Source organism: Streptomyces zaehneri (genome assembly GCF_032248645.1).
Classification (GTDB): domain Bacteria; phylum Actinomycetota; class Actinomycetes; order Streptomycetales; family Streptomycetaceae; genus Streptomyces; species Streptomyces coriariae.
Window position 1 is genome coordinate 1 of sequence record NZ_JASTTJ010000030.1, and the last position, 57,139, is coordinate 57,139.

Below are 57,139 nucleotides of genomic sequence, written 5' to 3' on the forward strand. Positions count from 1 at the left end.
GGGGGTTGGGTCAGCGGGGGGTGGTGTACGGGAGCAGGGCCATTTCTCGGGCGTTCTTGATCGCCCGGGACAGTTGGCGTTGCTGTCGGGCGGAGATACGGGTGACCCGGCGGCTGCGGATCTTGCCTCGGTCGGAGAGGAACTTCCGCAGGAGGTCGGTGTCCTTGTAGTCGATGTACGTGATCTCGGCCTGGTCGAGCGGGTTGGGGCGGGGCCTGGCGGGCCGGTGCTCGGTCTTGCGGGGCATGGGTCAGACCTCCAGGAGGGTGTCGAAGGCGGGCGGCAGCCGCTTCCAGGCGGCCCGGCCGGCGGCGTACTCGGCGTCGGTGAGCAGGCAGGACTCCAGGAGGCGCGCCACGCCGTCCCGGTCCAGGCCGGGGGACGTGAAGACCAGGTGCTGGCAGCAGTCGCCGTGCTCGGGGTGCCAGTCCAGCGCGGCGGCGGCGCGCCGCACCGGCGGGACCATGTCCCAGGCCGCGTCGGGCAGGGATGCCAGCCACGGACCGGCCGACTCCACGCACAGCGCTCCCCCGGCCGCGTCCCAGTGGAGCAGGACGTCGGGTCTGTCGGCGAGCCAGAACCGGCCCCGGCTGCGGGCGGCCGCGCAGGTCAGGTCCTCCAGTGCCGCGTACAGCCGCTCCGGGTGGAACGGGCGGCGCCGGTGCCAGACGAGGGTGCTCACCCCGTGCGCGTCGGCCTCGGCGGGCAGCAGCGCGCAGGCCGGGTGCTGGGCGGCGGCGGCCGACTCGACGTCGAAGCCGGCCAGCACCGCCCGGGCGAGAGGCGACCGCACGTCCGCGCGGCCGGCCGGCCCGATCCGGACCTGGCGGGCCGTCGGGTGCAATTGCGCCAGCAGCTCGCGGTCCTCGTCGTCGGCCTCCTCGGAGTCGACGACGGCCAGCACGGGCGCGTACTCCAGCTGGCGCGCGAAGGTGTCGGCGACCGTGCGCCGGTCGGTGGCGGCCGCGGCGAGACCGCACTCGGCGAGGTCGTCGCCGTTGCCGAGGCAGGGCAGGAGCAGCGCCGGATCGACGGCGGTGACGACGCCGGTGACCGTGAGCCCGCCGGCCACGACCACCTCGGCCATGGCCTTGGGCTCGACGGAGTCCCACAGTTCGACGACCCCGAGACGTGTGCTGCCGTCGTCGGCGAGGCGGCGCAGCTCGGGGACCAGATCCTCACGCAGGGCGCAGCAGGCACAGTCGTTGACCAGGGGCGCCTCGCCGGCGGAGAGGACGCCGGTGGCGTCGCTGACGGTCCGTACGACCGTGCCCGCCACGGCCGTCGAGAGGTCGTGGTGGAGCACGACGCTGCCCGGGACGTCGGCGAGCAGACGCGCGACCGTCGTCCGACGGGCGTCGGCGTGCAGCCCGCCGACGATCACGACCGACATGTTCACGCGCCGCCCCGCTTCCCGTAGCGGCGCTCGAAGCGCTCGACCCGGCCGGCCGTGTCCAGGACGCGGGCGGTACCGGTGTAGAAGGGGTGGCTGACGTAGGAGATCTCGACGTCGACGACGGGGTAGGTGTTGCCGTCCTCCCACTCGACGGTCTTCCCGGCCGTCGTGGCGGTCAGCGTCGAGCGGGTGAGGAAGACGTGGTTCGCGGCGCGGTCACGGAAGACGACAGGTCCGTAGGCCGGGTGGATTCCCTTGCGCATGGCGGTGGTTCAGCGCTCCTCTCGGAAGTCGACGTGACGGCCGACGACGGGGTCGTACTTGCGCAGGGTCATGCGGTCCGGGTCGTTGCGGCGGTTCTTGCGGGTCACGTAGGTGAAGCCCGTTCCCGCCGTGGACCGGAGCTTGATGACCGGGCGGAGTTCGTTGCGTGCCATGCTGCTACCTTACTGAAAATGAATTCCATTAGCATCACTGCCCCTGGCATCGACCGAGGAGAGGTACGTCACCCGTGTCCGCCCACTGCATGCTGACCGGCGCCCAGCCGGGCTTCGGCAACCGCGTCTCCCACTCCCACCGGCGCACTTCGCGCCGCTTCGACCCCAACATCCAGTCCAGGCGCTACTGGCTGCCGGGCGAGAGCCGCCACGTACGGCTGCGGCTGAGCACGAAGGGCATCAAGACCGTCGACACGATCGGCGTCGAGGCGGCCGTGGCACGCATCCGCGCGCGGGGGGTGCGGATCTGATGGCGAAGAAGAGCAAGATCGCGAAGAACGACCAGCGGCAGGAGACCGTCGCGCGGTACGCGGCGCGGCGGGCCGAGCTGAAGGAGATCATCCGGCGGCCGGAGTCGACGGGCCCGGAACGCGAGGCGGCGCAGCGGGAGTTGCGGGCACAGCCGCGGGACGCGAGCGCGACGCGCGTACGCAACCGGGACCAGGTGGACGGGCGCCCGCGCGGGTACTTCCGGACCTTCGGGCTGTCCCGGGTGAGCCTGCGGGAGCAGGCCCATGCCGGACATCTGCCCGGGGTCCGGAAGTCGTCCTGGTAGGTCACAGGCCACCCCCAGTGTTCTGCGGGGACTTGCTGGTAGCTTTCTGCGGTCCCTTACCGGGCCGTACGGCCTCACGGTCCTTACGGCCCGCGGTCCGTGCGGTCGACCCGGTCGGCCGGCTACAGCTTGGGAGCTTGCAGTGACTTCGGCGATCATCTCGCGGGGCGCGTCCCGTCGGCCGGTGCGGGCCGCGGCCGTTGCCGCGGCCGCCACGCTGGCGGGCGTACTCGTGCTGACCGGGTGCAGCGACGACGGGGGGTCCGACGACGGCTCCTCGGCGACGCCCACGACGGCGACCGGCGCCGCGAGCGGTGCGACGGACTCCGCGTCCGCCTCGGCCTCCGTCTCCGCCTCCGGCGAACTGGAGGGCAGTTGGCTCGCCACGACGGACGGCAAGGCCGTCGCCCTGATCATCACCGGGAAGCAGGCCGCACTCTTCGTGACCGGCGGGACCGTGTGCAGCGGAACCGCCGGCGAGGAGGCGGGCATGCAGATGATCCACCTCAAGTGCACCAGCGGGACGGACGACCGGACGACCGGCATGGTCGACTCCGCCGACGCGAAGTCCCTGAAGGTCACCTGGTCGGGGTCGGTCGGCAAGGAGGCCTTCGCCAAGGCGGAGGGCGGCCAGTGGCCGTCGGGGCTGCCGTCGGCCGGTCTCGGGTAGTCCAAGACCGCTCGCCTCGCGCGGCCTGGGACGGCTCGGACGCTCCGGGTAGCGAAGCGGTCACGAGAGCGGGGGCGCGCGACACGTGCACGCGCGCGTGCGTGATGATCCTTCGAGCACCGTCACGAAACCCTAGGGATCACTCATGCGCGCCGTTCCCCTCACCGTCACCGCTCTCGCCGCGGCCCTGCTCCTCACCGCCTGCGGCGGCGGGGACGACAACGGCTCCGGCACCGACGAGAGCAAGGCCTCCGGATCGACCGACTCCACCGGCGCCGCCGGCGGCGCCTGCGACCTCGGCCAGGAGGTCGGCCCCGTCAACGCCGCTCCCGCCGCCGGTGACAGCGGCAACGTCACCGTCACGCTGACCAACAAGGGCGCGGAGTGCACCCTGAACGGCTTCCCCACCGTGGAACTCACCACCGACGGCGACTCCACGGCCGTCCCGAAGGACGAGGCCGCCGAGGCGCAGGCGCTGACCATCCCGGCGCAGGGCACCGCCACCTTCACGATCACCTACGTACGCGGCGAGGACGGCGGCGACAAGAGCCTCGCCGTCAAGACGGTGAAGTACGGCCTGCCGGGCGGCTCGACCGACCAGAGCTTCCCCTGGTCGTACGGCGATGTCGCCCTCAAGAGCGGCAAGGTGCCGGACGCCACGGTGAGCGCCTTCCAGCAGGCGGGCGACTGATCCACCGGGCACCGACCACCGGACACCGGACATCGGGCATCGGGCATCGGGCATCGGGCACCGAACCCCGCCGGGGTGTCACGGCAGCCGGGGCCGGGATCGCATCCTGGCCCGGTCCGCCGCGTCGGCCCCCTCGGTCCAGCCCGCCTCGTCGGTGACTCCGCGCAGGCGGGTGGAGACCGTCTTCGGGAACATCCGGTCCGTCGCCGCGGTGACCGCGACCTCGCGGGAGGCGAGCACCGGCAGCAGTTCCTCGGTCACCTGGGTCTCGGCGGCGGCGGTGACCTCGCCCAGACGGGTGCCGATGCGGTGGGCGTAGGCGGCGAGGAAGGACTGCCGGAAGGTCTTGGTCCGCCTGCGGCCGCCGGCCCGCTGGGCCGCCTCCGCCTTCGCCATCGCGGACTGCGCCTGCACCAGCAGCGAGGTGTAGAGCAGTTCCACCGCCTCCAGATCGGCCTCGAAACCGACGACCGTGGAAAAGGCGAAGGGTTCGTTCCACACCGCCCGGCAGTGGTTGGCGTCGGCGACCGCGTTCAGCAGCACCGCCTTCGCCTGCTCGTACGGCGGCTCGACGCCGATCCGGCAGGCGCCCGGCGCGTCCGGGGCCGGCGCCTGGGCGTCGAGCAGCGCCTCGTCGACGCTGTGCCGGGCCATCAGCTCCTGCGCCTTCGCCGTGAGCGCCTCCGCCTCCTGCGGAAACCCGGTCGCCTCGGCCTTGGCGAGCAGCGCGCGGATGCGCGTGAGCATGCGGGAGTGCGAGCCCGCGCGGGACTGCCGGTGCGGTTCGGATTCCTGGAGGGGTTCGAGAGCGGGCAGCCGCAGCAGCAGGCGGTAGAGCTCCAGGACCGTGGTGGCGTGCGAGAAACGGTCGGTGGCGGGCGGAGGCGGAGTGTCGCCGGACAGCTCCGCCAGCTGGGCCGCCCAGCGCCGTCCGCGCGCCCGGTCGTCACGCGCCTGCGCGCGGATCAGCTCCGTGACCAGGCCGACGTGGACGTCGTCCAGCTCGCGCCGCACGAACCGTACGAGGTCGGCGGGCTGCCAGCCTCGCCGCCAGGCCGCCGCCACGAACTCCTCGCCCCGCCTGGCAAGTTCGGCGTCCGCCGCGCGGTCGGCGGCGAGGAGCGAGGCGCCGGTGTCGAGGGTGGCGTCGGCGTTGTCGTAGAGCGCGGCCCGGAAGGCGCGTTCGACGGTGCCGGACGGGCCGCCGGGCGAGTCGCCGGCCGGGTCGCCGGACCGACCGCCGGACCGACCGTCGTTCGGGTTGTTGTGGTGGGTGCTGCTCACCGGTCGATCGTGTCACGGAGCACGGCGCCGAAGCCCACGGGAGTGACAACCTCGGGTTGACACCTCTCCACTGTCAACCTACGGTTGACACATGACGTCTCCGCGACCCGCCACCACCTCGTCCGTCCGTCTCGACGACCTCATCGACGCCATCAAGAAGGTCCACAACGAGCCGCTCGAGCAGCTCCAGGACGCCGTCATCGCCGCCGACCACCTGGGCGACGTGGCGGACCATCTCATCGGCCACTTCGTCGACCAGGCCCGCCGCTCGGGTGCCTCCTGGACCGACATCGGCCGGAGCATGGGCGTCACCCGGCAGGCCGCCCAGAAGCGGTTCGTGCCGAAGGAGTCGGCCGACCTCGACGCGAGCCAGGGCTTCACCCGCTACACCCCCCGCGCGCGGAACGCCGTCATGGCCGCGCACAACGCTTCCAAGACCGCCGGCAACGCCGAAGGGCTGCCCGCGCACCTCGTCCTCGGCCTGCTCGCCGAGCCGGAGGCCATCGCGGCGAAGGCGATCGTCGAGCAGGGCGTCTCCCTGGACACGGTCCGCGAGGCCGCGACCGCCGCGCTCCCGCCCGCAGTGGAGGAGGCCCCCGAGCTGGTCCCCTACGGCCCGGACGCAAAGAAGGTCCTGGAGCTCACCTTCCGCGAGGCGCTCCGCCTCGGCCACAACTACATCGGCACCGAGCACATCCTGCTGGCGCTGCTGGAGTTCGAGAACGGCGAGGGCGTCCTCAGCGGCCTCGGCGTCGACAAGACCGGCACCGAACGGTACGTGGCGAAGGTCCTGGCCACGTTCTCGGTGCGGCAGGAGCAGGAGCGGGAGCAGGAGCGGGAGCAGGAGCGGGAGCAGGAGCGGGAGCAAGGGCAGGAGCGGGAGCAAGGGCAGGAGTAGCCGTCAGGGGTGGAGCGGCCGTCAGGGGTGGAGCGGCGGTCAGGGGCGTTGTCAGACCCTCCTGCCACACTCGCAGCATGGCCGACCGGTGGGCACTCGCTCCGGCCGAGGACGGTGGCGTGGAACTCGCCCCCCTCGGCCCCGGCGGGCTGCCCACCGGCCCGGTGCTGCGGGAGGCGGACCTGGCGCGGGCCGTGCGCGAGCGGCCCGACGTCACCCGGTGGGTCTGGCGCTCCACGGCCGAGGTGTATCCGCGTCTGCTCGCCACGGGGGTGCGAGTAGAGCGGTGCTACGACGTCGAGGACGCCGAGACCCTCCTCCTGGGGCACGAGGGGCGCTCCGGAGAGCCCCGCTCGGCGGCCGCCGCGCTGGCCCGGCTGCGCGGCGGCCCCGTGCCACCGGACCCGCCGCAGCGCTCCGCCGCGCCCGGCGCGCAGTCCTCGCTGTTCGAGGCGCAGGACACCAGCGTCCGGCTGCCGCTCGAAGACCTCCTGACCGTCTACGCCGAGCAGCAGCGGCGGCACGAGCTGGCCGAACACCCGGCGCGGATGCGGCTGCTGACGGCGGCCGAGTCGGCGGGGATGCTGGTGGCCGCCGAGATGAACCGGGCCGGGCTGCCGTGGAGCGCGGAGGTGCACCGCGCGGTCCTGCACGACCTGCTCGGCGAGCGGTACGCGGGCGGGGGCGAGCCCCGGCGGCTGGCCGAACTGGCCGACGAGGTGTCGGCCGCCTTCGGCCGCCGGGTCCGCCCCGACCTGCCCGCCGACGTGGTCAAGGCCTTCGCGCAGGCCGGCATCCGGATCAGGTCGACCCGGCGCTGGGAGATCGAGTCCCTCGACCACCCGGCCGTGAAGCCGCTGATCGAGTACAAGAAGCTGTACCGCATCTGGGTGGCTCACGGGTGGTCCTGGCTCCAGGACTGGGTGCGGGACGGGCGGTTCCGGCCCGAGTTCCTCGCGCACGGCACGGTCACCGGGCGCTGGGTGACCAACGGCGGTGGCGCCCTCCAGATCCCCAAGGTCATCCGGCGGGCGGTGGTCGCCGACCCGGGCTGGCGGCTCGTCGTCGCCGACGCCGACCAGATGGAGCCGCGCGTGCTGGCGGCGATCTCCCGCGATCCCGGGCTGATGGAGGTCGCCGGCCGGGAGAGCGACCTCTACCAGGCCGTCTCCGACCGCGCCTTCTCCGGCGACCGCGCCCAGGCGAAGCTCGCCGTCCTCGGTGCGGTCTACGGCCAGACCTCCGGGGACGGTCTGAAGAACCTCGCCGCGCTCCGGCGCCGCTTCCCGCGCGCGGTGGCGTACGTCGACGAGGCTGCGCGGGCCGGCGAGGAGGGACGGCTCGTGCGGACCTGGCTCGGCCGGACCTGCCCTCCGGCGAGCGGGGCCGGGGACGAGGGTACGGAGGAGGCCGGCATCCCCGTCGACTCCGCCGCCCTCGGCGGTCCTGGCGGTTCTGACGGCTCTGGCAGTTCTGGCAGTTCTGGCAGTTCTGGCGGAGACGACAACACCGCTGCCGACCGGCAGTGGGTGCCGGGGTACGCCTCGACCAACGCACGCGCGCGTGGCCGGTTCGCCCGCAACTTCGTCGTCCAGGGCAGCGCCGCCGACTGGGCGCTGCTGCTGCTCGCCGCGCTCCGGCAGGCCTGTGCGGGGATGGCGGCCGAGCTGGTCTTCTTCCAGCACGACGAGGTGATCGTGCACTGTCCGCAGGAGGAGGCCGAAACGGTCGTCGCCGCGATCCGCGAGGCGTCCGACCTGGCCGGACGGCTGACGTTCGGGGAGACGCCGGTGAGGTTTCCGTTCACCACGGCGGTGGTGGAGTGCTACGCCGACGCGAAGTGACCGGGCTCGGCCGGGTGAGGTCGCATCGGCGTCGCGTCGGCGGCAGATCGGCGGCGCACAGGTGCCGCGTCAGCGGCGCGTCGGACTCCGGCGGTTCGCACTCCGCCGCATCGGACTCCGGCGGTTCGCACTCCGCCGCATCGGACTCCGGCGGTTCGGATCAGGGCAGCTCGGGTTCTGGAAACTCGCCCTTCGTCAGCTCGGACTTCCTCCCTTCGGCCTTCGTCCCATCGACGTCAGCAACGTCAGCAACGTCAGCAACGTCAGCCTTCGCCCCGTCGGCTTTCGCGAGTTCGCGGGCGAAGTCCCGTACCAGGTCGTGTGGGGTGTAGTGGCCGTATGCGTGCTCTTCCAGAAGTGCTACGTCGACGAGCCGGTTCAGGGCTGACTCGGCGCGGGATTCGCCGGTGCCGGTGAGCCGGGCCAGGAGGGGGGCGTCGGTGGAGGTGACCGACCGGGCCCTGCGCCCCGTTCCGTTGCGTGCAGTTCCGGCCGTACCGGTCGTGCCGTACCGGTGGTCCCGACGGTCCCTCAGATGACCGGCGGCCTGCCCAGCCGGGTCAGTCGCCACACCGTCCGCCACTTCATGGGCCGCCGATGACCGGCCGGCTTGCGCACGCCCTCCGCGAACCCGCCGAACCAGGCCTTGAGACCGCCGAGCGAGCGGGTCCGCAGGAGGGTGACGGCGAGCCAGACGCCCAGGTGGACGGGGACGAGGGGCAGCGGAAGGTTGCGGCGGACCAGCCAGACCCGGTTCCGGGCGGTGACCCGGTGGTATATCGCGTGCCGGGCGGGCGAGGTCTTGGGGTGCTGGAGGAGCAGCTCGGGCGCGTAGAGGATCTTCCAGCCGGCGTCGGTGGCGCGCCAGGCCAGGTCGGTCTCCTCGTGCGCGAAGAAGAACTCGGCGGGCCAGTCGCCGGTCTCCGCGAGCATGGCCATGCTCAGGGCGTGGCCGCCGCCGAGGAAGCCGGTGACGTACCCGCCCTGCATCGGGTCCGAGGCGCCGACGCGCGGCACGTGCCGGCGCTGCGTCTCGCCGTGCTCGTCGGCGATACGGAAGCCGACGATGCCGAGGCGCGGGTCGGCGGCGTACAGGTCGCGGACGCGGCTCAGCACGTCGGTGTCGACGAGCAGCCCGTCGTCGTCGAGGTCGACCACGACGTCCACGTCGCCGTACTCCCTCAGCCGGGCGAGGGCGACGTTGCGGCCACCGGGGCAGCCGAGGTTCTCGTCGACGTCGATCGTCGTGACCTCGCCGGGCAGGAAGAGGCGTTCGGCGAAGTCGGGAAGTTCGCAGCCATTGCCGACGATCACGATGCGGGCGGGCGCCAGGTCCTGCTTGGCCACCGACTCCAGCAGCGCGTCGACCTCGGCGGGCCGGTTGCCCATGGTCACCACGGCCACGGCGATCCTCGGCTCAGCCGCGTCCCCGAAGTCCCCCACGTCCACCACGTCCCTCACTCCGTCCGGCCCTCGACGCGACCGCGTCCCGTCCACGCGCGGGCCCGTCGTTCACCTAGATGTTGCCTCAGGTGCGGACGTTGCTCCGACGCCGCCTCATTTTGCTTCCCTTTTATGCCGGTTCTGCCTAAGCCGGTTCCGCCGATCCGACCCCTTGGGGCGATGCGCTCGACGGGTCGCCCCGGTTCTCGATGGACCACGCGGTTCTTGAGACTCGCCTCTGGATACGTCGCCTCCGGTCACGTCGGTTCAGCCGCGTCGGTTCAGCCGCGTCGGTTCTCCCTGCGTCGGACGAACTTCAGCCCCGACCAGTCCTCCCCCAGCGCGGCGACCTTCACGTCCACGACGCCGAGGGGCAGGAAGAGCTCGCGCAGGGCGTTCTCGGTGATGTCGCTGACGTGTCCGGCCGCCCTGCGGGGCCAGGCGACCCAGAGCATGGCGTCGTCTGCGAGGTCGCGGACGAGCGCCGGGGTCTCGGCGGCGAGGTCGGCGCGTCCGCGGTAGAAGGCGACGGTGATGTCGGCGCCGCGGGGGCCGCCCGGGGCAACGTGGACGCCGTCGGGGAGGCCGGGGAGGTCCCACCCGGCCGGAGCGTGTCGCAGTCGCACCCGGTGGCCGGGCTTGACGCCGAGCTTCTTGGCGAGGGGGGTGCCGGAGTAGCCGCCGGTCGCGGCCGAGTCGCTCACGGTCTCACCGTAGCCTCGGACCGGACCCGCCCCCGGTCGGAATCACCTCACCTGGAGGATCAGCCGTGCCCTTCCGCTGTGCCGTACTCGACGACTTCCAGAACGCCGCGACGACGCTCGCAGACTGGTCGGCGCCTGCGTCTGCGTCTGCGTCAGGCGAGGAGCTGGAGGCGGTCTCCTTCACCGAGCACTTCGTCGACGAGGACGAACTCGCCACGGCGCTCGCCGACTTCGACTGCGTGGTCACCCTGCGGGAGCGGGTCCCCTTCCCGGCGTCGCTGCTGGACCGTCTCCCCCGGCTGCGCCTGCTGATCGCCTCCGGCATGCGCAACTCGGTGATCGACTACGCGGCGGCGAAGGCGAACGGCGTGACGGTGTGCGGTACGGAGAGCTCCTCCACTCCGCCGGTCGAGCTGACCTGGGCGTTGCTGCTGGGCCTCGCGCGCGGACTGGTGCGGGAGAGCACCGCTCTGCGGGAGGGCGGGCCGTGGCAGTCCACGGTCGGCGCGGACCTGCACGGGCGGCGGCTCGGGCTGCTGGGCCTGGGGAAGATCGGCGCGCCGGTCGCCCGGGTGGGCCTCGCCTTCGGCATGGAGGTGAGCGCGTGGAGCCAGAACCTGACGGCGGGACGGGCGGCGGAGGTGGGGGTGCGGCCGGCCGCCTCGAAGGAGGAGCTTCTCTCCGAGAGCGACTTCGTGTCGATCCACCTGGCCCTGAGCGACCGCACCCGAGGGCTGCTCGGCCCGGCCGAACTGGCTCTCCTCAAGCCGACGGCGTACCTGGTGAACACCTCGCGGGCGGCGATCGTCGACCAGGACGCCTTGCTGACGGCGCTGCGCGAGGGCCGTATCGCGGGCGCCGGCGTGGACGTCTTCGACGTCGAACCCCTCCCCGCCGACCACCCGATGCGAACGGCTCCCCGCCTGCTGGCCACTCCGCACCTGGGATACGTGTCCCGGGCGAACTACGAGCGGTACTACGGGCAGGCGGTGGAGGGGATCCGGGCGTATCTGGCGGGGGCGCCGGTGCGAGTGCTGGGCTGAGCCGACCGGGTGACCGATGACTTCGGAAACGAGCTACGCCGCGTTCAGTTCGCACCACACGAGCTTGCCCCGACGTCCCATCCGGGACAGCGGCTGCCAGTGCCAGAGGTCCGAGCAGGCCCGGACGAGGGCCATCCCGCGCCCGCTCTCGGCCTCGGCCTCGGCGAGCCCCTCCAGCCGTCCCGGCGGCTCGGGCGGCTCGGGGTCCGCGTCCCAGACGCCGATCTGGAGGACGCCGTCCCGGAAGCGGAGACGCAGGCAGGCGGGGCCCTTGGTGTGCAGTACGGCGTTGGAGACCAGCTCCGAGGCGAGCAGCTCCGCGGTGTCGACCAGGTGGATCAGGCCGTGCAGCGTGAGGATCAGACGCAGAGTGCGGCGGCAGACCGTGACGGCGCGGGGGTCGCTGGGGATGTAGAGGGAGTACTCCCAGGGATCGGACATGCGTCAACTCCCAGTGGCGTGAGGGGATTTACGCGCGGTGGCATTGCCGCAGCCGTCATGGCAGGACGAAGCGGTGCGCTTCCGCAGCGTGTGCGGTGCGTCACTGACGGTACGGGTAAAATTTGGGACGCTGCAAGTCGTTGCCGTAATCTGCCGCTCGAACGAGTCGCTGCCCGCAGGGCAGTTGGGGCTAGGAGGAAGCCATGCCGCGCAGACGGCAGCCCACCGCACGCCAGGAGCGCCTAGGCGCCGAGCTGCGCAAACTGCGTGAAGCCGCCGGCCTCAAGGCGCGTGAAGCCGCCGCGCTCATCGGGTCCGACTCCGCCCAGATGAGCCAGATGGAATCCGGAGTCGCCGGGGTCAGCGAGGACCGGCTACGGAGCCTGGCATCCCACTACGCCTGCATGGACGAGGCGTTCATCGAAGCTCTGGTCGTGATGGCTTCCGAGAGAACACACGGCTGGTGGGAGAGGTACCGCGGGTTGCTGCCCATGCCCTTCCTGGACCTCGCCGAACTGGAGCACCACGCCACTTGCAGGTACGACGTGGAGTTTCTGTACATCCCCGGCCTGTTCCAGACGGAGGACTACGCCCGCGCGATCTACTCCTACAGGGTTCCGGAACTGCCGCACGGCGACCTGGAGTTGCGCGTTCGCCACCGGATGGACCGGAAAGTCGTCATCGAGGGCCCCACCCCGATCCCCTATGCGGCGGTGATCCACGAGTCGGCGCTCCGCATCAGAGTCGGCGACCGGTTGGCTGCACGTGCTCAACTCACCCACGTCCTGGAAGTCTCCGAAGCCGACCAGGTCAACGTGCGCGTCATCCCTTTCGACCTGGACGGCTTCGCCGGTGCAGCAAGCGCGATGGCGTACGCGGGCGGGGCTGTGCCCAAGCTGGACACAGCGTTGCGCGACACGCCACACGGCACGGCTTACATCGACTCAGAGGCTCAACTGGGTGCGCTTCGAACGCTCTTCCGTAAGGTGGAAGCAGTGTCACTGGACCCCGAACGTTCGCGTGACTTCATCCACAGGTTGACGAAGGAACTGTGATGCGCACTGCGACGACCCCCGACGGCTGGCAGAAGTCGTCCTTCTCAGGCTTCGGCGACGGCAACAACTGCCTCGAACTCGCGACCGCCGCCGACGCCCTCCGCCTCCGCGAGAGCGACAGCCCCACGGCGGTCCTCACCACCACCCCCGCCGCCCTCGCCCACCTCCTGTCCGGCATACGCCGGCTCGGTGCCCCCGTTGCGTCAGAACACGCGGACGTTGGTGGCGTTGTCCCAGAGCATGTCGGCGTTCGGGCCGCCGATGGAACCCCTGCCGTTCCCGTGGTAGACGAACACCTGGAAGTCGATGGGCCGCAGGAGGTCGGAGAGCCCGTCGCCGTTCACGTCGCCCGTCGCGATCACCGGCTCGTCGCTGGGCCAGGCGTAGGGCAGCTTCTTGCGCGGCGCGAAGCCGCCCGTGCCGTTACCCGCGTACAGCCACAGCGCACGTGATCCGTCGCGGGCCACCAGGTCGCTCTTGCCGTCGCCGGTCAGGTCGCCCGGCGAGGCCATCTGGTTCAAGGCGTTCCAGCCACTGCCGGCGAGCTTGCGGGCGCTGAAGACGCCGTTGCCCTTGCCCGGGTACAGCCACAGCTTTCCGGCGGTGTCGCGGGCCAGCAGATCCCTGCGGCCGTCACCGGTCAGGTCTCCGGCCGCGCTGATCTCGCGCATGGTGTTCCAGCCGCCGCCGACCTTCTTCCGCGTCCCGAAGGTGCCATCACCCCGGCCCGGGTAGAACCACAGCACCCCGGACTTGTCACGGGCGTACAGGTCCTCCTTGCCGTCCCCGTTGTGGTCACCGTGCCGGACCAGTTGCGTCATGGCGTTCCAGCCGCTCCCGACGAGCTTCCCCTTGGTGCTCCCGTCGGCATTGCCGATGCCCGAGAGGAACCACAGCCGGCCGTCGGCCGCGCGCTCCAGGAGATCGGGACGTCCGTCGTTGTTCAGGTCCCCGAAGCGGGCCGCGTCGGGCAGTCCCTCCGGCCGCTTCTCCTCCGGCTGGCGGTACCAGTCCATCCAGGGGACACCCTGGACGACCTCGTACTCGGTGGTGGCGACCCGGATCGAGCTGATCTTGTTGTCGAACGCGCCGCCGAACGCACCGCCGGTGAGCTCGATGGCCCCGTTGTGCGGGCTGATGAGCAGCGTGTCACCGCCGGTGTACTTTGCGCCGGTGTACGCGACCGCCCACTTCCCGCTGTTGTTGACCAACGACGAGGTCTTGTTGTCGAAACCGCCCAGGGCGGCCAGGCTCGACGAGACGATCTTCATCTCGCCCTTGTAGTTGCCGTACTGGAAGAGGCACAGCTTGCCCGAGGGGCAGCGGGCCGAGTTGTCCGTGGCCGCCGCCTGCGGGGCGGTGCCGACCAGCGTGGCCATGGACGCGGCGAGGGCCACCGCGGCGCCGAGGGTTCGCCGGGCGGCGGTACGTCCGAGCGAAGGGAGTGCGCCCGGGGTACGTCGGCCCAGGGAGGTGCGAAGCATGAATCGGTCTCCGTTCGGTCCGGCAGATCAGGCCCGGAAGTACCGGACCGGAAGCAGCAGGGAATCAGTCGGTGAGGCGCGATACGGCCTCGGAGTCGGGAACCAGTCAGTGAGGCGCGATACGGCCTCTGACCGGCAGCGGTCCCGCCGGCCGGTCAGAAGACCAGGACGCTCGACTGGAGGCTGCCGAAGGACTTCGAGGGCTTGAGGCCGCCGTTCGCCGCGCCGGTTCCCGGGTAGAGGCGCAGCGAGGCCTCGCGCGGGGCGTGTGCGATCAGGTCCGGCCGTCCGTCACCGGTCATGTCGCCCAGGCCGACGAGCTCGGTGAACCCGTTCCAGCCGGCTCCGATGAGTTTGCGGGTGCCGAAGCCGCCCTTGCCGTTGCCGGGGTAGAACCACAGCTTCCCGGCGGTGTCCCGGGCCACGAGGTCGGCTCGCTTGTCGCTGTTCATGTCGCCCGCGCCGACGAGCTCGTTCATGACCTTCCAGCCGCCGCCGACCTTCTTGCGCGTCCCGAAGGAACCCTTGCCGTCGCCCGGATACGTCCACAGGGTGCCCGTACGGTCGGCGGCGAGCAGATCGGCCCTGCCGTCGCCCGTCAGATCACCTGCGGCCGCGAGGTCGCGCATGGTGTTCCAGCCGCCGCCGACCTTCTTCCGCGTCCCGAAGGTGCCATCACCCCGGCCCGGGTAGAACCACAGCACCCCGGTCTTGTCCCGGGCGTACAGGTCCTCCTTGGCGTCCCCGTTGTGGTCACCGTGCCGGACCAGTTGCGTCATGGCGTTCCAGCCGCTCCCGACGAGCCGGGCACCGCCCCCGCTGCCGTACGCGTGGGACGTCCACAACTGCCCGTACTTGTTACGGGAGAAGACGTCGGCGTACCCGTCGCCGTTCACATCGCCGAAGGCCCCGTGCGCGGGAAGTACGGCGGGCCTGGGCTTCGGCTCGTTGTCCCACTGGAAGGTCGTGTACCGGCTCTCGCCCGCGCAGAACTGGTCCGCTTCGGGCCCCAGGTCGAGCGAGCTGACCGTGTTGTCGAGCTCGGGCGTCGCGCTCTCGTCGAAAGAGCCCTGCCCCGGGTAGTAGTGGGAGGCGCCGTCCCGCGGGTCGAGCCCCGCGGCGATGGTGAAGCACACCGGCCAATCCGTGTGGTTCGCGTAGGAGCTGATGCGGTTGTCCCACGCGCCGAGGTTCAGCATGCTGCCCTTGACGACCAGCATCTGCCCCTTGCCCAGCGGATCGCTGAAGACACAGAGGCTGCCCCATGAGCAGCGGTCGTACCCGCTCGCGGCCTGGGCGGGAACGGTGACGCCGGCCGCGATGATTCCGGCTGCGACACCGGCCGTCAGGGCGCCACGAAGGGCACGCGAAGAAGTCGGACGCACTCAGTTTCCCCCGGGGTGCGCTATGTCCGGGGCGCGCGTGCGCGCATGCCTCGAACACGTGAATGTTGTGTGCATGATAGACACACCGCGACCCTGGAACACACACAACCGTCACCAGGCGATCGCGACCGGCGCGGCCCTGCTGCGGCCCTACTGCGGCCCTGACACGGGAAACCCGGCGCCCTTGCACTGTCCAGCCGACCCCGGACATCCGCCCCATCGGATGCCTGACGGACGGACGCGGGCGCCACGGCCCCATGGCGCCCCGCGCGCGTCCAGCGGCCGGCGGTCCGGTCTCACTTGTCGAGGCGCGTCACATTGTGGCTGTTGACGTTGATCTCGTTGTGGACGCCTCCGGGGCGGAAGTCGATCAGCCCGCACAGCAGGCAGCCCGGGTTGTCGGCCGGAGGCGCCGGGGCTTGGGACACGGTGACGGTGGTGGTGTCGTTCGACGCGCTGCAGCTGTCGTCGCCGTTGTAGGCGGCGGTGATCTCGTGTGCTCCGGTGGTCGTGAAACCGGTGGTCAGTGAGGAGTGTCCGTCGGCGGAGACGGGTGCGGTGGCGAGCAGGTCCGAGCCGTCGAAGAACGACACGCCGAGGCCGCCGCTCGGGTCCGAGCTGCAGGTCACGGTCGCGTCGAGGGTGACCAGTTGCCCGGTCGTCGCCGCGGAGGGCGTGGCCTGGACCGTGGTCGACGACGGATCGGCGGCGGCAGCCGACGGAGCGAGGGACAGCACCGTGGCCACCGCCGCTACGGCGACCATGAGTCCGGCATTGCGCGCACGACACGCTTTCACTGAGGGCCTCCTCGGTCGGATCGTCAGGCGGGGATTCGCCGTAACCGTTCGGAACGTGACCTTAGGCGTCTTTTGATGGCATGTGCGGGAGGCACGGGTCCCGGCGGACCCACCCGAGTCATCGGCTCGCTCGAATGGGCTGGAGCAGGCCGGTGACGCGGAGCCGGTGACGCGGGACAGGCGCCGGTGACGCCGATGCCGTGGCACCGGCTAGATCGCGGGAGGCGCGACGCGCTGGTAGGAGAGCGAGTTGCTGGTGCCGCCCGACGTCGTGACGCTCACCGGCACCGAACCCGCCGGCCCCGCCGGGGCGATCGCGATCGCGGTCGTGTCCGACACCACGGTGAAGGCCGCCGGTGCGGTGCCGAAGTGGACCGCGAATGTCGTGGCCAGCCCGGTGCCCGTCAGGGTCACGGCAGCGCCCGCGCCCGTAGGCCCCTGCGCGGGCGAGAGCGCGGTGAGCGCCGGCGCCGCCAGATAGGTGTAGATGACGGAGTTGCTGGTGCCACCGGGACCGGTGACGGTGCATGCGACGGACCCGGTGCCGGACGGGGTGACGGCGGTGATCTGGGTGGCGGAGTTGACGGTGTAGGAGGTCGCGGGCGTGCCGCCGAAGGTGACGGCCGTGGTCCCGGTGAGGCCGGAGCCGGTGAGGACCACGCTGGTCCCGCCGGTCGCCGGTCCCTCGGCGGGCGAGACGGACAGCAGCGAGGGCGCGTTGAGGTAGTAGAAGAACACCGGCCCCGAGGTGCCCCCGACGGTGGTCGCGGTGACCGCCACCGCGCCGGTCCCGGACGGGGTGACGGCGGTGATCTGGGTGGCGGAGTTGACGGTGTAGGAGGTCGCGGGCGTGCCGCCGAAGGTGACGGCGGTGGTCCCCGTGAGGCCGGAGCCGGTGAGGACCACGCTCGTCCCGCCCGACGTCGGACCCTGGTTCGGCGCGATCGCGCTGAGGGTCGGCGTGGGCGCGTAGGCGTAGGCGACCGTGTTGCTGAGCCCGCCGGGTGTGCGCACGGTGACGTTGACCGTGCCGGTTCCGGGCGGGACGGTCGCCGTGATCGTCGACGGGCTGTTGACCGTGTACGACAGGGCGGCCGCGGATCCGAACGTGACGGCGATGGCGCCGGTGAACTGGCTTCCGTTCAGGGTCACGGGATTGGTGCCCGTCGACGGACCGGTGTTGGGTACGACCGAGGTGAGGACGGGAGGGGCCACGGTGACTCCAAGGGGTGTGGTCGGCCTGGCTGGGCCGCGAGCTGGGGGCACGGACGCGGTACGGGCGGGCGTACGCGAGCCCGCACCGCTTCCGCTGGGCACGGGCCGGTGGACCGGAGCGGACCGGAGCCGTGCGCGGCCGTCTGTCCGAGACGCCGTCAGATGCCGGGACCGGACAGGTAGGTGAAGCCATCGGTGACGGTGGCGCTACCGCCCCCGGTGGTCACGACGACATCGACGGAACCTGCGGTGCCGGGCGGTGTGACGGCCACCAGCGTGGTGCTGTTCAGCACTGCGAAGGAGGCGGTGGCGCCGCCGAAGGTGACGGCCGTGGTGGACGCCAGCCCCGTGCCGTTGACGGTCACCGAGGTGCCGCCGGAGGTCGGCCCCGAGGCGGGTGTGAGCGAGACCAGTGTCGGCGCGTCGACGTAGGCGTAGGTGAGCGGAGCGGTCGTGCCCCCGGTGGTGGTGACGGTGACGCCGACAGAGCCGCTGAAGCTGCCGGCCGGAACGACCACCGACAGCTGGCTGTCCGAGACGACCGTCGGGGTCGCGCTGTTGGAGCCGAAGGACACGGTGGTGGCCGTGGAGAGGCCGTAGCCGTTGATGGTGATCGTGTTGCCGCCCGCGGTCGGACCGGAGCCCGGGCCGAGGGACACCGCGATCGGCGGGCCGATGTAGAAGAAGGAGAGCGAGTTGCTCGTCCCTCCCGCGGTCGTCACATTGACGTCAACGACGCCGCAGCCCGCGGGGTCGATGACGGTGATCGAGGTCGGGGTGTTCGAGGTGATCGTGGCTGTCCGGGACCCGAAGTGGACGGCGGTGGCACCGGACAGGTTCACGCCGGTGATGGTGACGCTTGTTCCGCCGCTGGTGGAGCCTTGGTTGGGACTGATAGGCATGAGGGTTTCCTCCTCGCTCGGAGGTCTTCTCCGAGCAGCGACTGGGTGTCCCGATCCACGGAGGTCCCGAACCGGCTCAGGCCAACACGTCCGGCCGCCGGCAGATGGGGAGGTGCGGAGGCCCGTCCGGACGGGATGAGATCAGTCCCGGGAGGGAGGCTTGTCCGCGGGGACTCGATGGATCATCGCCCATTGATGCAGACACCTGAATTGACCCATCAGAGTGAGTCCCCCACCAAGTGAATTGACACGGTATCAATCGTTTGGCGGAGCGCGCTGGGCGTGCGGCGGCGCGTTGCGGTGGTACCCGGTCACCTGCCGACCGTCACGACCACGGAGGGCGTGGACAACGGCCGCGCGTGGACGCCCTGGGCAGTGGCCGGCCCGGACCCCGCGGTGAGGCATGCACGCCACGCGCCCCTCGGACTCCCCGACCCCTGCCGAACAGACGTCCATGCGTCGCGCGATCTCGCAGTACTCCCTGGCCGTGATGGTCCAGAACCAGCCGGCCCTCACCCGCCCCGAGACGTGCGGACCGCGGCCGGCGAAAGCGGGCACGATCTTGAACGAGCCGGGAGTGGCCATGCCCACGATCATGGAGATCCGGCGGCACACCCAGACCGGCTGGAACGAAGCCCGGAGACAGCCGCGCGGCCCGCGCGCAGCATCGGCACCGCACCCAACAAAAGCAAAAGCCCCAGGTCACGGCGAGTGAGTCCTGAGGCTTCGGCAGAGCCGCCTTCGGGATTCGAACCCGAGACCTACGCATTACGAGTGCGTTGCTCTGGCCATCTGAGCTAAGGCGGCGCGCTGTCCACACCATGGTGCGATCAGCAACGTCGGTAAGTCTACACAGTTTCCAGGGGTGCTCCGAACAGCCCCCGGGAGCGGTCCTCCCGGGGTCCGCGCGGGCCGGCACCGGGCGGTCTACTTGCAGCGCTTACCGTCCGTCGGAGGCGTTCCGTGGAGCAGGTAGGTGTCGATCGCGGAGTCGATGCAGGCGCTGCCACGCCCGTAGGCGGTGTGGCCGTCGCCCTCGTAGGTGAGGAGGCGGGCCGAGGCGAGCTGGTGGGCGAGGGACCGGGCCCAGCGGTACGGGGTCGCCGGGTCCCGGGTGGTGCCGACGACGACGATCGGCGCGGCGCCCTTCGCCTCGATGAGGTGCGGCTCGCCCGTGGGCCGCACCGGCCAGTAGGCGCAGTTCAAGGAGGCCCAGGCGAGGCCCTCGCCGAAGACCGGGGATGCCTTCTCGAAGGCAGGGAGCGCCTTCTCGACCTGGCCGGGAGTGGAGAAGGCCGCGGGGAGGTCGAGACAGTTCACCGCGGCGTTGGCGGCCATCAGGTTGGCGTAGCGGCCGCCGGCGTCCCGCTCGTAGTAGCTGTCGGAGAGGGCGAGCAGGCCCGCGCCGTCCTTGTCCTTGATCGCCGAGGTCAGCGCCTCGCGCAGCTGCTCCCAGGTGCTCTCGTCGTACATCGCGGCGATCACGCCGGTGGTGGCGAGGGCCTCGCCGAGCTTGCGGCCGTCCTGGTCGCCGGTGCGGATCGGGTGGGCGTCGAGTTTGCGGAAGAAGGCCTTGAGGTTCTCGCCCACCTTGGCGGGAGCCGTGCCCTTGCCGCCGAGCGGGCAGTCGGACCGCGTGACGCAGTCCCTCGCGAACGACTGGAACGCCGTCTCGAACCCCGCCGTCTGGTCCAGGTTCAGCCGGCGGGCGGGCAGCGACGGGTCCATCGCACCGTCCAGGACCAGTCGGCCCACCCGGTTCGGGAAGAGCCCCGCGTACGTCGCGCCGAGGAACGTCCCGTACGAGGCCCCCACGTACGTCAGCTTCCCGTCGCCCAGGACCGCGCGCAGGATGTCCATGTCACGGGCTGCCTCCACGGTGGAGACGTGCCGCAGCAGCCGCGCCGAGTGCGCGCCGCAGCCCTCCGTGAACCCCTTGTACGCGTCGACGAGTTCGCCGGTCTCCCGCTGGTCGTCGGGGGTGGTGTCCGTCTGCGTGTACGTGTCCATCGCGCGCCCGTCGAGGCACTCCACGGGCTCGCTGCGGGCGACGCCCCGCGGGTCGACGGCGACCATGTCGTAGCGGGCGCGGACTCCGGCGGGGTAGCCGATGCCGGCGTACTGCTGGAGGTAGTCGACCGCCGAGCCGCCCGGTCCGCCCGGGTTCACCAGCAGCGAACCGAGCCGCTTGCCCGGTCCCGTCGCCTTCTTGCGGGCGACCGCGAGCCGGACGTCGCCCGCGCCCGGTTCGGCGTAGTCGAGCGGCGCCTTCAGGGTGGCGCACTCGAAGCCGGGCACACCGCAGCCGCGCCAGCTCAGCTTCTGCCCGTAGTACGGCGCGAGCGCCGACGGCGTGGCCCGCGGCAGCGCGGCGAGCGCCGCCACCGCCGTGGAGCCGGCGGAGCTCGTCGACTCCGCGGCGGAGCAGCCGGAGACGAGCAGCGCGGCAAGGGAGAGGAGGGTGACGCCGGTACGGGACCTGCGGAGAGAGCGCCTCATGTACATCCAGCGAGCGTAACTCTGCGCTATGTCGCGAACGCGGTACGTACGCGAACGGACACGGACGAGTGACGCCGTCAACCCAAGATCGACGTCGGCCCCGGTGCGGCGGCCGGCGTCGCTCCGGCGCTCAGTGGCAGCCCCGTTACCGGCCTCGGTCAGGCGGCCGGCGTCAGCCCGGTAACCGCGTCGGTCCGGTGGCCGGCGCCAGCCCGGTGGCCGGTGCCGGTCCGCTCGCCGTCGTCGGCGTCAGCCCGCTCTCAGGGCCATCGTCATCGCCTCCACCGCCAGCAGCGGAGCCACATTGCGGTCGAGGGCCTGTCTGCATCCGGCGATGGCCTCGATACGGCGGAGCGTGGATTCCGGGCTGCTGCCACGGGCGAGCCGCTCGAGGGCGTCCTCGGCGTCCATGTTGGCGATCGCGACGCGGGAGCCGAGCTGGAGGGCGAGGACGTCGCGGTAGAAGGCGGTCAGGTCGGTGAGCGCGAGGTCGAGGCTGTCGCGCTGCGTACGCGTCCTGCGGCGCTTCTGCTTGTCCTCCAGGTCCTTCATCACGCCCGCCGTGCCGCGTGGCATCCGGCCGCCCTGGGCCGCGCCCATCGCAGCCTTCAGCTCCTCGGTCTCCTTGCCGTCCATCTCCTCCGCGAGCTGCTTGGCGTCCTCGGTCGCCGCGTCGACCAGCTCCTGGGCGGCACGGAGACAGCCGCCGACGTCGTCGACGCGCAAGGGCAGCTTCAGCACGGCCGCGCGGCGCTCGCGGGCGGCGGGGTCGGTGGCCAGCCGACGGGCCCGGTCGACATGCCCCTGCGTGGCCCGGGCGGCGGCCTCGGCGACGGCCGGCTCGATGCCCTCGCGCCGGATGAGCATGTCGGCGACGGCGTCGACGGAGGGCGTGCGCAGGTTCAGGTGCCGGCAGCGGGAGCGGATCGTGGGCAGCACGTCCTCCAGGGAGGGCGCGCAGAGCAGCCAGACCGTCCGCGGGGCGGGCTCCTCGACGGCCTTGAGGACGGCATTGGCGGACTTCTCGTTCAGCCGCTCGGCGTCCTCGACGAGGATGATCTGCCAGCGGCCCGTGGCGGGCGAGGTGTACGACTTACGGACCGTGTCGCGCATGTCCTCGGCGAGGATCTGCGAACCGACCGCGGCGACGGTGTTGACGTCGGCGTGGGTGCCGATGAGCGCCGTATGACAGCCGTCGCAGAACCCGCAGCCCGGGACGCCGCCGAGCGCCCGGTCCGGGCTCACGCACTGGAGGGCGGCGGCGAAGGCCCGCGCCACCTGGCCGCGACCGGCCCCGGGCGGGCCGGTGATCAGCCAGGCGTGCGTCATCTTCGACGTCTCGGGCGGCGGGGTGGCGGCGCCGGCCGCGGTGACGAGCGCGTCGGCGTCACGAGCGGCAGCGGCGAGCTGCTCGCTCACCTTCTCCTGCCCGACGAGGTCGTCCCACACGGTCATGCGTCACGCCGCCCTTTCGTCACGTTTCGCGTTGCGGCTTCCATTGTGCGGGGAGCCACTGACAATCGAGCCACGGGTGAGGTCGGCGTCCCGCCGCAGACCGGCGGCGGGACGACCGGCGGTGCCGGAACGCTCAGCGGCGTCGGCCCCGCCCGCGGCCCTCGTCGTTCCCGTCCTCGTCCCGGCGCGGGCCCAGCAGTTCGTCCGCCAGCGTCGGCAGATCGTCCAGCGGGGTCTCCTCGGCCCAGTCCGGCCGGGGGCGTTGGCGGGGCGTGCCCTCCTCGTCGACCTGCGGCAGCTCGCGCGTACGGTCGTCGGCCCCGTCCGGCCGCGCTTGGCCCAGCTCGCCCTGTTCGTCGCGCTCGTCGCGGAAGTACCCCGGCGGCACCCGGTCCGACGGGTTCTGGTCCCGGACCGGAGGCAGCACGGCCGTCTCGTCGGCAGGGCTCTCGTCGCGCACCGGAGGCAGCACGGCCGTCTCGTCCTCGGAGCCGTCGCCGCGCACCGGAGGCAGGACCGCCGTCTCGTCCGCGGCCCCCGGCGGAATCGAGGGCTGCGGCAGCTCGGCCGTCACCTCGGCGTCGGCACCGCCCGCGGAGCCCTGCCGCTCCCCGGATCCGGACGCGTTGCCGGACGTCCTGGAGGGCTGCTCGGGCTCCTTGTCCATGCGGATCGGCGGCAGCACCGCCGTCTCGTCCACCGGCCCGCCCGACGCGTTCGTCGGAGTCACCACCGGCGTCGGCACGGTCACCGCCTCCGGCGGGACCGCCGGAGCCGCCGAAGCCGCGGTCGCCGTGGGGCGCGCCGGCTTGGGTCCGACCTGAGCCGCGGCGGCGGCCTGCTCCGCCGCGCGCCGGGCCTGCTCGGCCCGCAGCAGCGCCTCCTCGGCCTTCCGCTGCTTCTCCAGGCGCCGGGCATCGGCCTCGGCACGCAGCCGCGCCTCCTCCTCGGCCTGCCGGCGGCGCCGCTCCTCCTCCGCCTTGCGGCGGGCCTCCTCCTCGGCGCGGGCCTTCTCCTCCGCGAGGAGCCGGACCCGCTCCTCCTCGGCACGCCTGCGTGCTTCCTCGGCGCGCAGCCGCGCCTCCTCGGCCTGCCGTTCGGCCTCGCGCCGCTGCGCCTCCTCCAGCTCGCGCCGCTTGCGCTCCTCCTCCTCGGCGCGCAGCTTGGCGAGCTGCTCCTGGCGCTCGCGCTCCAGGCGCTCCTCCTCGGCCTTGCGGGCGGCCTCCTCCTCGGCCTTGCGGCGGGCCTCTTCCTCGGCCTTCCTGCGCGCCTCCTCCTGGGCCTTGATCTCGGCCTCGGACAGGGGCAGCAGCTGGTCGAGCCGGTGCCGGACGGCGGTCGTGACCGCCTCGGGCTCCTGGGCCGCGTCGACCACCAGGTAGCGGCCCGGGTCGGCGGCGGCCAGCGTGAGGAAACCGGAGCGCACGCGCGTGTGGAACTCGGCCGGCTCCGACTCCAGCCGGTCCGGCGCCTCCGTGAACCGTTCGCGGGCGGCCTCCGGCGACACGTCCAGCAGGACCGTCAGATGCGGGACCAGGCCGTTCGTCGCCCAGCGCGAGATCCGCGCGATCTCGGTCGGGGACAGGTCGCGGCCCGCGCCCTGGTAGGCCACGGACGAGTCGATGTACCGGTCGGTGATGACGACCGCGCCGCGCTCCAGAGCGGGCCGCACGACCGTGTCGACGTGCTCCGCGCGGTCCGCCGCGTACAGCAGCGCCTCCGCGCGGTGCGAGAGCCCGGCGCTGGAGACGTCCAGCAGGATCGAACGCAGCCGCTTGCCCACGGGCGTGGCCCCCGGCTCCCGCGTGAGGACGACCTCGTGGCCCTTGGCCCTGATCCACTCGGCGAGCGCCTCGGCCTGGGTGGACTTTCCGGCGCCGTCACCGCCCTCCAGGGCGATGAAGAAGCCGGTCCCGACCGAGGTCTGCACCGGGTCGTCGCCGCCGAGCAGCGCGTCCCGCAGGTCCTGCCGCAGGGGGACGCCGGAACGGTCGTCGACCTTGGCCAGCACCAGCGCGGCCACCGGCAGCAGCAGCGCGCCGACGAGCATCAGCGTGAACGCCGCCCCGCCGTGCGCGAAGACGAACTTGCCGCTTTCCAGCCGGTGCGGCCCGATGAGCGCCGCCACCAGCGGGGCGATCACCGCGCCCAGCGCCACCACGACCCGTACGACGGCGTGCAGGTGCTCCGTCGTCCGCGCCCGGCGGTGTTCCTCGGTCTCCTGGTCGAGCAGGGCGTGCCCGGTGTTGGCGGCGACGCCCGCGCCGACGCCGGCCAGGACCAGGATCAGCAGCACGCTGGTGACGTCCGGGACCAGCCCGGCGGCCAGCAGCGCCACGCCGGTGAAGGCGATGGCCAGCGCGAGCAGCCGACGCCGCGACAGCGACACCAGCACCTTCGGCGCCGTACGGACGCCGACGACGACCCCGCCGGTCAGCGCGAGCACGAACAACCCGTACATGACCGGACCGCCGCCCAGGTCCTTGGCGTGCAGCACGGCCACGGCGACGGCGGCGGCGATCGCCCCGGCGACGGCGGCGCAGGCGAGGACCAGCAGCGGGATCGCGCCGGTGCGGCCCGCGTCGACGCCGGTGGCGGTCCTGGGCCGGCGCAGCCCCTCGAGCGGCGACCGCGCGCGCGGGGTGCGCAGTCCGGGCAGTTCGAGGAAGGTCACGATGGACAGCGACCCGGCGAAGAGCCCTCCGGCGACATACGAGGCGAGGGCCGCCTGGTGCTGTCCGAACCAGTCGATCCCGGCGCCCAGAAGATTGTTGAACAGTGCCGCGACGACCAGCGTGGCCGCGCCCAGCGGGATCGTCACGAAGCCCGTGCGCAGCGACAGGCGGCGCAGGGCGTCCATGTGGTCAGGCAACGGCCGGACGGTCGCGCCCTCCAGCGGCGGGGCGGGCAGCAGGGCCGGGGACGCGCTCTCGCGGGCGACCGTCCAGAACCGCTCGGCCACCCCGGTCACGAACACCGTGACGAGCAGCAGGGCCAGCGCGTCGTCCGGCGTCCAGTCGATCCACAGCGGCGCGACGATCAGCAGCGCGGCGCGCACACCGTCCGCGCCGACCATGGTCCAGCGGCGGTCGAGCGGGCCGTCCGGCGAGGTCAATGAGGTCAGTGGGCCCAGGAGGACGGCACCGAAGAGGAGGGTGGCCAGAATCCGCACCGCGAAGACGGTCGCCACCGCGAAGGCCACGCCGCGGTAGCCGCCCCCGAAGGAGCCCTCCACGATGGCCGCCTGGAGGACGAGGAGGACGAACACCAGGAGTGCGAGGGTGTCACCCACCCCGCTCACCAGCTGTGCGCTCCAGAGCCGCTTGAGCTGCGGCTCGCGCAACAGGGCGCGCACAGCGCGCTCGCGGGAGTCCGCCACCAAGGCGTCGTCCGGTGCCGGGTGGTGGGCCGTTGGCTGCTCGGCTCGCGTCATGCTTTCAGCCTATCGGCCGCGACTGACACCCTGTCGCCCCCGTCCACGCGTGCGACCGCCCCGACACCAAAGTGATGCCGGGGCGTTGGTTTGACGAACCGCCGTGGTGGAACGGTGACGGGCTCCGTCGCCGATCAGACGTCCGGCCGGTCGTACCGGCAGGCACTCGATCGTCAGGCACCCGATCCCTCAGGCACCCGATCCGTCAGGTGACCAGCCGGGTGCCGGCCGTGCGATCAGCCGTGCGATCACTCCTCCGACGAAGCCGGGGAAGCCGTCGCTTTCTTCGCCGTCGTCTTCTTCGCCGTCGTCTTCTTGGCCGTGGTCGTCTTCGCGGCGGTCTTCTTGGCGGCCGTCTTCTTCGCCGGGGCCGCCTTCTTCGCCGTCGCCTTCTTCGCGGGCGCCTTCTTGGCCGTCTTCTTGGCCGGTGCCTTGGCGCGCTTCTCGGCGAGCAGCTCGAAGCCGCGCTCCGGGGTGATCTCCTCGACGCTGTCACCGGAGCGCAGGGTCGCGTTGGTCTCCCCGTCGGTGACGTACGGCCCGAAGCGGCCGTCCTTGACGACGACCGGCTGTCCGCTGACCGGGTCCGTGCCCAGCTCCTTCAGCGGCGGCTTGGCGGCCGCCCGGCCACGCTGCTTGGGCTGGGAGTAGATCTCCAGCGCCTCTTCGAGGGTGATCGTGAAGAGCTGGTCCTCGGTCTGGAGGGACCGCGAGTCCGTGCCCTTCTTCAGGTACGGGCCGTAGCGGCCGTTCTGCGCGGTGATCTCCACGCCCTCCGCGTCGGCGCCGACGACACGCGGCAGCGACATCAGCTTGAGGGCGTCCGCCAGCGTCACCGTGTCCAGCGACATCGACTTGAACAGCGAGGCCGTACGCGGCTTCACGGCGTTCTTGCCGGTCTTCGGGGTGCCCTCGGGAAGCACCTCGGTGACGTACGGGCCGTAGCGGCCGTCCCGGGCGATGATCTGGTGGCCGCTCTCCGGGTCGGCACCGAGCTCGAAGTCGCCGCTCGGCTTGGCGAGCAGCTCCTCCGCGAGTTCGACGGACAGCTCGTCCGGGGCCAGGTCCTCGGGCACGTCCGCCCGCTGGTGGCCCTCGGCGTCCTTCTCCCCGCGCTCGATGTAGGGGCCGTAGCGCCCGACCCGCAGCACGATGTCGTTGCCCACCGGGAACGACGACACCTCACGCGCGTCGATCGCGCCCAGGTCGGTCACCAGCTCCTTGAGGCCGCCGAGGTGGTCCCCGTCGCCGTTGCCTGCCTCGGCCGCGCCGCCGTGGCCCGCGCCTTCGCCGAAGTAGAACCGCTTCAGCCACGGCACGGCCTGCGCCTCACCGCGGGCGATGCGGTCGAGGTCGTCCTCCATCCGCGCGGTGAAGTCGTAGTCGACCAGACGGCCGAAGTGCTTCTCCAGGAGGTTGACCACGGCGAAGGACAGGAAGGACGGCACGAGTGCCGTGCCCTTCTTGAAGACGTAACCGCGGTCGAGGATCGTGCCGATGATCGACGCGTACGTCGAAGGGCGGCCGATCTCGCGCTCTTCGAGCTCCTTGACCAGGCTGGCCTCGGTGTAGCGGGCCGGGGGCTTGGTGGCGTGCCCGTCGACCGTGATCTCCTCGGCGGTCAGCGGGTCGCCCTCGCCGACCTGGGGCAGCCGGCGCTCACGGTCGTCCAGCTCCGCGTTCGGGTCGTCGGCGCCCTCGACGTACGCCTTCAGGAAGCCATGGAAGGTGATCGTCTTGCCGGAGGCGCTGAACTCGACGTCCCGGCCGTCGGCCGCGAGGCCGCCGATCTTCACCGTGACGCTGTTGCCGGTCGCGTCCTTCATCTGGGAGGCGACCGTCCGCTTCCAGATCAGCTCGTAGAGCTTGAACTGGTCGCCGGTCAGACCCGTCTCGGCGGGCGTGCGGAAACGATCACCCGACGGGCGAATCGCCTCGTGCGCCTCCTGCGCGTTCTTGACCTTGCCGGCGTACGTGCGCGGCTGGGGCGGCAGGTAGTCGGCGCCGTACAGCTGCGTGACCTGGGCGCGGGCGGCGGTGATCGCCGTCTCGCTCAGCGTCGTGGAGTCCGTACGCATGTACGTGATGTAGCCGTTCTCGTACAGCTTCTGCGCGACCTGCATGGTGGCCTTCGCGCCGAAACCGAGCTTGCGGCTGGCCTCCTGCTGAAGCGTCGTCGTACGGAACGGGGCGTACGGCGAGCGACGGTAGGGCTTCGACTCGACGGACCGGACGGCGAACCGTGTGTTCTCGAGGGCGACGGCCAGGGCGCGGGCGTTCGCCTCGTCGAGGTGGAGGATGTTCGCGCTCTTGAGTTGTCCCAGGGAGTCGAAGTCGCGACCCTGCGCGACCCGCCTGCCGTCGACGGTCTGGAGGCGCGCGACCAGCGACGACGGGTCCGACACGTCCCCGGTGCGGCCGGTCGAGAAGGTGCCCGTCAGGTCCCAGTACTCAGCAGAACGAAACGCGATGCGCTCGCGTTCCCGCTCCACGACGAGACGGGTGGCGACGGACTGGACACGGCCGGCCGACAGGCGCGGCATGACCTTCTTCCACAGGACCGGCGAGACCTCGTAGCCGTAGAGACGGTCGAGGATGCGGCGGGTCTCCTGGGCGTCGACGAGCTTCTGGTTGAGCTGGCGCGGGTTGGCGACGGCGGCCCGGATCGCGTCCTTGGTGATCTCGTGGAAGACCATCCGCTTGACCGGGATCTTGGGCTTGAGGACCTCCTGGAGGTGCCAGGCGATCGCCTCGCCCTCGCGGTCCTCATCGGTGGCGAGGAAGAGCTCGTCGGATTCCTTGAGGAGATCCTTGAGCTTCTTGACCTGCGCCCGCTTGTCGGCGTTGACCACATAGATCGGCTGGAAGTCGTGTTCGACGTCCACACCGAGACGGCGGACCTCGCCCGTGTACTGGTCCGGCACCTCCGCGGCGCCGTTGGGAAGGTCACGGATGTGCCCGACGCTGGCCTCGACGATGTAGCCGGGGCCGAGGTAACCCTTGATCGTCTTCGCCTTGGCAGGCGACTCGACGATCACGAGTCGGCGGCCGCCCTTCGCGGTCTCGCTGGTCGGGGACAACTTCGCTCATCTCTCCGGTCGACGCTGGGGCCTCACCCAGGCCTTGCTCCCGGGGTCGGGTCATGGTGACGCTGCGGAGTGTGACGGTACATCCCGCCCCCGTGTCAAACGGGAAAAGCCCGCAACGGCCACTCGAACGGTAACCCGACTACCGCCATTCCTGCCGCCCGGAGTACCGACCGGCCCTTTTCCGTACGACCGGAACGCGTCTTCCCCTTTACCGGCGCGGCCACGATCACGCGGTTCGAACGGCCGTCCGGCGAGATCCGTGAAGGCGGCCTCGGAGTCGGCCTCGTAGGCACTTCCACAGGTGGGCACGGAGGCGGCTTCAGAGCCGGGTGAAGCACCACACCCCGACGGCGAGCGCGCCGACGGAGGCCAGCGTCGCCAGGGTCGCCGATGCGACGGGGCTCACATCTTGGGCCACGGGTTCACGGTGTCGTACCCGGATCGTGGTCCACATCAGCAGTGCGGCCCCGAACAGGGCGAACACCGTTCCCGTGAAGATCGTCGGCCCGCTCTCCATGATCGTCCCCGCCCCTGCTGCTCGGCCTGCACCTGCCCCGGCCACGGGAGGCTGTCACGCGCGGGCGGCGCCCCGGCGAACCCGAGGTGAACGCCGGGGTCACGGATGGGGCCGGAGGCCCCGGCGAGCCGTCGGGCGGGTGCGGTCGGGGCGCGGGCGACCGCCCCCGCAGCGGAGGCCCGGGCGGTCCGAAGTGCGGCGGAGCACACCGACCCGGGTGCAGGCATATCCGGCCGACTTCGCCGTCTGCACCGCCGGCGGCGGCGTCGTGGTCGTCGGCGTCGGCGTCGGTCGGCTCACATTGCATACGATCTCGACGAACGGCGCCGAGCGCGAAGGAAACATGGAGAGCGGGCAAAGACGGGCGGGAGCGGCTGGTGCGGCGCGAGCGGACCGCGCACCAAAAGACGTTCCGGAGGACATCCCGCACGGCGTCACGGAGGACGTCCCGCACGGCGTCACGGAGGACGTCCCGCACGGCGTCACGGAGGACGTCCCGCACGGCGTCACGGAGGACGTCCCGCACGGCGTCACGGAGGACGTCCCGCACGGCGTCACGTGCGATGTCCCCGACGACGACGCTGAGGACCCCCGGACGGCGTCACGGGCAATGTTCCCGACTACGACGCGGGCGATGTGTGTTCCGGATGACATCCCGGGTGACATCCCACATGACGCCCCGAGTGACGCTCCGGATGGCATCCGGTAGCCGGCTCCGCCGGTCCGGGCCATCCGGGGCCATCCGGATCCGGCCGGATACGGCCGGATCCGCTCGGGTCACTCCGCCGGTTCGAGGAAACCCTGCTCCACCAGAAGGCGGATCTGAGCCGGAGTGCGGTCCCGCAGCAACACCGGATCCTCGCCGACGAGTTGGGCGATGGCGTCGAGAATCCGGCCCGCACTGAGCGAGCCGTCGCACACGCCGGCGAAGCCCGCGCCGACCGTGTCCACCTTGGTGGCCCGGCGCATGCCGCGGTGCTGGCGCAGCACGACGTGCTCCGGGTCCTCGGCGCCGGGCAGCCCGACCTGCTCCTGGACGACCTCCGTGACCAGCCGGAAGCGCCCGGCGAGCAGAGCCGCGTCGTCATGGGCACGCAGATAGTCCAGCCGTCGGAAGTGCGCCAGGACCGCGTCGCCAAGCGGCTGTTCGACCGAGTGCGGCCACTCCTCGACCGTGATCACGGGCTCCGCGGCCGTCGTCCTGCGCAGCGTGATCCAGCCGAAGCCGACGGCCTTGACCTTGCGCGCCTCGAACTCGTCCAGCCAGGTGTCGTAGTGCGCCTGGTACTCGGCCTGGTCGCCACGGTGATCACCGGCGTCCCTCAGCCACAGCTCCGCGTACTGCGTGACGTCCTGCACCTCACGCTGCACGATCCACGCGTCGCACCCGCGCGGCACCCACGACCTGAGCCGGTCCTGCCAGTTCTCCCCTTCCACGTGCTGCCAGTTGGCGAGGAACTGGGCGAACCCGCCCTCGCTCAGCCGCTCCCCCGCCCCTTGAACGAGCGAGCGGCACAGATCGTCCCCGCCCATCCCGCCGTCCCGGTAGGTCAGCCGGGCGCCCGGCGAGATCACGAACGGCGGATTCGACACGATCAGGTCGTACGTCTCGTCGTCCCGGACCGGTTCGAACAGCGAGCCCTCGCGCAGATCCGCCGCCGGCGCCCCGGACAGCGCGAGCGTGAGCGCGGTGATGTGCAGCGCGCGCGGGTTGAGGTCGGTCGCCGTCACGCGCGTGGCGTGCTGGGCGGCGTGCAGCGCCTGGATGCCGGAGCCGGTGCCGAGGTCGAGGGCGGCGGAGACGGGCATGCGCACGGTGATACCGGCGAGGGTCGTCGACGCGCCGCCGACCCCGAGGACGACAGCGGTGTCCGCCTGGCCGCCTTCGCTTCCGCTGCCGCCCGCGCCACCGACCGCGCACCCGAGGTCGGAAACGATGAACCAGTCCTCGCCGCCCGGCCCGCCGTACGGCCGTACGTCCACGGTCGCGGCGACCTCGTCCTCACCCGTGGGGACCAGCCAGCCGCTCTCCACGCACGCGCGTACGGGCAGGAACTCCTCCACGCGCGCGTGCGGCACGGGCTGCTGGAGCAGGAAGAGGCGGACGAGTGTCTCCAGCGGCGTGTCCCCGCGGGTCGCGCGCAGCGCGGGGACGGTCTCGCTGCGGGCCAGGGCGGCGTAGGCGGGTGCGCCGAGCAGGTCGAGGAGACCGTCCGCGGTGAAGGAGGCCGCGAGCAGCGCCTCGCGCAGCCGGGCGGCCACGTCGGGGCGGTCGGCGGAGGGCAGGGGGGAGAGGGTGGCGTTACTCACGCCCCCCATTGTCTCCCGTCACCACTCGGCGCGCGTTCCCCCGGATCGCTCTGAGCCGCGCGGCCTCAGCTGGTCGTCGCGCGGGCCGAGGCGGAGGTGGCCACCTTCTTGCAGCTGGCCTGGTTGGCCATGGCGTTCTTGACGTCGCCCTGCTCGAGGTTCTTCAGCGCGGTGTTGCCGCTCTTGCTGAGCTCGCCGAGGTCGGTGGCGATGTCCTGGAGACCGTCGGCGAACTTCGCCTGGTCCTTCGTGTCCAGCGCGTCGACCTGCTTCTTCAGTCCCGCGTAGGAGGTGGAGAGGGTGGTGAGCGCCGAGACGGCGTCCTTCTGCTTCTTCTCGCCGTCGTCGACGCCGGGCGGCGTCCCGGCCTTCTGGACGGCCTGGGCGAGCGCCCCGTAGGCGTCGGACATGTCCTGGAAGGCCTGCGAGTCGGTCTTCTGGACGTTCGCCGGAGCGTTGTTGTCCGTGGCGGCCTGCTTGATCGCGGCGTTGGCCGCGTCGACCTTCGCGTCCTGGGCAGGCAGCGCGTCGCAGACCTGCTTGGCCCAGGCGTCGAGCTCCTTGTTGCCGTCGTCGTCGCTGCTGCATCCGGTCAGCGCCAGTACCAGTACCGCACCGCCGGACATCACGGCCGCGAGCTTCTTGTTCACCGGGTTGGTCCCTTCCATGGCTCTCGGCCCCGGAACATACACGGCAACCGGGCGAGAACCCCAGAACGAATGTCCGCTATGTGGATTATTAAAGCCATTTGCACCAGGAGAGAGAAGGCTCACGGCTCGGGCACATACTCAACACAACGGGCGGGCGACGCGACAACGCGCGCCACCCGCCCGCCCCTTGAACTGGGCCACGGTGGGCTGGTCTACGAAATCACCGCCGGATCGGCGGACTTGGACGAAGAATCGGCGTTGTCTTCGTCACCCACGGCGATCCCGCGCCGCTTGGAGATGTACACGGCCACCACGATGACCGCGAGTGCCAGGACCGCGATCAGGATCCGCACGCCGATGCTCTTGTCCTCGCCGTAGCTGAACTTGATCACGGCGGGCGCGATGAGCAGCGCCACGAGGTTCATGACCTTCAGCAGCGGGTTGATCGCGGGGCCGGCGGTGTCCTTGAACGGGTCGCCGACCGTGTCCCCGATCACCGTGGCCGCATGGGCCTCGCTGCCCTTGCCGCCATGGTGACCGTCCTCGACGAGTTTCTTGGCGTTGTCCCAGGCGCCGCCGGAGTTGGCGAGGAAGACGGCCATCAGCGTGCCGGAGCCGATCGCGCCCGCCAGGAACGCGCCGAGTGCGCCGACTCCGAGCGTGAACCCGATGAAGATGGGCGCCAGCACGGCGAGCAGCCCAGGGGTGGCCAGCTCGCGCAGGGCGTCCCGGGTGCAGATGTCGACGACCTTGCCGTACTCCGGCTCCTCGCTGTAGTCCATGATCCCGGGGTGCTCGCGGAACTGCCGCCGCACCTCGAACACCACGGAACCCGCCGACCGCGACACCGCGTTGATCGCCAGCCCCGAGAAGAGGAAGACGACCGCCGCGCCCGCGATGAGGCCGACGAGGTTGTTGGGCTGCGAGATGTCCATCATCAGGCTCATCGGGGCGCCCGCGCCGGAGAGCTTCTCCCCGACGTCCTGCGCACCCGTCGTGATGGCGTCCCGGTAGGACCCGAAGAGCGCCGACGCCGCCAGGACGGCGGTGGCGATGGCGATGCCCTTGGTGATGGCCTTGGTCGTGTTGCCGACGGCGTCGAGGTTGGTGAGCACCTGCGCGCCCGCGCCCTGGACGTCACCGGACATCTCGGCGATGCCCTGCGCGTTGTCGGAGACCGGCCCGAAGGTGTCCATGGCGACGATCACGCCGACCGTGGTGAGCAGACCGGTGCCGGCCAGCGCCACCGCGAACAGCGCCAGCATGATCGACGTACCGCCGAGCAGGAAGGCCCCATACACCCCCAGGCCGATCAACAAGGCTGTGTAGACGGCCGATTCGAGGCCGACGGAGATACCGGCGAGGACGACGGTGGCGGGGCCCGTCAGCGACGACTTGCCGATGTCGCGCACGGGTCGGCGGGTGGTCTCGGTGAAGTAGCCCGTCAACTGCTGGATGACCGCGGCCAGGACGATGCCGATCGCCACCGCGACGAGGGCGAGGACGCGCGGGTCGCCGTCCTTGCCGTGGATCGCCGCGTCGGTGACGCCGTCGAGGTCGGCGTACTTGCCGGGGAGATAGAGGAAGACGGCCACCGCGACCAGCACGAGCGAGATCGCCGCGGAGATGAAGAAGCCCCGGTTGATCGCGGTCATGCCACTGCGGTCGGTGCGACGCGGGGCGACCGCGAAGATGCCGACCATGGCCGTGAGCACGCCGATGGCGGGAACGAGCAGCGGAAAGGCGAGCCCGGCGTCGCCGAAGGCCGCCTTGCCGAGGATCAGCGCGGCGACCAGGGTCACGGCGTACGACTCGAACAGGTCGGCCGCCATGCCCGCGCAGTCGCCGACGTTGTCGCCCACGTTGTCGGCGATGGTCGCGGCATTGCGCGGGTCGTCCTCAGGAATGCCCTGCTCGACCTTGCCGACCAGGTCGGCGCCGACGTCGGCGGCCTTGGTGAAGATGCCGCCGCCCACCCTCATGAACATGGCGATGAGGGCCGCGCCGAGTCCGAATCCCTCCAGCACCTTCGGCGCGTCGGCCGCGTACACCAGCACGACGCAGGCGGCGCCGAGCAGACCGAGCCCCACCGTGAACATGCCCACGACGCCGCCCGTGCGGAATGCGATCTTCATTGCCCTGTGCGAGACGGCGGTGAGATCCTTTTCCGGTTCACCTTGCGCAGGAGTCGCTTCCCGGGCCGCCGCGGCGACGCGGACATTACTGCGCACGGCGAGCCACATGCCGATATAGCCGGTGGCCGCGGAGAAGCCCGCGCCGATCAAGAAGAACACCGATCGTCCGGCGCGCTGATTCCAGTCGTCCGCCGGCAGCAGCAAGAGCAGGAAGAACACCACGACGGCGAAGACACCGAGGGTGCGCAGTTGCCGGGACAGATACGCGTTGGCGCCTTCCTGGACCGCCGCCGCGATCTTCTTCATGCTGTCGGTGCCCTCGCCTGCCGCGAGCACTTGGCGCACCAGTACGCCCGCGACCACGAGTGCGGCCAGGGCCACGACCGCGATGACCACCACGAGCAGGCGATTGCCGTCGGTCAGCACTGCGGCTGCGAAGGTTGTGGAGTGGTCCAACCGATGAGGGGTAGAAAGCCCCGCCATTCGTCCTCCTTGACGCTTGGGCTGAGCTCAAGATGTGGACGGATTGTAGGTACCGGAACCTGATCAAAACAGTGTGCGGCAAGCGGAATCCGCCTTCGCATGCAAAACTCGCACGATCCCGCTCGGTAATGGCTTCAAGGCATTCAGGTTCGTGAATTGATTCACGATATTCGCGGCAAGATTCACTACACCAAGATTCACTGCACCGAGATTCCAAGATTCATTTCACGGAACCACTGTAAGCGCGGTCGCCGAGGTCCGCACATGCCGAAGGGCCCTACGAGGTAGGGCCCTTCGGGTGAGTGAATCGCGAGGTTCGGGTCAGGACAGCGTCGCGGTCGCCGGCGTGGTCGGCCAGGTCATGCGGATCAGCCCGCCGTGCGCGCCCGCGGAGACTTCGACGTCGTCGACGAGGCCGCTGATGACCGCCAGGCCCATCTCGTCCTCCTCGGCCTCCACGTCGACGCCCGCGCCCGAGCCGGGCGCCCGGTCACCGGGCGCCGAGCGCGGCGCTTCGTCGCCGACCTCGATGGAGAACTGCTTCTCCTCCTCGATCAGCGACACCTTCACCGGCGCGGTGATGCCACCGGTCTGATGCAGTCCGACGGCACGGGTGCAGGCCTCGCCGACGGCGAGCCTGACCTCGTCGAGGACGGCCTCGTCCACTCCGGCCCTGCGCGCCACCGCTGCCGCCACCAGTCGGGCGGTCCTGACGTGCTCGGGCAGCGCGCTGAAGCGGAGTTCAACGGTGGCCATGCGTCCCCCTCGGAACTACGGGCGTGCTGTCGGGGGGCCGGGCCACCAAGCCCGGACCCCCTCATTGTTCAACCAGCCGTGCCGGGCCGCTCGGGCCCGGGACGACGTGGTCAGTCGGTGGCAGCGACCGCTTCGTCGACCGAGGTGTGGATCGGGAACACCTTGGTCAGACCGGTAATGCGGAAGATCTTCAAAATACGCTCCTGGTTGCAGACCAGGCGGAGCGAGCCCTCATGGGCACGCACCCGCTTCAGTCCGCCGACCAGCACGCCGAGCCCGGTGGAGTCGAGGAAGTCCACGCCCTCCATGTCGACGACGAGGTGGAAATTCCCGTCGTTCACCAGCTCGACCAGCTGCTCGCGCAACTTGGGCGCGGTATATACGTCGATTTCGCCACCGACCTCGACGACCGTACGATCGCCGACGGTACGGGTCGACAGAGACAGGTCCACGGATCCTCCAGCACCTTGCTATCGAGCGGTCGCCCCTCGGAACACCTGGGCAGGAGTCCCCGGGACGGTACGCCAGCCGCCATGGCATTCAATCACTTACCGGCAGGCGTGCACGACGCCTTGGCCCCATTGTCCGTCACGCCAGTGACACACTCGGTGCCGATGGCCAAGAATCACCGATCCGATCAACCCTCGCCCGAGGCCGTGCCCCGCCTGTCCCCGGCCGCGGTCCTGGACCGGCTCGCCCCGGGACCGAACCGGGCGTCGCGCATCACTCATACGGAGCACTTGCCCCCGCGTGCGGGCCGCCATGCCGTCTGGCCGGACCGGATTCGCCCCGAGGTCATCGCGGCCGTGCAGGCCTGCGGCATCGAACACCCCTGGGCCCACCAGGCCCGGGTCGCCGAGCACGCCCTGGACGGCGAGTCCGTGGTCGTCGCCACGGGCACCGCGTCCGGCAAGTCCCTGGCGTACCTGGTACCGGTCCTCTCCGCCCTCCTGGACGGCTCCGAGGCCCCGAACGGCCGCGGGGCCACCACCCTCTACCTGGCCCCCACCAAGGCCTTGGCAGCGGACCAGTGCCGTTCCGTGAAGGAACTTTCACGACCACTGGGCAACGCCGTCCGACCGGCCGTGTACGACGGCGACACCCCGTTCGAGGAACGGGAGTGGATCCGCCAGTACGCCAACTACGTCCTGACCAACCCGGACATGCTGCACCGCGGGATCCTCCCGTCCCACCCCCGCTGGTCCTCCTTCCTGAAGTCCCTGAAGTACGTCGTCATCGACGAGTGCCACACCTACCGCGGCGTGTTCGGCTCCCACGTCGCCCACGTGCTGCGCCGGCTACGCCGCCTGTGCGCCCGCTACGGCGCCTCCCCGGTCTTCCTGCTGGCCTCCGCGACGGCCGCCGAACCCGCGGTGGCCGCCGGGCGCCTCACCGGCCTGCCGGTCGTCGAGGTCGCCGACGACGCCTCCCCCCGCGGCGAACTGGTGTTCGCCCTCTGGGAGCCCCCGCTCACCGAGATGGTGGGTGAGAAGGGCGCACCCGTGCGGCGTACCGCCACCGCCGAGACCGCCGACCTGCTGACCGACCTCGCCGTCCAGGGCGTACGTACCGTCGCCTTCGTCCGCTCCCGGCGTGGCGCCGAGCTGATCGCGGTGATCGCCCAGGAACGCCTCGCCGAGGTCGACCGCTCACTCGCCCGGCGTGTCGCGGCCTATCGCGGCGGTTACCTCCCCGAGGAACGACGCGCCCTGGAGCAGGCCCTGCACTCGGGCGAGCTCCTCGGCCTCGCCGCGACCACCGCCCTGGAGCTAGGCATCGACGTCTCCGGACTCGACGCCGTCCTGATCGCCGGCTACCCGGGCACGCGCGCGTCCCTGTGGCAGCAGGCCGGCCGCGCGGGCCGGTCCGGGCAGGGCGCGCTGGCGGTGCTCATCGCCCGGGACGATCCACTGGACACCTTTCTGGTCCATCATCCGGAAGCGTTGTTCGACCGCCCGGTCGAGTCGACCGTGCTCGACCCCGACAACCCCTACGTCCTGGCCCCGCACCTGTGCGCGGCGGCCGCGGAACTCCCGCTGACCGAGGAGGATCTGCCCTTGTTCGGGCCCGAGGCCGAGGGCCTGCTGCCGCAGCTGGAGGCCGCGAAGCTGCTGCGCCGCCGGACCAAGGCCTGGCACTGGACCCGCCGGGAACGCGCCGCCGACCTCACGGACATCCGTGGCGAGGGCGGCCGGCCCGTCCAGGTCGTCGAGGCCGGCACCGGCCGGCTGCTCGGCACGGTCGACGCGGGCTCCTCCCACACCGCCGTCCACGAGGGCGCCGTCCACCTCCACCAGGGCCGCACCTATCTCGTGCGTTCCCTGGACCTGGAGGACTCCGTCGCCCTGGTCGAGGAGGCCAGCCCCCCGTATTCGACCGTGGCCCGCGACACGACCTCGATCTCCGTCCTGGAGACGGACGTCGAGATCCCCTGGGGGCAGGGCCGGTTGTGCTACGGCTCCGTCGAAGTCACCAACCAGGTCGTCTCCTTCCTGCGTCGACGTGTCATCACCGGTGAAGTCATGGGCGAGTCGAAACTCGACCTCCCTCCTCGTACACTGCGCACGCGCGCCGTGTGGTGGACGGTGACCGAGGACCAACTGGACGCGGCCCGGATCAACCCCGAGATCCTCGGCGGGGCCCTGCACGCCGCCGAACACGCCTCGATCGGCATGCTGCCCCTCTTCGCGACCTGCGACCGCTGGGACATCGGCGGCGTCTCGGTCCCCCTCCATCCCGACACCCTGTTGCCGACGGTCTTCGTCTACGACGGCCATCCCGGCGGCGCGGGCTTCGCGGAGCGGGCCTTCCACACGGCCCGCGCCTGGCTGACCGCCACCCGCCAGGCCATCGCCTCCTGCGAGTGCGAAGCCGGCTGCCCGTCCTGCATCCAGTCCCCCAAGTGCGGCAACGGCAACGACCCACTCCACAAGAGGGGAGCCGTTCGTCTGCTCACGGAACTGCTGCGGGAGGCTCCCGAGGAGAAGACCCAGGAGGGGGAGCCTCCGACAGCGCCGGAGACGGGCCCGGAGACGGAGCCGAGGTCGGGTCCTGGGACGGCGACGGGTGAGGCTGCGGGGGCAGGTGCGGGGGCGGCACCGCGTCCGCAGGCCCCGCCCGCGCCCTGACCTCGGCCGCGAACAGCCCTTGTCCGGAAGCCGCCGTCACGTCCGAGATCCCGCCGACGACCACGCACCGCACCAGTCGCGCCCCCTGCGCCCGGGCCACCCGGTCCGCCCGGTCGCAGGCCTGCGCGACGCCCTCCGCCCCGTGGTCGGCGGCCGCCAGTGCCGCGAGGTCGGCGCCGCCGGCGGCACGGTGCCGGGCCGCCACGGCCTGTCCCAGGGCGAGCACGATCGCGAACACCACGCACAGCACGGCGATCGCACCCACACTCCAGACGGTGGCGGAGCCGCGGTCCGCGTCCCCGTGACGCCCTCCGAGGACCCGCCCACCGAGGCCCCGGGCCCACATGGCCCCATCTCCGCCCCCCACGCCCCTCACGGCGCTTCTCCCAGGGACTGCTGGGTGTCTGCTGCCGCACCTCGGGAGTCACCTGGCGCGCGGGCGGGATCTGGCACGCCTCGGGGGACATCTGGCACGCGGGCATCACCCGGCGCGCCCCGGGCCTTCTCAGCCGCCCCTACGGCCTTCTCAGCCGCCCCTACGGCCTTCTCAGCCGCCCCCACGGCGTTCTCAGCCCCTCCCACGGTCTCCTCCCTCGTGCCCGCTGCCGACTCCGCCGTCCCCACGGTCTCCTCCGCCGTCCCCACGGTCTCCTCCGCCGCCGCCACGGTCTCCTCCGCCGCCGCCACGGCCTCTTCCCGCACCTCGAAGGGCAGACCGCGCAACGCCGGTGGCTTGGCCACGACCACGACGCGGACCTGGTCGCCCTCCCGGCTGATCGTCACCTCCGCCCCGCGCGGCGCCGTCGCGCGGGTCACCTCGAGGACCGCGTCCGCCGGATCCTGCCGGGCCGCCGCGCGGGCGCCGGTCCTGGCCGCGTCCACGCACTGGATCTGGGCCGCCATGACCAGCAGCCCCCACACCAGCGCCGTCGCGAACACCACCAGCACCGGCAGCACCACGGCCGACTCCGCCGTCACGAACCCCCGGTCCCCGGCACACGCCCACCGCGACGCGCGCCGAGGCTCCCGTCCGCGCTCACGCCCCCGCACTGAGCGCCCGCTTCACGATGGCCTGCAACTGAGCGGCGACCACCTCGCTCGTCACCACCTGGTAGAGGAGCACCGCGAATCCCACGGCCGCCACGATCCCCATCGCGTACTCGGACGTGACCATCCCCGCGTCACCGCGCGCCGCACGCACCCGCACCCTGCGCACCAGGGCGCTCAGCCGCGCCCACACCGCCTTGTACATCTCAACCCCCATGAGGTTCCGTAGTGTTGATCTCTGTCTCTGGTTCGGCTGCTTCGTTTCGACCATTCGCCGCTCGGTCCCTCGGCGCTCGGCCACCCGCTGGTCAGCGGCCGGCTCTTCAGCCACCCGCGCTGTCGCGCTTCGGCGTGCGCGTTGTCCACGCCCTCATCGACCGCTCCCTCCCAGCACCCCGCCCGCGAGCCCGATCACGATGGGCAGCACACCGACCGCGATGAAGGCGGGCAGGAAGCAGAGCCCCACCGGCACGGTGACCATGACGGCCGCCCGCCGGGCCCGAGCCGTCGAGGCGCGCGCCCAGTCGGCCCGGGTGTCCGCGGCGAGCCGGGCGACCGGTCCCGCCGCGGGCAGTCCCGAGACGTCGGCCCGCTCCAACAACCGGGCCAAGGCCGCGGCGCCCGGTATCGAGGCCAACCTCCGCCAGGCGATGGCCGGTTCGCCGCCCAACCGCACCTCGGCGGCACCACGCGACAGCCCTTCGCCCACGGGCCCGCCGAGGGCCTCACCCACGGCCTGCGCCGCGATCACCGGGCCGGCGCCCGCCGCGATGCACGCGGCCAGCAGGTCCGCCGCGAGCGGGAGTTGGCGTGCCGCAAGCTGGGCGTCCACCTCGCTCACCACACCCGCCGCCTGCTGCCGACGACGCCACCGCCCCAGCACCACCGCGCCGATCAGCCCCAGTACGAGACCGACGACGCCACCGACCACCACCCAGCCGGCACCGACGACCAACGCGTCGGGAAGCCAACGCAGTACGGCCGTACGCAGCCCGGCTCCTCGGGCGGTCGCAGCCGTGGCCGAGGCGAGCAGTCCGGCCAGGCGCCGCCGTGCCCCGCGTCGGCGCCGCGCGGTCTCCCAGCACCGCGTCAGCCACCAGAGGGCCGTCACGATCCCCACGGTTACCCCCAGCCTGTGGACAACTTCCACACTCACGCCCCCTCCGTCCACGTCACCCACCTCCTCTCGTCACGCTCACTTCGCTTCCGCGTGGCGGACGATCCGCAGCGCCCACCACATCCCCACGCCCTCCAGCACCCCGCCGACGAGCAGACAGCCCAGCCCCGCTCCGGTGTGCAGCAGGACGTGCAGCGGGTCCGCTCCGAGCGCGGCACCCAGCACAAGGCCCAAGACCGGCAGACCGGCGAGCATCACCACCGTGGCCCGAGGACCGGCCAACTGAGCTCTCAGATCAGCACGTTGATCGCGCTCCGTCCGTAACGCCGCCTCCAGCCGGTCGAGTCCGGCGGCCAGACCCGCGCCCTGGTCCACGGCCACCCGCCAGCACGCGGCCAGTCCCAGCAGGCCGTCGGCACCCGGTTGCCGGGCGGCGACCGCGAGAGCCTTGGGCACGTCGCCGCCGAACCGTGCCGCCGCCAACACGGAGGGCTGCGCCGAGCCCAGTCCCCCGGAGTCCTGCGCGGCCCGCCGCAGCGCCTCCCCCGGCTGCCGGCCCGCGAGCACCTCCCCGGCCAGCGCCGCGCACAGCGCGATCACCGCGTCGCCTCGGCGCTCCCCCGCCCGCCGGGTCTCGGCGGCCTGCCGCGCTCGGCGCAGCAGGGGTACCCCGGCCGCTCCCGCGACGACCGGCAGCACCGAACCGCCCAGCAGCGCCAGAATCAGTCCGGCGACCGGTGCCCACCATTCGGGTCGCCAGCGTCCGCAGAGCTTCCGGAGGTCGCCGGTGAGCCGGCGCCACGGCGGGGGCCCGCTGCCGGCCACACCGCCGCCGGCCAGGAGCAACTGCGCCCGTCTGGCCCCTGAGTACGGTCCACCCATCAGCCAGGCCGCCGCTCCGGCGCAGGCCACGACCGCAGCCATCGGCATCTCACTCATCACGTTCCCGTCCCTTCGCTCGCCTCGCCCCGCAGCAACTCCCGCAGCCGCTCCCATCCCCGCTCGTAGGCGAAGGCGTCCGCCCGCCATCGCAGTGCCGGCACGGTCCTCACCAGCCCGGACGGGTCCCGCTCCAGCACGTGCACCTCGGCGATCCGCCGCCGCCCGGCGGGGTCGCGTACGAGGTGCAGGACCACCGACAGGGCCGCAGCCAACTGGCTGTGCAGCGCGGTCCGGTCGAGCCCGGCCGCCGTGCCGAGCGCCTCGAGCCGGGCGGGGACGTCCGCGGCGGCATTGGCGTGGACGGTCCCGCAGCCGCCCTCGTGGCCCGTGTTGAGCGCGGCCAGCAGATGGACGACCTCCGGCCCGCGCACCTCGCCCACGACCATCCGGTCGGGCCGCATCCGCAGGGCCTGCCGCACCAGGTCCTCGAGCGTGACGAGCCCCGCCCCTTCCTGGTTGGCGGGTCTGGTCTCCAGGCGGACGACGTGCGGGTGATCCGGTCGCAGCTCCGCCGAGTCCTCGGCGAGCACGATCCGCTCCCCCGGCCCGACGAGTCCCAGCAACGCGCTCAGCAGGGTCGTCTTGCCGCTGCCGGTGCCGCCGCTGACCAGGAAGGACAGCCGTGCCCGCAGCAGATCCCGCAGCACCCTGTCGCCACCCGGCGGCACCGTGCCCGCGGTCACCAGCTCGCCCAGCGTGAACGCCCGGGGCCGTACGACGCGCAACGACAGACAGGTGCAGCCGACGGCGACCGGGGGCAGCACCGCGTGCAGTCGCGTCCCGTCGGGCAACCGGGCGTCGACCCAGGGCCGCGCGTCGTCCAGGCGCCGTCCGGCCACGGCGGCCAGACGCTGCGCGAGGCGCCGTACGGCCGCGGCGTCCGGGAAGGAGACGCCGGTGAGTTCCAGACCGCCGCCCCGGTCGACCCAGACCCGGTCCGGAGCGGACACCAGTACGTCGGTCACCCTGGGGTCGGTGAGCAGAGGCTCCAGAGGCCCGCTGCCGATCAGCTCCGACCGCAGTTGCTCGGCCGCGCCGAGCACCTCCGCGTCCCCGAGGACCCGCCCCTGTTCGCGCAGCGCCTGCGCGACGCGCGCGGGTGTCGGTTCGGCGCCGCTGTCGGCGAGCCACTGCCGTACGCCGTCGAGCAGCGTCCCCGTCGGCGTCGCCCGTTCGAGGCCGGCCGGCGTGCTCATGAGCCACCCGCCTCGGTGAGCGCGCGCTCCCAGAACTCCTTGCAGAAGCGCGCGAGCGGCCCGCGAGGGGTCGCGCCAGGCGGCGACTTGCCTCCGTCCGGGCGCAGCAGCCCCGATTCGACGGGCACCTCCCCAGCCAACGGCAGGCCGAGCAGGCGGGCCACCTCACTGTCGTCGAGCCCGGGCGCGTAGGGGCCGCGCACCGCCACCCGCAGGTCACGCAGCACCATGCCGACGGCGGAGGCCACGCGCTTGCCCGCCGCGACGGCGCGCAGTTCGGCGGGGACCACGAGGAGCCCGAGGTCGAGCTGGGCGAGAATCTCGGCGACGCCGTCGTCGACGCGGCGCGGGAGGTCGACGACGACCGCGCCGCCCCGACGCCGGGCCGCCGCCAGCACCGCGCGTACGGCCTGGGGCGCGACGGCCACGCAGTCGCCCCGGTCCCAGCTGAGCACCCGCAACGAGTGCAGCCTGGGCAGCGACTCCTCCAGGGCGCTGCCGCCGACCCTTCCGCGCGAGGCGGCGAACGCGGGCCAGCGCAGACCTTCCGTGCTCTCGCCGCCGAGGAGGACATCGAGTCCGCCGCCGAGTGGATCGGCGTCGACGAGAAGGGTGCGCAGCCCTTCCCGCGCGGAGGTGACGGCGAGGGCGCACGCGAGCGTGGAGGCTCCGGCGCCGCCGCGTCCGCCGATGACGCCGACGGTGAGGGCGGGCCGTCCCACGCCCTCGGCTACGTCGGCGATGCGGTCGACCAGCCACTGTTCGCCGTCGGGCAGCATCAGGACGTGGTCGGCGCCGATCTCCACGGCGCGCTGCCACACCCCGGAGTCGTCCTGGTCCCGGCCGACGAGGACCACTCCGCGCCTGCGGGCGGCCCCGCGGACACGGCGTGCCGCGTCGTCGCCGACCAGGACGAGTGGCGCCGACTCCCAGCTCCCCCGGCGTTGCGGCACCGAGTGGTGCACCTCCGGTGTGGCGCCGGCGGCGGCGCACAGGCGCAGCAGGTCGTCGAGAAGTCCCGCGTCCTCCGTGACGATCAGTGGCTTGCCCGGTCCGCCTCCGGTGGTGGGCGGCGGGTCGTGTGTGACGGCTCCGGTCACGATTTCCATCCCCCTTCACTGCGGGGCGCGCAGTCGCTGCGGTCCCGCGATTCGCAAACGTGTGAAGAACCGGCAGCCGGTCTCCATATGAACGGCCGACAGAATCCGGCCGAACACCCCCGGCAATCGGAACCGGCCATGTGAAGCCGGCCCGGAGCGGACGCGTTGGAATCACGGTGCAGTGAGCCCGGAAATCATGTGGATCTTGGTGGAAAACTGTGGACGAGCGGGTGGTTGTGAATATCGCTGTCACCCATCCCGGCGAGCCCCGCACCATCTGCTGTGCGACTTCCGCAGAGGAGTCCGACGGCTACACAAAGTGACATTGGGTGGGCAAGCGAAAGAGGCGACCGTGGCCGCCTCGATGCGGCAGAGTAGCCGCGTTCAGAACTGAAAAACCCGCCCGGACATGCGACGACCCCCGCCGGGGGGGAGAGCGGGGGTCGCCTTCACGGCCGACTCGGGGGGGGAGGAGTCGGACCGCGTTAGCACGGTCGCGAACGATCCGTGACTTCCATGGTGTACCCGAGAGCCTTCCCAGGCAAACCCACGCGCCCACCTTACGCCGAATGGGCTGCCCCTATGCTCATGGTTGTGGAAAACCACTCCTTGCCCCGCACAGCGGCCTTCTTTGACCTGGACAAGACGGTCATTGCGAAGTCGAGCACGCTCACCTTCAGCAAGTCCTTCTACCAAGGCGGTCTGATCAACCGCAGGGCCGCCCTGCGGACCGCGTACGCCCAGTTCGTCTTCCTCGTGGGCGGTATGGACCACGACCAGATGGAACGGACCCGCGAGTACCTGTCCGCGCTCGTGCGCGGCTGGAACGTCCAACAGGTCAAGGAGATCGTGGCCGAGACCCTTCACGACCTGATCGACCCGCTGATCTACGACGAGGCGGCCTCCCTGATCGAGGAACACCACACGGCCGGCCGTGACGTGGTGATCGTGTCCACGTCGGGCGCCGAGGTGGTGGAGCCGATCGGCGAACTGCTCGGCGCGGACCGCGTGGTCGCCACCCGCATGGTCGTGGGCGAGGACGGTTGCTTCACCGGCGAGGTCGAGTACTACGCCTACGGCCCGACGAAAGCGGAGGCGATCAAGGAGCTGGCCGGGTCCGAGGGGTACGACCTCTCGCGCTGTTACGCCTACAGCGACTCGGCGACCGACCTGCCGATGCTGCAGACAGTGGGGCACCCGCACGCCGTGAACCCGGACCGGACCCTGCGGCGGGAGGCCGTCGCACGCGGGTGGCCGATTCTCGACTTCCACCGGCCGGTGCGCCTGAAGCAGCGGATCCCCTCGTTCTCCGTACCGCCCCGCCCCGCGCTCGTCGCGGCCGCGGCGATAGGAGCGGCGGCGGCCACCGCGGGCCTCGTCTGGTACGCGAACCGGCGCCGGGCGGCGGCCGTCTGAATTGGCACCCGCGAGCGGGGGTGGTGCGTCGCCCCTCAGGGACGCCCGCTCAGGACCTGTTTGGGAGCCAAAGCAAAGAACTGGTGCCAGCACTTCCGCTTGTCGGGGCCCAGGAGTACAAAGGACTTAACGGCCCGCGAGACCAAGGACATCCGAGAGGATCACCTTAATAACGCATTTGGCCCCACGGACCGCGCATGACCACTGGGCACCCACGCGACGTCGACCCGTCGATTACGGGCCAGCCGCACCAGGTCACGGGCAAAGTTCCCGGCCTGATGGGCAATATATCGAGGACGCTTGGTAACCGGGTGAGCATGCCAGCGGCGGTACGAGAACTCGTACCGCCGCAACCCTTTGTGAGGCCCCCGCGAGGGGCATTTCCCTTACTCGCGCCTCACGCGCGCGTGGGGGCTCACGCCGCCCCGCGCTGCAACGCCTCGCACACCGCCGTCGACTCGCGGGCGCCCAGCTCGACCGCCCTGCCGCAGTGCGCGATCCAGGCCGCCATGCCGTCCGGGGTGCCGGAGACGTAGCCGTCCAGGGCCGCCAGATAGGCCGCTCGCCCCAGCTCGGCGTGCCCGACCTCGGCCGGGCAGACCGACTTGGGGTCGAGGCCGCTGCCGATCAGGACGATGCGTTCGGCGGCCCGCGCGACCAAGCCGTTGTGGGAGGTGAACGGGCGCAGGGCCAGCAGCTCGCCGTGGACGACGGAGGCCGTCACCAGGGCGGGCGCGGAGCCTCCCGCGATAATCAGCTCGGACAGCCCCTCGAGACGGCCGGCCACTTCGGCGGCGCCCGGCAGCGGCAGCTCGATCAGCGGCTCGTCGACCGCCTCACCGGCCTGTCGCGGACGGCCGACCTCGTCATCGCTGGTCGCCGCGGCCACCAGATGCAGCCGCGCCAGCACCCGCAGCGGCGACTGCCGCCAGATGGACAGCAACTGGCCCGCCTCGGCCGACAGCCGCAGAGCCGCGCCCATGACGCGCGCCTCGTCGTCGGCGCCGAAGTCGGTACGCCGACGCACCTCTTCCAGTGCCCAGTCCGCGCCGGACAGAGCCGCCGAGCCGCGGGCGCCACGCAGTGCGGCCTCGGAGGTGATCTCGGTGCTGCGGCGACGCATGACACGGTGGCCGTAGACCCGGTCCACGGCCTTGCGCATGGTCTCCACGGAATCGGCCACACCGGGCAGGGAGCCCAGGGCCGCGAGCGGATCGGCGGACGCGCCTGTCGTACTCATGAGTACGACATTACGCAATCTGCGCGCGCACCCCACGAAGGAGTGGTCTTCTTCACCCACTCCCGCCACGCACGGCAATCACCGCACTACCCTTGGTGAACATGAAAATTGCTTTCGTCGGGAAGGGTGGCAGCGGCAAGACCACCCTGTCCTCCCTGTTCATCCGCCACCTCGTCGCCGACGGCGGGCCCGTGATCGCGGTCGACGCGGACATCAACCAGCACCTGGGGCCCGCTCTGGGCCTCGACGACGCGGAGGCCGCCGCACTGCCCGCGATGGGCGACCGGCTGCCGCTGATCAAGGACTACCTGCGCGGCTCCAACCCTCGCGTCGCCTCCACCGAGACGATGATCAAGACGACACCGCCCGGTGAGGGCTCCCGGTTGCTGCGGGTGCGCGAGAACAACCCGGTGTACGACGCCTGCGCCCGGCCGGTGGAACTCGAAGGCGGCACCGTTCGTCTGATGGTCACAGGCCCCTTCACGGACGCCGACCTGGGGGTCTCCTGCTACCACTCCAAGACAGGAGCGGTGGAACTGTGCCTGAACCATCTGGTGGACGGACCTGACGAGTACGTCGTGGTCGACATGACCGCGGGCTCGGACTCCTTCGCCTCCGGCATGTTCACCCGCTTCGACATCACGTTCCTCGTCGCCGAGCCGACCCGGAAGGGAGTCTCCGTCTATCGCCAGTACAAGGAGTACGCCCGCGACTTCGGCGTCGAGCTGAAGGTCGTCGGCAACAAGGTGCAGGGCCAGGACGACGTCGACTTCCTGCGCGCGGAGGTCGGGGACGACCTGCTCGTGACCGTCGGCCACTCGGACTGGGTGCGTGCCATGGAGAAGGGCCGGCCGCCCCGGTTCGAGCTCCTGGAGGACACCAACCGTCAGGCGCTTCGCCTGCTGCGGACGACCGTCGATTCGGCGTACGAAAGGCGCGACTGGGAGCGCTACACACGGCAGATGGTGCACTTCCACCTGAAGAACGCCGAATCCTGGGGTAACGAACGGACCGGGGTCGACCTGGCGGCGCAGGTCGACCCCGGATTCGTCCTCGGCGAAAGCCTCACGGCGTCCGTGTGACGGCCTCCGCGTGACGGTTCCTGTGTGACGGTTCCTGTGACGGACCCAGTCGGTGAAGCTTGCCGCCGGGTCACCACCTGGCTGCGGCACCCGTCGGCTCGGGTGCCTACTGCCCGACCGCGGGTGCCCCGGGCACGCCCTTGGGAGCCGGGGCGGGGCTGCCGGACAGGAAGGACGCCCAGCCGGGCTTCGGGGACTCGCCGACCTCCAGCGTCCGCAGCTTGGCCAGGGCCTTCGGGTCCTGGGCGTCCAGCCAGTCGGCGAGCTGGCGGAAGGACACGCAGCGCACATCCGGCTTGTTGCAGACGTTCTCGACGACCTCCTCGACGGCGCGCATGTACGTGCCGCCGTTCCAGGACTCGAAGTGGTTGCCGATGATCAGCGGTGCGCGGTTGCCGTAGTAGGCCCGGTCGAAGCCCTTGAGCAGGCCGTCACGCATCTGGCGACCCCAGAACGCGCGCTTGTCGGGGTCGCCCTGACTCGTGCTGCCGGACTGGTTGACCATGAAGTTGTAGTCCATGGTGAGCTGCTCGTAGGAGTGGCCGGGGAACGGCACGAGCTGCATCGACAGGTCCCACAGGCCCTGCTTCTTGCCGGGCCACACCTGGTTGTTGACGCCACTGGTGTCGTAGCGGAAGCCCAGCTCGCGGGCGGCCTTCATGAAGTTCTTCTGGCCCTCGAGGCAGGGGGTACGGGCGCCGATGAGCTCCTTGTCGTAGTCGAAGGGCAGCGGAGCCGCGTCCTGGAGGCCGGTGTTGGTCTTCCAGGTCCTCACGAACTGCTTGGCCTGGCCGATCTCGTCCTTCCACTCCTCGACCGACCACTCACCGACGCCACCGTTCTTCCCGCAGAAGTGTCCGTTGAAGTGGGTGCCGATCTCGTTGCCCTCCAGCCACGCCAGGCGCAGCTGCTTCACGGTCTCGACGATGCCCTGCTCGTCGTTGAAGCCGATGTCGGAACGGCCCGGCGAGTGCTGCGGTGGCCTGTACAGGTCGGCCTTCTCCTCCGGCAGCATGTACACGCCGCTGAGGAAGTAGGTCATCGTCGCGTGGTTGGCCTTGGACACCTGGCGGAAGTGGGAGAACAGCTTCTGGCTGTCCTCGCCTGCGCCGTCCCAGGAGAAGACCACGAACTGCGGCGGCTTCTGGCCCGGCTTCAGCCGCTCGGGGCGGGGCAGGTGGGGCTGCGCCCCGGTGTACGCGGTGGAGCCGTCGCCGATCAGGCGGACGGCACTCTTGGGGGCGGCGGGTAGCGGCTTGGCCTTCTGCGGGCCCGGCACTCCCTCCCCGGAACCGTGGGAACCCCCGGTTCCCGTCGCGCAACCGGCGAGCGATGCGGCGACAGCCGCGGCGACGACTGCGCCCGCGGCGATCCTCTGGGTGGCGGCCATCTTCCGCCCACCTTCTTCCTTCTCTCGGCCAACGCCGACGAGGGCGTTCTCTGGTGACGCGCCGGGACGAGCCGGCAGCGCCGTCAAGGTCGCACGGGGGCGAGAGGGAATTAGTACGACAAGCCGATAAAAAGGCCACTTCACGCTTTGAGGTGATTACCTGACCCATTTGCCGCAAAAATCCATGCTTGGCCTTTACTCTGCATTACGATCTATTTACCGAGCGTTGATTTCATCCCGCCGCTGCACGCCGTGACCCACGGCCGCGACCGCCCCCGGCCCAACCGGGGGGACCACATGTTCCGCGACCGCGCTGCCCCGGAGGAGACGGGAACCATGTCCGCCTGCGCCCCCACCCGCACCGACCACTCGACGCGCACCGAGCGCATCCACCCGACCCACAGCCCCCCACCGGCCCCGCACCGCCACTTCCGCATCGCGGGCGCCGACGTGTCCGCCGCGATCGCGGTCTTCCTCATCGCCCTGCCCCTGTCCCTCGGCATCGCTCTCGCCACCGGCGCGCCCCTCCAGGCCGGTCTCGTCGCCGCCGCCGTCGGCGGGATCGTCGCCGGGTGGGTCGGCGGTGCGCCGCTCCAGGTCAGCGGCCCCGCGGCCGGCCTGACCGTGGTCACCGCCGACCTCATCCAGCGCTACGGCTGGCGGACGACATGCGCCATCACCGTCCTCGCCGGACTCGCCCAGCTGGGTCTCGGCTGTCTGCGCGTGGCGCGCACCGCCCTCGCCGTCAGCCCCGCCATCGTGCACGGCATGCTCGCCGGAATCGGCGTCACCATCGCCGTCGCCCAACTGCACGTCGTCCTCGGCGGCGTCCCCCAGAGTTCGGTACTCGACAATCTCCGTGCTCTGCCAGCCCAGTTGGCCGGACTACAGCCGGCGGCCGTGGCCGTGAGCGCCCTGACTCTGACCCTGCTGCTGCTCTGGCCCCGTATCCCCGGCCGGGTGGGCCGCCTGGTGCAGAGAGTGCCCGCCGCACTCGTCGCCGTCACCGGTGCAACCGCCACCGCCGCGCTCGCGGGTCTCACCCTGCCCAAGGTGGACCTGCCGTCCTGGAGCAGTCACGCGCTGGCGGGGCTGCCGGAGGGACCGGTGCTCGGACTCATGGCCGCCGTCCTCACCACCACCCTGGTGTGCAGCGTGCAGTCGCTGCTCGGCGCGGTGGCCGTGGACAAGCTGATCGCCTCACGGCCGGACCTGCTCAGCGCCCGCTCCACCCGCGTCGGCCGCTCCGATCTGGACCGCGAGCTGCTGGGCCAGGGCGCGGCCAACATCGTCTCCGGAGCACTCGGCGGGCTGCCGGTGGCGGGCGTGGCCGTGCGCAGTTCGGCAAATGTCCAAGCCGGTGCCGTGAGCCGGAACTCGACGATGCTGCACGGCGTTCTCGTAGTAGTCGCCGCACTGCTGATGGTCCCGATCCTGGATCTCATCCCGCTGGCCTCACTAGCCGCCCTGGTGATGGCCGTCGGCATCCAGATGGTGTCCCTGCACCACATTCGAACGGTGACCCGCCACCGTGAGGTGCTGGTGTACGCCGTCACCACCCTCGGCGTGGTCGCCCTCGGCGTCCTGGAGGGCGTGACGCTCGGCATCGCCGTGGCCGTCGCCGTCGCTCTGCACCGCCTCGCCCGCACCCGGATCACACACCACGAGAAGGAAGGAGTCCATCACGTACACGTACGAGGCCAGTTGACGTTCCTCGCCGTGCCGCGGCTGAGCCGCATCCTGCATCTCGTACCCCAAGCCACCCATGTCGTCGTCGAGTTGGACGGCTCTTTCATGGACCACGCGGCGTACGAGGCCCTACAGGACTGGCAGAAGACACACACCGCCCGGGGTGGCTCCGTCGAGCTGACCGGCCGCCGCTCCGGCACGGGGCTCGACACCGGTACCGATGTCGAGGCGGAAACCGATGCGGACACCGAGGCAAGCGTCGGCTTCCGCAGCAGTACCAGCACCGACATCGGCACTGTCCTCGGCGCCGGAGAAGGTGACTCGGTCGCTTCCCCGGCTCTCGATCCCGTTCGCGCCGGCGAGGTTCCGATCGCCGACTGCCGCTGCCGCCCCTGGACGCCGTGGCGCAACCACCAGTGCGAAGTACCACGGGAAGCGACACAGACCCCACAGACACCACAGACATCGGCATCGGCATCGACATCACTGACAGCGCAATCTGCGAAGTCGACCGACGCAGCACGCCCAACGCAAGCGACAGAGACGCCCGGAACTGCCCAGAGGAGGGGGAAGAGGGAGACGACAGGGTCCACCGAGCCGGCGAAACCAGGAGAGCCGAAGCAGCCGTCGCAGCCGGAACAGCCGAGCCGGCCAGGCGAGCAGGGTGAGCCGGGTGAGGAAAGGCAGCCGGGGACGTCCGTCGAGCCGGGCGGGCATCAACTGGTCCGCGGCATCAGCGCGTTCCAGCGCAACACGGCACCCCTGGTGCGGGGCGAGCTCGCGCGGCTGGCCCGGGAGGGGCAGCGGCCCACCCAGCTCTTCCTCACCTGTGCCGACTCCCGGCTGGTCACGTCGATGATCACCTCCAGTGGTCCGGGCGACCTGTTCGTGGTGCGCAACGTCGGCAACCTCGTACCGCCACCCGGCGTGGAGAGCGGGGACGACTCGGTGGCGGCCGCGATCGAGTACGCGGTGGACGTGCTGAAGGTACGGTCCATCACGGTCTGCGGGCACTCCGGGTGCGGCGCCATGCAGGCACTGCTCGACACCGAACCGGGCGGCGCGCGGACCCCGTTGCAGCGATGGCTGCGGCACGGTGTGCCGAGCCTGGAGCGGATGGCCGACGACGGCCGTCCCTGCGCCCGACTGGCCGGGCGGGCGCCGGTGGACGCGGTCGAGCAGCTCTGCCTGACCAATGTGGTCCAGCAGTTGGAGCACCTGCGGTCCCACGAGTCGGTGGCCCAGGCCCTGCGGAGCGGGGCGCTGGAGCTGCACGGGCTGTACTTCCACGTGGGTGAGGCACAGACGTACCTGCTCACCGAGGCGGCCTCTGGCGACGGTGAGTTGTTCGGCCACGTGGGAGAGGCGGGCGTGCCGGCCTGAACCGGCGCGACGCCTCCCCGATGTCTCGCGGCGCGGGCGGGGATGTGAAAGGCATTACACCGGCTGAACTCCGTCCGCTCCGTGTCCGTGGGTACGGATGACCCCTGGGTCGATCCAGGGGTCGGCCTCCGGCCGCCGCAGAACGAGTCGAGCAGCGGCGACCCCTATAGGTCTAAACCAATTTTCGGTCGGGCCTTGTCACCGGGCCCTTGGGTCTGATGAGCTGTGGCCTGGGACACAACGGACACGGACACCCTTCGAGAGGGAGATGTCGTGAGCAACGAATCCTTGGCCAACCTGCTGAGGGAGGAGAGTGGCGCATGAGCGAGTCTTCTTCACTTTCCAACCTGCTCAAGGAAGAGCGCAGGTTCGCGCCGCCCGCCGATCTGGCGGCCGACGCCAACGTCACGGCGGAGGCGTACGAGCAGGCCAAGGCTGACCGGCTCGGCTTCTGGGCCGAGCAGGCGCGTCGGCTGACCTGGGCCAAGGAGCCGACCGAGACGCTGGACTGGTCGAACCCGCCGTTCGCCAAGTGGTTCAAGGACGGCGAGCTCAACGTCGCCTACAACTGCGTCGACCGGCATGTGGAGGCCGGCAACGGGGACCGGGTCGCCATCCACTTCGAGGGCGAGCCCGGCGACAGCCGTGCCATCACCTACGCCGAGCTCAAGGACGAGGTGTCGAAGGCCGCCAACGCCCTGCTGGAGCTGGGGGTGCAGCGCGGCGACCGGGTTGCCGTCTACATGCCGATGATCCCCGAGACGGCGATCGCGATGCTGGCCTGTGCCCGCATCGGCGCCGCGCACTCGGTCGTCTTCGGCGGCTTCTCCGCGGACGCGCTGGCCACCCGTATCCAGGACGCGGACGCCAAGGTCGTCATCACCTCCGACGGCGGATACCGGCGCGGCAAGCCGTCCGCGCTGAAGCCGGCCGTCGACGACGCCGCCGACCGCGCGGGCAACGTCGAGCATGTCCTCGTCGTGCGGCGCACGGGCCAGGACGTCGCCTGGAACGGCGAGCGTGACGTGTGGTGGCACGAGATCGTCGAGCGTCAGTCGGCGGAGCACACCCCGGAGGCGTTCGGCGCGGAGCACCCGCTGTTCATCCTCTACACCTCCGGCACCACGGGTAAGCCGAAGGGCATCCTGCACACCTCCGGTGGCTACCTCACGCAGACCGCCTACACCCACCACGCGGTCTTCGACCTGAAGCCCGAAACGGACGTCTACTGGTGCACCGCCGACGTCGGCTGGGTCACCGGGCACTCCTACATCGTCTACGGGCCGCTGGCCAACGGCGCGACGCAGGTCATGTACGAGGGCACCCCGGACACCCCGCACCAGGGCCGCTTCTGGGAGATCGTGCAGAAGTACGGCGTGACGATCCTGTACACCGCGCCGACCGCGATCCGTACGTTCATGAAGTGGGGCGACGACATCCCCGCCAAGTTCGACCTCTCCTCCCTGCGCGTGCTCGGCTCGGTCGGTGAGCCGATCAATCCCGAGGCCTGGATCTGGTACCGCAAGCACATCGGCGGCGACCGGACACCGATCGTGGACACCTGGTGGCAGACCGAGACCGGCGCGATGATGATCTCGCCGCTGCCCGGCGTCACCGCCACCAAGCCCGGCTCCGCACAGCGGCCGCTGCCCGGCATCTCCGCCACCGTCGTCGACGACGAGGCCAACGAGGTGCCCGACGGCGGCGGCGGCTACCTCGTCCTCACCGAGCCGTGGCCGTCGATGCTGCGCACCATCTGGGGCGACGACCAGCGCTTCCTCGACACCTACTGGGCTCGCTTCGAAGGCAGGTACTTCGCCGGCGACGGCGCGAAGAAGGACGACGACGGCGACATCTGGCTCCTCGGCCGCGTCGACGACGTCATGCTCGTCTCCGGCCACAACATCTCCACCACCGAGGTCGAGTCCGCGCTCGTCTCCCACCCGGCCGTCGCCGAGGCGGCCGTCGTCGGCGCCGCCGACGAGACCACCGGACAGGCGATCGTCGCCTTCGTCATCCTGCGCGGCACGGCCGACGCCGAGGACGAACACCTCGTCGCCGACCTGCGCAACCACGTCGGCACCACCCTCGGCCCGATCGCCAAGCCCCAGCGGATCATGCCGGTCGCGGAACTTCCCAAGACCCGCTCCGGCAAGATCATGCGCCGGCTGCTGCGCGACGTCGCCGAGAACCGCCAGCTCGGGGACGTCACCACACTGACCGACTCCACCGTCATGGACCTCATCCAGGCGAAGCTCCCGGCCGCGCCCAGCGAGGACTGAGCAGGTCAGGGTAGGGCACCCCGCGACGCAGCGCCGGGTGCCCTGCCGCGCCGGGTGCCCTTTTCACCCCTACCGTGGGGATCACCGGATTCCTCCTGGCGCACTTTAGGTAGGCTGAAGAAAAAGGTGCGCCGGGAAGTCTGGTCGGCATGTGCTCACTGCTGCCCACCGCCCGGAGGCCCCCACCGTGTCCGCGCCCCGCAACACCGCCCCCCGCAAGGTCTTCGGACGGCTGTCCCTGCCCGAGCGGAACTTCGTCGCGGAGGCGCTGCGCGCCGAGACAGTCGGTGGTGTGCTGCTGCTCGCCGCCGCCGTCGCGGCGCTGATCTGGGCAAACGCACCCGGGCTGCACGACAGCTACGAGAGCGTCAGCCACTTCCACTTCGGTCCCGCGGCCCTCGGACTGCACCTCTCCGTCGCACACTGGGCGGCCGACGGCCTGCTCGCGATCTTCTTCTTCGTCGCCGGTATCGAACTCAAGCGAGAACTCGTCGCCGGGGACCTCAAGGACCCCAGGGCCGCCGCGCTCCCCGTGGCGGCCGCGCTGAGCGGGATGGCCGTACCCGCGCTCGTCTACACGCTCACCAACCTCAGCGGCGGTGGCTCGTTGGCCGGCTGGGCGGTGCCCACGGCCACCGACATCGCGTTCGCGCTCGCCGTGCTCGCCGTCATCGGCACGTCCCTGCCGAGCGCGCTGCGCGCCTTCCTGCTCACTCTCGCGGTCGTCGACGACCTGTTCGCGATCCTGATCATCGCGGTCTTCTTCACGAGCACCATCGACTTCGTGGCGCTGGGCGGCGCGGCCGTCGGCCTCCTCGTGTTCTGGCTGCTGCTGCGCAAGGGCGTGACCGGCTGGTACGTCTACGTCCCCCTCGCGCTCGTCATCTGGGCGCTGATGTACAACAGCGGCGTGCACGCGACGATCGCCGGCGTCGCGATGGGCCTGATGCTGCGCTGCACGACGCGCGAGGGCGAGGAGCACTCCCCCGGCGAGCGGATCGAGCACCTCGTCCGGCCCCTCTCCGCAGGGCTCGCGGTGCCACTGTTCGCCCTGTTCAGCGCCGGTGTGGCGATCTCGGGCAACGCGATCGGGGATGTCTTCGGCAAGCCGGAGACGCTCGGCGTCGTCCTCGGTCTCGTCGTCGGCAAGACGATCGGCATCTTCGGCGGGACCTGGCTGACCGCCCGCTTCACCCGCGCCTCGCTGAGCGAGGACCTCGCCTGGGCGGACGTCTTCGCCGTCGCGTCCCTCGCCGGCATCGGCTTCACCGTGTCGTTGCTGATCGGGGAGCTCGCCTTCGAGGGCGACGCGGTCCTGACCGACGAGGTGAAAGCCGCCGTCCTGCTGGGCTCGCTGATCGCGGCGACCCTCGCGACGGTCCTGCTGAAGCTGCGCAACGCCGAATACCGCCGGATGTGGGAGGCCGAGGAGCGCGACGACGACCTCGACGGCATCCCGGACGTGTACGAGGAGGACGACCCGGCCTACCACCTGCGGATGGCGGAGATCTACGACCGCAAGGCCGCCGGGCACCGCCGCCGAGCCGAGGAGATCGCCCGCGAGAGCGGCCGTGAGGACGCTCTCGGAGAGGCTCAGGGGGAGCCCGGGAAGGGGCCGACACGCGCCACGGGCCTGCCGAAGTGACGGGCGGGGCAGGCGGGGAAGGCAACCGTCCGGCATGATCTGACGGGACGGTACAAAAGAAGCCAGAAGCAGCACAGCAGCAGAAGAGGGAGAACGCGATGAGCGCACCCGACGGCAGCCCGGTCGGCGCCGAACGCAGCATCGGCCAGCTGTTCGCCTCGGCGACGACCGAATTGTCTGCGCTGGTGCACGACGAGATCGCGCTGGCGAAGGCGCAGCTGAAGCAGGACGTCAAACGGGGAGCGACGAGCGGTGGGGCGTTCTCGGTGGCCGGCGCGGTCCTGCTGTTCTCCCTTCCGATGCTCAACTTCGCCCTGGCGTACGGCATTCGGACCTGGAGTGACTGGAACCTCGCGATCTGCTTCCTGCTCTCCTTCGCGGCGAACGTGCTCGTCGCGCTCGTGCTCGTCCTGATCGGCGTGGTCTTCGCGAAGAAGGCGCAGAAGAGCAAGGGCCCGCAGAAGGTCGCCGCGTCGATGAAGGCGTCGGCGGGCGTCCTCCAGAACGCCAAGCCGCACCCGCGGCCCGAGCTCCCGCAGGACCGGGTCCCGGAGGCCATCGAGGCTGTGGCACGCTCGTCGTCATGACGGACCCCGCCACCCCTCCGGCCCAGCCCGCTTCGGTCGTACGGCCGGACGCCGTCTGCGGCGTGCAGGTCACCCATCGCGAGGTCGCCGCGAACGGTGCCCGCTTCCACATCGCCGAGGTCGGCGACGGTCCGCTGGTCATGCTCGTCCACGGTTTCCCGCAGTTCTGGTGGACGTGGCGGCACCAGCTGGTCGCACTGGCCGACGCGGGGTTCCGGGCTGTCGCGATGGACCTGCGGGGCGTGGGCGGCAGCGACCGCACG

General features: G+C 71.4%; 48 protein-coding genes, 1 tRNA gene and 3 pseudogenes (1 of these 52 cut by a window edge). 18 read left to right on the forward strand and 34 right to left on the reverse strand.

What is annotated here, in order from left to right:
• Positions 1–10 precede the first annotated feature (10 nt).
• Genes rpsR through rpmG form a run of 4 tightly spaced genes read right to left on the reverse strand, consistent with a single transcriptional unit; the run spans position 11 to position 1,833 of the window.
• On the reverse strand, positions 11–247 hold the full coding sequence (gene rpsR, locus QQM72_RS35510) for a 30S ribosomal protein S18 (protein ID WP_314224915.1): 237 nt from the start codon (positions 245–247) through the stop codon (positions 11–13).
• Between the two features lie 3 nt (positions 248–250).
• The gene (locus QQM72_RS35515; protein WP_314224991.1) at positions 251–1,393 is read right to left on the reverse strand and encodes a CobW family GTP-binding protein; all 1,143 of its coding nucleotides are present in this window, start codon (positions 1,391–1,393) and stop codon (positions 251–253) included.
• 2 nt (positions 1,394–1,395) lie between these two features.
• The gene (locus QQM72_RS35520; RefSeq protein ID WP_314224916.1) at positions 1,396–1,659 is read right to left on the reverse strand and encodes a type B 50S ribosomal protein L31; all 264 of its coding nucleotides are present in this window, start codon (positions 1,657–1,659) and stop codon (positions 1,396–1,398) included.
• Positions 1,660–1,668: 9 nt separating this feature from the next.
• Entirely contained in the window at positions 1,669–1,833 is a 165-nt protein-coding gene (gene rpmG, locus QQM72_RS35525) for a 50S ribosomal protein L33 (RefSeq protein WP_019753828.1), read from the reverse strand.
• A gap of 74 nt (positions 1,834–1,907) precedes the next feature.
• On the opposite strand from rpmG, the gene rpmB reads away from it, so the two are divergent.
• The 4 genes from rpmB (at position 1,908) to QQM72_RS35545 (ending at position 3,810) form a co-directional block, all read left to right on the forward strand.
• Positions 1,908–2,144 (forward strand): 50S ribosomal protein L28, encoded by a 237-nt coding sequence (gene rpmB / locus QQM72_RS35530; RefSeq protein ID WP_314224917.1) that lies wholly within the window; start codon positions 1,908–1,910, stop codon positions 2,142–2,144.
• Positions 2,144–2,449 carry a 30S ribosomal protein S14 gene (gene rpsN / locus QQM72_RS35535; protein WP_314224918.1) on the forward strand — a complete coding sequence of 102 codons (306 nt, stop codon included), beginning with the start codon at positions 2,144–2,146 and terminating at the stop codon, positions 2,447–2,449. The genes rpmB and rpsN overlap by 1 nt, the downstream gene beginning before the upstream one ends.
• Before the next feature lie 142 nt (positions 2,450–2,591).
• Positions 2,592–3,119 (forward strand): hypothetical protein, encoded by a 528-nt coding sequence (locus tag QQM72_RS35540; RefSeq protein WP_314224919.1) that lies wholly within the window; start codon positions 2,592–2,594, stop codon positions 3,117–3,119.
• 145 nt (positions 3,120–3,264) lie between these two features.
• Positions 3,265–3,810 carry a DUF4232 domain-containing protein gene (locus QQM72_RS35545; RefSeq protein WP_314224920.1) on the forward strand — a complete coding sequence of 182 codons (546 nt, stop codon included), beginning with the start codon at positions 3,265–3,267 and terminating at the stop codon, positions 3,808–3,810.
• A gap of 78 nt (positions 3,811–3,888) precedes the next feature.
• Here the strand turns inward: QQM72_RS35545 and QQM72_RS35550 are convergent, their stop codons facing one another.
• Positions 3,889–5,094, reverse strand: coding sequence for a DUF2786 domain-containing protein (locus tag QQM72_RS35550; RefSeq protein ID WP_314224921.1), 1,206 nt, complete (start codon positions 5,092–5,094; stop codon positions 3,889–3,891).
• 91 nt (positions 5,095–5,185) lie between these two features.
• On the opposite strand from QQM72_RS35550, the gene QQM72_RS35555 reads away from it, so the two are divergent.
• Together QQM72_RS35555 and QQM72_RS35560 are read left to right on the forward strand one after the other, a co-directional pair.
• Entirely contained in the window at positions 5,186–5,992 is an 807-nt protein-coding gene (locus QQM72_RS35555) for a Clp protease N-terminal domain-containing protein (protein ID WP_314224922.1), read from the forward strand.
• A gap of 77 nt (positions 5,993–6,069) precedes the next feature.
• Positions 6,070–7,836, forward strand: a complete 1,767-nt coding sequence (locus QQM72_RS35560; RefSeq protein ID WP_314224923.1) for a bifunctional 3'-5' exonuclease/DNA polymerase — start codon at positions 6,070–6,072, stop codon at positions 7,834–7,836.
• 160 nt (positions 7,837–7,996) lie between these two features.
• Here the strand turns inward: QQM72_RS35560 and QQM72_RS35565 are convergent, their stop codons facing one another.
• From QQM72_RS35565 to QQM72_RS35575, 3 genes are all read right to left on the reverse strand, one after another.
• Positions 7,997–8,407: a hypothetical protein gene (locus tag QQM72_RS35565; protein ID WP_314224996.1), complete on the reverse strand. Its 411-nt coding sequence runs from the start codon at positions 8,405–8,407 to the stop codon at positions 7,997–7,999.
• Positions 8,368–9,288: a glycosyltransferase family 2 protein gene (locus tag QQM72_RS35570; protein ID WP_314224924.1), complete on the reverse strand. Its 921-nt coding sequence runs from the start codon at positions 9,286–9,288 to the stop codon at positions 8,368–8,370. Before QQM72_RS35570 ends, QQM72_RS35565 begins: the two co-directional genes overlap by 40 nt.
• A 272-nt stretch (positions 9,289–9,560) precedes the next feature.
• A complete protein-coding gene (locus tag QQM72_RS35575) occupies positions 9,561–9,983 on the reverse strand; it encodes a DUF3052 domain-containing protein (protein ID WP_314224925.1) in 423 nt (140 codons plus the stop codon).
• A 65-nt stretch (positions 9,984–10,048) separates the two neighbouring features.
• Between QQM72_RS35575 and QQM72_RS35580 the strand changes: the two genes are divergently transcribed.
• Positions 10,049–11,026, forward strand: a complete 978-nt coding sequence (locus tag QQM72_RS35580; RefSeq protein ID WP_314224926.1) for a D-2-hydroxyacid dehydrogenase family protein — start codon at positions 10,049–10,051, stop codon at positions 11,024–11,026.
• 33 nt (positions 11,027–11,059) lie between these two features.
• On the opposite strand, the gene QQM72_RS35585 is transcribed toward QQM72_RS35580, so the two are convergent.
• Positions 11,060–11,467, reverse strand: coding sequence for an ATP-binding protein (locus QQM72_RS35585; protein ID WP_314224927.1), 408 nt, complete (start codon positions 11,465–11,467; stop codon positions 11,060–11,062).
• A gap of 203 nt (positions 11,468–11,670) precedes the next feature.
• Between QQM72_RS35585 and QQM72_RS35590 the strand changes: the two genes are divergently transcribed.
• Positions 11,671–12,522 carry a helix-turn-helix domain-containing protein gene (locus QQM72_RS35590; RefSeq protein ID WP_314224928.1) on the forward strand — a complete coding sequence of 284 codons (852 nt, stop codon included), beginning with the start codon at positions 11,671–11,673 and terminating at the stop codon, positions 12,520–12,522.
• Positions 12,522–12,692 (forward strand): annotated as a pseudogene (locus tag QQM72_RS35595) (DUF397 domain-containing protein); the annotation flags it as partial. The gene QQM72_RS35590 and the pseudogene QQM72_RS35595, both read left to right, overlap by 1 nt.
• 33 nt (positions 12,693–12,725) lie before the next feature.
• Here the strand turns inward: QQM72_RS35595 and QQM72_RS35600 are convergent.
• The 11 genes from QQM72_RS35600 to QQM72_RS35650 all read right to left on the reverse strand — a co-directional run bounded on the left by QQM72_RS35600 (position 12,726) and on the right by QQM72_RS35650 (position 29,298).
• Positions 12,726–14,006 carry an FG-GAP-like repeat-containing protein gene (locus QQM72_RS35600; RefSeq protein ID WP_314224929.1) on the reverse strand — a complete coding sequence of 427 codons (1,281 nt, stop codon included), beginning with the start codon at positions 14,004–14,006 and terminating at the stop codon, positions 12,726–12,728.
• A 155-nt stretch (positions 14,007–14,161) separates the two neighbouring features.
• A complete protein-coding gene (locus tag QQM72_RS35605) occupies positions 14,162–15,391 on the reverse strand; it encodes an FG-GAP-like repeat-containing protein (RefSeq protein ID WP_314224930.1) in 1,230 nt (409 codons plus the stop codon).
• A 296-nt stretch (positions 15,392–15,687) separates the two neighbouring features.
• Complete coding sequence (locus tag QQM72_RS35610; RefSeq protein ID WP_314224931.1) at positions 15,688–16,188, reverse strand: Ig-like domain-containing protein; 501 nt, start codon at positions 16,186–16,188, stop codon at positions 15,688–15,690.
• A 210-nt stretch (positions 16,189–16,398) separates the two neighbouring features.
• Complete coding sequence (locus tag QQM72_RS35615) at positions 16,399–17,403, reverse strand: IPT/TIG domain-containing protein (protein WP_314224932.1); 1,005 nt, start codon at positions 17,401–17,403, stop codon at positions 16,399–16,401.
• A gap of 158 nt (positions 17,404–17,561) precedes the next feature.
• Positions 17,562–18,305 (reverse strand): IPT/TIG domain-containing protein, encoded by a 744-nt coding sequence (locus tag QQM72_RS35620; protein ID WP_314224933.1) that lies wholly within the window; start codon positions 18,303–18,305, stop codon positions 17,562–17,564.
• A gap of 733 nt (positions 18,306–19,038) precedes the next feature.
• Positions 19,039–19,112, reverse strand: a tRNA-Thr gene (locus QQM72_RS35625).
• A gap of 120 nt (positions 19,113–19,232) precedes the next feature.
• A complete protein-coding gene (locus tag QQM72_RS35630; protein ID WP_314224934.1) occupies positions 19,233–20,810 on the reverse strand; it encodes an alpha/beta hydrolase in 1,578 nt (525 codons plus the stop codon).
• A gap of 243 nt (positions 20,811–21,053) precedes the next feature.
• The gene (locus QQM72_RS35635; protein WP_314224935.1) at positions 21,054–22,259 is read right to left on the reverse strand and encodes a DNA polymerase III subunit delta'; all 1,206 of its coding nucleotides are present in this window, start codon (positions 22,257–22,259) and stop codon (positions 21,054–21,056) included.
• A 133-nt stretch (positions 22,260–22,392) separates the two neighbouring features.
• Positions 22,393–25,692, reverse strand: a complete 3,300-nt coding sequence (gene tmk / locus QQM72_RS35640; protein ID WP_314224936.1) for a dTMP kinase — start codon at positions 25,690–25,692, stop codon at positions 22,393–22,395.
• A 248-nt stretch (positions 25,693–25,940) separates the two neighbouring features.
• On the reverse strand, positions 25,941–28,772 hold the full coding sequence (gene topA, locus QQM72_RS35645) for a type I DNA topoisomerase (RefSeq protein ID WP_314224937.1): 2,832 nt from the start codon (positions 28,770–28,772) through the stop codon (positions 25,941–25,943).
• A gap of 328 nt (positions 28,773–29,100) precedes the next feature.
• On the reverse strand, positions 29,101–29,298 hold the full coding sequence (locus tag QQM72_RS35650; RefSeq protein WP_314224938.1) for a hypothetical protein: 198 nt from the start codon (positions 29,296–29,298) through the stop codon (positions 29,101–29,103).
• 217 nt (positions 29,299–29,515) lie between these two features.
• On the opposite strand from QQM72_RS35650, the gene QQM72_RS35655 reads away from it, so the two are divergent.
• Positions 29,516–30,007, forward strand: coding sequence for a hypothetical protein (locus tag QQM72_RS35655; RefSeq protein ID WP_314224939.1), 492 nt, complete (start codon positions 29,516–29,518; stop codon positions 30,005–30,007).
• Positions 30,008–30,075: 68 nt separating this feature from the next.
• On the opposite strand, the gene QQM72_RS35660 is transcribed toward QQM72_RS35655, so the two are convergent.
• The 5 genes from QQM72_RS35660 to bldG form a co-directional block, all read right to left on the reverse strand.
• Complete coding sequence (locus QQM72_RS35660) at positions 30,076–31,617, reverse strand: DUF7059 domain-containing protein (RefSeq protein WP_399079851.1); 1,542 nt, start codon at positions 31,615–31,617, stop codon at positions 30,076–30,078.
• A 56-nt stretch (positions 31,618–31,673) separates the two neighbouring features.
• A complete protein-coding gene (locus tag QQM72_RS35665; protein WP_314224941.1) occupies positions 31,674–32,276 on the reverse strand; it encodes a small secreted protein in 603 nt (200 codons plus the stop codon).
• A 194-nt stretch (positions 32,277–32,470) separates the two neighbouring features.
• Positions 32,471–34,876: a sodium-translocating pyrophosphatase gene (locus tag QQM72_RS35670; protein ID WP_314224942.1), complete on the reverse strand. Its 2,406-nt coding sequence runs from the start codon at positions 34,874–34,876 to the stop codon at positions 32,471–32,473.
• A gap of 321 nt (positions 34,877–35,197) precedes the next feature.
• Positions 35,198–35,632, reverse strand: coding sequence for an ATP-binding protein (locus QQM72_RS35675; protein ID WP_314224943.1), 435 nt, complete (start codon positions 35,630–35,632; stop codon positions 35,198–35,200).
• A gap of 110 nt (positions 35,633–35,742) precedes the next feature.
• Positions 35,743–36,084: an anti-sigma factor antagonist BldG gene (gene bldG, locus QQM72_RS35680; RefSeq protein ID WP_009189842.1), complete on the reverse strand. Its 342-nt coding sequence runs from the start codon at positions 36,082–36,084 to the stop codon at positions 35,743–35,745.
• 81 nt (positions 36,085–36,165) lie between these two features.
• Here bldG and QQM72_RS35685 point away from each other — a divergent pair, with 81 nt between their 5' ends.
• Positions 36,166–38,760 carry a DEAD/DEAH box helicase gene (locus tag QQM72_RS35685; RefSeq protein ID WP_314224944.1) on the forward strand — a complete coding sequence of 865 codons (2,595 nt, stop codon included), beginning with the start codon at positions 36,166–36,168 and terminating at the stop codon, positions 38,758–38,760.
• Between the two features lie 40 nt (positions 38,761–38,800).
• Here QQM72_RS35685 and QQM72_RS35690 read toward each other — a convergent pair.
• The 7 genes and pseudogenes from QQM72_RS35690 to ssd all read right to left on the reverse strand — a co-directional run.
• A pseudogene (locus QQM72_RS35690) lies at positions 38,801–39,106 on the reverse strand (Rv3654c family TadE-like protein); the annotation flags it as partial.
• Between the two features lie 317 nt (positions 39,107–39,423).
• A pseudogene (locus tag QQM72_RS35695) lies at positions 39,424–39,810 on the reverse strand (TadE family type IV pilus minor pilin); the annotation flags it as partial.
• Positions 39,797–40,012, reverse strand: a complete 216-nt coding sequence (locus QQM72_RS35700) for a DUF4244 domain-containing protein (protein WP_314224992.1) — start codon at positions 40,010–40,012, stop codon at positions 39,797–39,799. The gene QQM72_RS35700 and the pseudogene QQM72_RS35695, both read right to left, overlap by 14 nt.
• Before the next feature lie 165 nt (positions 40,013–40,177).
• Positions 40,178–40,963 (reverse strand): type II secretion system F family protein, encoded by a 786-nt coding sequence (locus QQM72_RS35705; protein ID WP_314224945.1) that lies wholly within the window; start codon positions 40,961–40,963, stop codon positions 40,178–40,180.
• Between the two features lie 39 nt (positions 40,964–41,002).
• On the reverse strand, positions 41,003–41,863 hold the full coding sequence (locus tag QQM72_RS35710; RefSeq protein ID WP_399079858.1) for a type II secretion system F family protein: 861 nt from the start codon (positions 41,861–41,863) through the stop codon (positions 41,003–41,005).
• Positions 41,863–43,062, reverse strand: coding sequence for a TadA family conjugal transfer-associated ATPase (locus tag QQM72_RS35715; RefSeq protein WP_314224946.1), 1,200 nt, complete (start codon positions 43,060–43,062; stop codon positions 41,863–41,865). The genes QQM72_RS35710 and QQM72_RS35715 overlap by 1 nt, the downstream gene beginning before the upstream one ends.
• Positions 43,059–44,171 (reverse strand): septum site-determining protein Ssd, encoded by a 1,113-nt coding sequence (gene ssd, locus QQM72_RS35720; protein WP_314224947.1) that lies wholly within the window; start codon positions 44,169–44,171, stop codon positions 43,059–43,061. Before ssd ends, QQM72_RS35715 begins: the two co-directional genes overlap by 4 nt.
• A 573-nt stretch (positions 44,172–44,744) precedes the next feature.
• Between ssd and QQM72_RS35725 the strand changes: the two genes are divergently transcribed.
• Entirely contained in the window at positions 44,745–45,578 is an 834-nt protein-coding gene (locus QQM72_RS35725; protein ID WP_314224948.1) for an HAD family hydrolase, read from the forward strand.
• 415 nt (positions 45,579–45,993) lie between these two features.
• Here the strand turns inward: QQM72_RS35725 and QQM72_RS35730 are convergent, their stop codons facing one another.
• A complete protein-coding gene (locus QQM72_RS35730) occupies positions 45,994–46,818 on the reverse strand; it encodes a Fic family protein (RefSeq protein WP_314224949.1) in 825 nt (274 codons plus the stop codon).
• A gap of 101 nt (positions 46,819–46,919) precedes the next feature.
• Between QQM72_RS35730 and QQM72_RS35735 the strand changes: the two genes are divergently transcribed.
• The gene (locus QQM72_RS35735; protein WP_314224950.1) at positions 46,920–47,900 is read left to right on the forward strand and encodes an ATP-binding protein; all 981 of its coding nucleotides are present in this window, start codon (positions 46,920–46,922) and stop codon (positions 47,898–47,900) included.
• A 106-nt stretch (positions 47,901–48,006) separates the two neighbouring features.
• Here the strand turns inward: QQM72_RS35735 and QQM72_RS35740 are convergent, their stop codons facing one another.
• Complete coding sequence (locus QQM72_RS35740) at positions 48,007–49,290, reverse strand: polysaccharide deacetylase family protein (RefSeq protein ID WP_314224951.1); 1,284 nt, start codon at positions 49,288–49,290, stop codon at positions 48,007–48,009.
• A 336-nt stretch (positions 49,291–49,626) separates the two neighbouring features.
• Between QQM72_RS35740 and QQM72_RS35745 the strand changes: the two genes are divergently transcribed.
• The 5 genes from QQM72_RS35745 to QQM72_RS35765 form a co-directional block, all read left to right on the forward strand.
• Positions 49,627–52,362, forward strand: coding sequence for a SulP family inorganic anion transporter (locus QQM72_RS35745; RefSeq protein ID WP_314224952.1), 2,736 nt, complete (start codon positions 49,627–49,629; stop codon positions 52,360–52,362).
• A gap of 320 nt (positions 52,363–52,682) precedes the next feature.
• On the forward strand, positions 52,683–54,644 hold the full coding sequence (gene acs / locus QQM72_RS35750) for an acetate--CoA ligase (RefSeq protein ID WP_314224953.1): 1,962 nt from the start codon (positions 52,683–52,685) through the stop codon (positions 54,642–54,644).
• 187 nt (positions 54,645–54,831) lie between these two features.
• Entirely contained in the window at positions 54,832–56,289 is a 1,458-nt protein-coding gene (gene nhaA, locus QQM72_RS35755; protein ID WP_314224994.1) for a Na+/H+ antiporter NhaA, read from the forward strand.
• A 98-nt stretch (positions 56,290–56,387) separates the two neighbouring features.
• Positions 56,388–56,876 (forward strand): phage holin family protein, encoded by a 489-nt coding sequence (locus QQM72_RS35760; protein ID WP_057601216.1) that lies wholly within the window; start codon positions 56,388–56,390, stop codon positions 56,874–56,876.
• Positions 56,873–57,139, forward strand: the beginning of a protein-coding gene (locus QQM72_RS35765; RefSeq protein ID WP_314224954.1) for an alpha/beta fold hydrolase. It continues 684 nt past the right edge of the window; the window shows 267 of its 951 coding nt (coding positions 1–267); its start codon is at positions 56,873–56,875; its stop codon lies off the right edge, out of view. The genes QQM72_RS35760 and QQM72_RS35765 overlap by 4 nt, the downstream gene beginning before the upstream one ends.

What these genes read in the sequence shown, in the direction of transcription:
- QQM72_RS35760 (WP_057601216.1), top strand. Translation starts at nt 56,388, where the DNA reads ATGAGCGCACCCGACGGCAGCCCGGTCGGCGCCGAACGCAGCATCGGC.
- QQM72_RS35555 (WP_314224922.1), top strand. Translation starts at nt 5,186, where the DNA reads ATGACGTCTCCGCGACCCGCCACCACCTCGTCCGTCCGTCTCGACGAC.
- rpsN (WP_314224918.1), top strand. Translation starts at nt 2,144, where the DNA reads ATGGCGAAGAAGAGCAAGATCGCGAAGAACGACCAGCGGCAGGAGACC.
- QQM72_RS35650 (WP_314224938.1), bottom strand. Translation starts at nt 29,298, where the DNA reads ATGGAGAGCGGGCCGACGATCTTCACGGGAACGGTGTTCGCCCTGTTC.
- QQM72_RS35740 (WP_314224951.1), bottom strand. Translation starts at nt 49,290, where the DNA reads ATGGCCGCCACCCAGAGGATCGCCGCGGGCGCAGTCGTCGCCGCGGCT.
- QQM72_RS35600 (WP_314224929.1), bottom strand. Translation starts at nt 14,006, where the DNA reads ATGCTTCGCACCTCCCTGGGCCGACGTACCCCGGGCGCACTCCCTTCG.
- QQM72_RS35545 (WP_314224920.1), top strand. Translation starts at nt 3,265, where the DNA reads ATGCGCGCCGTTCCCCTCACCGTCACCGCTCTCGCCGCGGCCCTGCTC.
- QQM72_RS35520 (WP_314224916.1), bottom strand. Translation starts at nt 1,659, where the DNA reads ATGCGCAAGGGAATCCACCCGGCCTACGGACCTGTCGTCTTCCGTGAC.
- ssd (WP_314224947.1), bottom strand. Translation starts at nt 44,171, where the DNA reads ATGGAAATCGTGACCGGAGCCGTCACACACGACCCGCCGCCCACCACC.
- QQM72_RS35700 (WP_314224992.1), bottom strand. Translation starts at nt 40,012, where the DNA reads ATGTACAAGGCGGTGTGGGCGCGGCTGAGCGCCCTGGTGCGCAGGGTG.
- QQM72_RS35745 (WP_314224952.1), top strand. Translation starts at nt 49,627, where the DNA reads ATGTCCGCCTGCGCCCCCACCCGCACCGACCACTCGACGCGCACCGAG.
- QQM72_RS35590 (WP_314224928.1), top strand. Translation starts at nt 11,671, where the DNA reads ATGCCGCGCAGACGGCAGCCCACCGCACGCCAGGAGCGCCTAGGCGCC.
- acs (WP_314224953.1), top strand. Translation starts at nt 52,683, where the DNA reads ATGAGCGAGTCTTCTTCACTTTCCAACCTGCTCAAGGAAGAGCGCAGG.
- QQM72_RS35715 (WP_314224946.1), bottom strand. Translation starts at nt 43,062, where the DNA reads ATGAGCACGCCGGCCGGCCTCGAACGGGCGACGCCGACGGGGACGCTG.
- QQM72_RS35735 (WP_314224950.1), top strand. Translation starts at nt 46,920, where the DNA reads ATGAAAATTGCTTTCGTCGGGAAGGGTGGCAGCGGCAAGACCACCCTG.
- QQM72_RS35675 (WP_314224943.1), bottom strand. Translation starts at nt 35,632, where the DNA reads ATGGCCACCGTTGAACTCCGCTTCAGCGCGCTGCCCGAGCACGTCAGG.
- QQM72_RS35665 (WP_314224941.1), bottom strand. Translation starts at nt 32,276, where the DNA reads ATGGAAGGGACCAACCCGGTGAACAAGAAGCTCGCGGCCGTGATGTCC.
- tmk (WP_314224936.1), bottom strand. Translation starts at nt 25,692, where the DNA reads ATGACGCGAGCCGAGCAGCCAACGGCCCACCACCCGGCACCGGACGAC.
- QQM72_RS35635 (WP_314224935.1), bottom strand. Translation starts at nt 22,259, where the DNA reads ATGACCGTGTGGGACGACCTCGTCGGGCAGGAGAAGGTGAGCGAGCAG.
- QQM72_RS35685 (WP_314224944.1), top strand. Translation starts at nt 36,166, where the DNA reads ATGGCATTCAATCACTTACCGGCAGGCGTGCACGACGCCTTGGCCCCA.
- QQM72_RS35670 (WP_314224942.1), bottom strand. Translation starts at nt 34,876, where the DNA reads ATGGCGGGGCTTTCTACCCCTCATCGGTTGGACCACTCCACAACCTTC.
- QQM72_RS35560 (WP_314224923.1), top strand. Translation starts at nt 6,070, where the DNA reads ATGGCCGACCGGTGGGCACTCGCTCCGGCCGAGGACGGTGGCGTGGAA.
- QQM72_RS35710 (WP_399079858.1), bottom strand. Translation starts at nt 41,863, where the DNA reads ATGAGTGAGATGCCGATGGCTGCGGTCGTGGCCTGCGCCGGAGCGGCG.
- rpmG (WP_019753828.1), bottom strand. Translation starts at nt 1,833, where the DNA reads ATGGCACGCAACGAACTCCGCCCGGTCATCAAGCTCCGGTCCACGGCG.
- QQM72_RS35730 (WP_314224949.1), bottom strand. Translation starts at nt 46,818, where the DNA reads ATGAGTACGACAGGCGCGTCCGCCGATCCGCTCGCGGCCCTGGGCTCC.
- QQM72_RS35515 (WP_314224991.1), bottom strand. Translation starts at nt 1,393, where the DNA reads ATGTCGGTCGTGATCGTCGGCGGGCTGCACGCCGACGCCCGTCGGACG.
- QQM72_RS35630 (WP_314224934.1), bottom strand. Translation starts at nt 20,810, where the DNA reads ATGTACATGAGGCGCTCTCTCCGCAGGTCCCGTACCGGCGTCACCCTC.
- QQM72_RS35660 (WP_399079851.1), bottom strand. Translation starts at nt 31,617, where the DNA reads ATGGGGGGCGTGAGTAACGCCACCCTCTCCCCCCTGCCCTCCGCCGAC.
- rpsR (WP_314224915.1), bottom strand. Translation starts at nt 247, where the DNA reads ATGCCCCGCAAGACCGAGCACCGGCCCGCCAGGCCCCGCCCCAACCCG.
- QQM72_RS35620 (WP_314224933.1), bottom strand. Translation starts at nt 18,305, where the DNA reads ATGCCTATCAGTCCCAACCAAGGCTCCACCAGCGGCGGAACAAGCGTC.
- QQM72_RS35585 (WP_314224927.1), bottom strand. Translation starts at nt 11,467, where the DNA reads ATGTCCGATCCCTGGGAGTACTCCCTCTACATCCCCAGCGACCCCCGC.
- QQM72_RS35725 (WP_314224948.1), top strand. Translation starts at nt 44,745, where the DNA reads ATGCTCATGGTTGTGGAAAACCACTCCTTGCCCCGCACAGCGGCCTTC.